This is a genomic window from Micromonospora sp. L32 (assembly GCF_052068055.1).
Taxonomy (GTDB): Bacteria; Actinomycetota; Actinomycetes; order Mycobacteriales; family Micromonosporaceae; genus Micromonospora; species Micromonospora purpureochromogenes.
In genome coordinates this window covers 725,252-782,367 of record NZ_JBQHDD010000002.1, presented here as the reverse complement: position 1 = coordinate 782,367, position 57,116 = coordinate 725,252, and the positions used below count along the sequence as shown (strand labels likewise).

Below are 57,116 nucleotides of genomic sequence, written 5' to 3'. Positions count from 1 at the left end.
GCTGCGCGCCGCGGTGCCCGAGGTGAGCTTCGCGGTGGAGATCGTCGACAGCCGGCAGATGCGGCACGAGGCGCACTACCCGCTGCGCTGGGACGCCGACCACGACGCCATCCGGGCCGTCGAGTCGCCCGAGGAGCTGCACTCCGTACCGGCGGTGAAGCTGCTGGCCCGGGCCGGGGAGCAGGACCCGGACGTCTTCGTCCGGGTGGTGGCCGGGGCGCTGCAGGGGCTGGCCGAGGCGACGCACTCGTCGTACAGCGGGCTGGTGGAGATCTCCGCCGCCGGGGTGACCAAGGCGGCCGGGCTGGCCTGGTACGCCGCCCGCCTCGGCATCCACGAACGCGACGTGCTCGCGTTCGGCGACATGCCCAACGACCTGCCGATGCTGACCTGGGCCGGTCGGGCGGTGGCGGTGGCCAACGCACACCCCGCCGTCCTGGAGATCGCCGACGAGGTGACCGGGGCGAACTCCGCCGACGGCGTGGCGGCGTACCTGGAGAAGGTCTTCGGGGCGGGCTGAGCGGGCCCGCCGGTCAGAGGTACTGGCCGGTGGGATGCCCCTCGCCGCCCTGCGGCTGGCCGATGCCCGGCATGCCGGGCACCATCCCGCCGGGGCCGCTGGGGAGGGCCTGCCGGCCGGAACGCATCTGCTCCAGCTGCACCCGGGCGGCCATCTGCTGGGCGACCAGCGCGGCCTGGATGCCGTGGAACAACCCCTCCAGCCAGCCCACGAGTTGGGCGTGGGCGATGCGCAGCTCGCCCTCGCTGGGCGCCTTCTCCTCGGTGAAGGGCAGCGAGATCCGCTCCAGCTCCTCGCGCAGTTCGGGGGCGAGGCCCTCCTTGAGCTCGACGATCGACCGCTCGTGGATCTCCCGCATCCGGTGCCGGCTGGCGTCGTCCAGCGGGGCCGACTTGACCTCCTCCAGCAGCTGCTTGATCATGCTGCCGATCCGCATCACCTTGGCCGGCTGCTCGACCAGGCGGGTCGGGTCCTCGCCCGCCTGCTCGTCGGTCTGCACGGTGCCGACCGGGCGGCCGTCGGGGCCGATCACCACCACGGTGCCCGAGTGCCCGGTGTCCTCGGTGCCCGGCTCGTCGTTCTGTCCAGCGGAGTGCGCGTCGGTCATGGCACCCATCTTTACCCACGCCCGCGAGCCGCACGCGGTGGGACCGGTCACGCCCCCCGGCCGGTGACCGTCGCGCTACCGTCGCCGACATGCCCGCCGACCCGCGCGCCGTGCTCACCCGGCCCGCTCCGTCCCCCGATGAGACCCTCGCCTACGGCGACCACCCCGACCAGATCGTCGACCTGCGTCGCCCCGCCGGGGACGGCCCGGCCCGGCCGCTGGTCGCGGTGCTGCACGGTGGCTTCTGGCGCGCCGAGTACGACCGGACCCACACCGGCCCGCTGGCCACCGCGTTGGCGGCGCTGGGCTGGCCGGTGGCGCAGCTGGAGTACCGGCGGACCGGGCAGCCGGGCGGCGGCTGGCCGGGCACCCTCACCGACGTGCTGGCCGGGGTGGCGGCGCTACCCGCGCTGGCGGCCCGCGCCCTGCCCGGCCGGGTGGCCGCCGGGCCACCGCTGCTGCTCGGGCACTCCGCCGGCGGACACCTCGCGCTCTACGCGGCGGCGCACGCCCCGGCCACCGTACGGGGGGTGCTGGCGCTGGCCCCGGTCGCCGACCTCGCCGAGGCGTACCGGCTGGACCTGGACGGCGGGGCGGTGGCCGCGCTGCTCGGCGGCGGCCCGACGGAGCACCCGGACCGGTACGCGGCGGCCGATCCACGGGAGTTGGTGCCGCTTCGGACACGTACCGTGATCCTCCACGGGGTCCAGGACCTGCAGGTGCCGGTAACGATCAGCCGGGGTTACGCGGCTGCGGCCAAGGCGGCGGGGGCCGATGTGAGCCTCGTTGAACTGCCGGAATGCGAGCACTTCGGGCTCATCGACCCGGAGTCGGCCGCCTGGCCGCGCGTCAGAGCCGCGTTGCAGTCGCTGCACAAAGATCACTAGCCATTGACGCAGCGTCGTCAACCAGGTAGAACGCCGAGGGGGCGGTGACGCCCCGCAACGCTCCGGAAGGATTTTGGTGTCGCAGATGAACCGCAGGCGCGCCCTGCAGCTGCTGGCCGCGCTCGGTACCACCGGGCTGGTCGCCGGCTGCGGCACGGACGACGAGGCTGAGCCGGTCGCGACCGGCTCGCCGATCAAGATCGGTCTCGTCGCCCCCGAAAGTGGCTCGGGCAAGACCATCGGCGAGGACCTCGTCAACGGCTTCGAGCTCTACCTGGCCACCCACGGCCAGCGCCTCGGCGGGCACCCGGTGACCCTGGTGAAGGCCGACGAGGGCGACAGGGCCGAAACCGGTCAGGACGCCGTCAACGGCCTGCTCAAGCAGGGCGTGCTCGCTCTCACCGGGGTGGTCAACCCGACGGTGATGTCCGGCATCCGGGACATCGTGGAGAAGGCCCGGGTGCCGCTGATCGGGTCGAACGCCTCGCCGGTCAGCCTGCAGAGCGTGGTCTACATCTGGCGCACCTCGTACGTGCTGGACGAGCCGGGCCGGGCGCTCGGGGCGTACCTCAAGCAGCGGCTGCCGGCCGGCAGCCGGGTGTTGATCATCGCGCCGGAGGGCGGCGCCAGCCTCGACGTCGTGCAGGGCTTCCGCCAGGGCTTCGGCGTCGACGATCCGCGGATCGCCGGCGAGCCGGTCTGGACGAACCCCACCGCCAACCCGGGCGAGAGCACGTACGCCTACGACATCCGGCAGGCGCTCAACCGCAGGCCCACCGCGATCTTCTGCCACTTCTCCGGCACCGCGGCCATCCAGTTCATCAAGCAGCTGCGCCGGCACCGCCCGGCCTACACCGGGCCGATCTACGCGCCCGGCTTCCTCACCGAGGGCAGCGTGCTCAACGAGGTACGCGGGGTGCTGCTGGACAAGGAGGAACGGCTGCTGCCCGGCCCGATCCAGACCGTGTCGAACTACTCGGCCGACCTGAACAACAACGCCAACCGGATCTTCGCATCCGCGTACCGCAAGACGTTCAACGTCTCGCCCAGCACCTACGCGATGGCCTCGTACGACGCCGCCCAGGTGCTCGACGGGGCGATCCGGATCGCCGGGGCGAACCCGACCCCGCAGCAGGTCAACCTGGCCCTCGGCAAGGTGGGCCAGATCGACAGCCCGCGCGGGGTGTGGCAGTTCAACCAGCCCCGCACGCCGCAGCAGCGGTGGTACCTGCGCACCGTGCAGTTCGACGGCCGGCTGCTGTCCAACGTCATGCTCAACGAGATCGCCACGCTCGGCTGAGCACGGGGCCCCGTACGCACTGAGGGCCGGTCTCCCCGGGGGGAGGCCGGCCCTCGGCGTACGCCGTGGTGGCGTCAGTGACGCAGCTCGGCGATGCAGCACTTCACGCTGCCGCCGCCCTTCTTCAGCTCGGCCAGCTCGACCGGCACCGGGTGGTAGCCGGCCGCCTTGAGCTTGCCGGCCAGCCGGGTCGCCTCGCTGTTGAGCACGACGTTGAGCCCGTCGCTGACCAGGTTCAGGCCGAAGGTCATCGCATCCTCGTCGTCCGCGATCACGGCGTCGGGGAAGAGCTGGGTGAGCACCTTCTGGCTGGCCGCCGAGAAGGCGCCCGGGAAGTAGACGATGTTCTCGTCGTCGATCGAGGCCAGCGCCACGTCGAGGTGGTAGAAGCGCGGGTCGATCAGGCGCAGCGACACCACCGGCCGGCCGAGCGCCTCCTGCGCCTCGGCGTGCGCCGGCAGCTCGGTGCGGAAGCCGTGGCCGGCGAGGACCAGCCCGCCGTGCGCCTCCGGCAGGTACGCGAAGTCACCCTCGCCCTCGTTGGTCTCGCTCGGCGCGATGAACCGCCAGCCCTGCGACTCGTAGAACGCCCGGTGCGCGGCGGCCTCGGCGGTCCGCTGCTCGTGCTTGAACTGGGCGCCGTAGACCGTCCCGTCCACCACGAAGGCACCGTTGGCGGCGAAGACCATGTCCGGCAGCCCGGCCTCGGGGGTGAGCAGGTGCACGTCGTGGCCGAGGCCGACCAGCGTTTCCCGCAGACGGTCCCACTGCTTGACCGCCAGCTCCGCGTCGACCGCGGTGGTGACGTCCATCCACGGGTTGATGGCGTACTCGACGGCGAAATGCTCGGGCGAGCACATGAGATATGTCCGCTTTCGCGGCACTCGCTGCTGGTTCACGGTGACCAAGAGTAGGTAGCGTAGAACTTTGGTAACAGCCAGAACTCTTGCTTTCTGAAGGCGGAACGTTGCAGATAGACGCGGTCGACCAGCGAATCATTGCGTTGCTCGTGGCGGACGCTCGCGCGTCGTACGCCGACATCGGCACCCGGGTGTCACTCTCCGCTCCGGCGGTGAAGAGACGCGTCGACCGGCTCCGCTCCGCCGGGGTGATCCGGGGCTTCACGGCGGTGGTCGACCCGGCCGCCGTCGGCTGGACCACGGAGGCCTTCGTCGAGCTCTTCTGCGCCGGCCGGACCACCCCCGCGCAGATCGGGGTGGCCGCCCGGCGGCACCCGGAGGTGGTCGGGGCGTACACCGTCTCGGGCGAGGCGGACGCCCTGGTGCACCTGCGGGCCGCCGACATCGCCCACCTGGAGGAGGCGCTGGAGCGGCTGCGGGCGGAGTCGTTCGTGACCTCCACCCGGAGCACCATCGTGCTCTCCCGCCTGGTCGAGTCCCCCGGCGTCGGGCCGTCCACCGGCTGACCCGCGCTTGACCTCAACCCCACTTCATGTCGTCGACTGGGCCGGACGGGCGGCGTGAGGGGGGATCGTGCGGGCGGTGTGGCTGCGGGAGTTCGGCGGGCCGGAGGTGCTGGTGCCGGGAACGGCGTCCGACCCGACGCCCGGGCCGGGGCAGGTGCTGATCGAGGTGGCCCACGTCAACCTCACCTTCGTCGAGACGATGTTCCGGGCCACCGGTTTCGGGCCGTTCCGCGGCCCGTTGCCGGTGATCCCCGGCAACGGGGTCGGCGGCGTGATCGGCGCGGTGGGCCCGGACGTGGACCCCGGGCTGGTCGGCCGACGGGTGGTCAGCGGCACCGGCGGCTCCGGCGGGTACGCCGAACGGGTCGTCGTGGACCGGGCCGCGCCGGTCGAGGTGCCCGACGCGCTGGCGCTGGACGACGCGGTGGCGCTGCTCGCCGACGGCCGCACCGCGCTGCTGCTGGCCGACTCGGCAGCCCCCAAGGCAGGGGAACGGGTACTGGTCGAGGCCGCCGCCGGTGGGGTGGGCGGCCTGCTGGTCCAGCTCGCCGCGCGGGCGGGAGCACGGGTGGTGGGCCTGGCTGGCGGCCCCCGCAAGACGGAACTGGTCCGGGCGGCGGGCGCCGACGTCGTGATCGACTACCGGGAGCCCGACTGGGCCGACCGGGTACGCGCCGCGACCGGTGGGGTGGACGTCGTCTTCGACGGCGTCGGCGGCGACGTTGGCAGTGCGGCGTTCGACCTGCTCGACCCCGGCGGTCGGATGCTCAGCTTCGGGCTCGCCTCCGGCAGCTGGACCGACGTGCCGGCGGAGACCGCCACGGCGCGCGGGGTGACGCTGCTGCGACCGACCGCCGGCCCGGACGAGCTGCGCGCGCTCACCGGGCGGGCGCTGGCCGAGGGCGCGGCCGGGCGGCTGCGCCCGCTGATCGGGCAGCGGTTCCCGTTGGAGCGGGCCGCCGAGGCGCACGCCGCGATGCAGTCGCGGGCCACCGTCGGCAAGACCCTGCTCGACGTCGGCTGACGAGTCGGCGCACGGGGCGAGCGGGCGCCGCCGGAAGTCAGAGGTACATGCCCGTCCGGTGCTCGGAGTCCGCCGGCCGGCTCGGCTTGTCACCCTCGCCGAAGAACCGCTTGCCGCCGAACTCGCCGTGCAGCCGGTCGTCCAGCTCGTCGGCCAGCCCGGTCATCACCTGCACCGCGAGCATCAGGTGGGTGGCCTGGAAGTTGCGGCCGAAGACCGGGATGGAGGCCCAGACGGTGTCGTCGGCGCAGTAGAGCCGGCCGATCGGCATCCGGTTGGTCAGCTCGGAGAGCTTCACGTAGAGGCGCTCGGTCGGCTCCACCTCGGTGAGCACCGGCGAGAAGACGTCGACCAGCGGCGGGTTGTCGCGTACCCGGACGAACACCATCGCCGAGCCGGCCCGGATGTTGATGTCGCCGTCCGAGTCCACCTGGAGCTGGTCGGACTTCGACTTGAGCATGGTCGACACGACGGTGCGGACCCGCTCCTCCAGCGCGAGCACGTCCTCGCCCTCTTCGCTCTTCTGCGCGCTCGCGGCGGCGGCCAGCGCCTCGTCGAGGTCCGCCTCGACGTCGCGGTCCGGGCCGAACTCGCTGCGCGCGGTGCCGAGCGGTTCGGCCGGCAGCGGCTCCCCCTCGGCGTCGTGCACGAGGTAGACGAGGAAGGCCGGGTGCGGGGCGCCGTAGACGTCGCGCAGGGTGCGGGAGAGCAGCGCGGCCACCTTGCTGGCGTCGGCGGTCGAGCCCTCCAGGCCGAACTGGTCCCGGGAGCCCTCCAGCACGCCCGGCGGCGACCAGCCCAGCGCGATCATGTCCGCGACGGCGGCCCGGTCCAGCCGGTAGCCCTGCGGCAGGGTGGCGTTGCCGACCGCCCGTGCGGAGACCCGCCCCCCGTCGCCCACGTCCACGCTGATCGAGTAGATGGCGTTGCCGGTGCCGGAGGCGGTCGGGTCGAGGGTCAGCTCGACGTGCGCCCCGGTGGGCAGCGCGCGCAGCCGCTCGGCCAGGGCGCGGGCGAACTCCCGCCACGCCTCGGTCACCTTGGCCCGCAGGTCGGCCGTGCTCGGCTCGTCCAGCAGGACCGACTCGTGCTGCTCCGGCGAGCTGCCGGGCTGATCACCGGTCGGCTTCGAGGGGTGGTCTGCCGTCATGATCGCCTCCGTCCGTCAAGGTCACCCTACCCAGGCCCACCCGGTGTCGAATCCACCGCGACCGGGATCGGACAACGCGGCGGGTGCGACTCAGTCGGGGCGGTCGCCGCCCAGCTCCACCGGCCAGGTCGCGGCCAGGGCGCTCAGCCGCGCGGCGGCGCCCGCCGGGTCGGCGCCGCGCCCGACCGCCACCCCGAGCAGGTACGCGCTCACCGGCGCGCCCGGCCGCAGCACCTGGTGGGCGACGTCCCTGGCCAGGTCGAGCACCGTCGGCACCGGGACCTCGGCCGGGTCGAGCCCCAGCTCGGCGCAGGCCGCCGTCAGCCAGTCGTCCATCACCGTCATCGCGTCCACTCCTCAGCCCGGCGTACGTCCGAGTCAGTGTCGCAGTCGAACCACGGCGGCGGGCCGCTGCCGGACCACGGCAGGTCACGCACCCTCAGCTCGGCGAGCAACTCCCGCATCGAGGCGCCGTCGGGCGTACCGCCCCGACGCCCGACGAGGCGGGCCAGCGCGTCCCGCAACGCCGCCGCCCGCCACACACCGCACAGCGGCTGCCGCCGGCCCCGGTCGTCGAGGAGGCAGACCCCGTCCGGCCCGTCGTCCCCGTGACCGCGCGGCGGCGCCCCGTCGGGCTTCGGGTGCAGCGTGCGCAGCAGCACGCCGACCGCCTCCCGGGTGAGCAGCGGCAGGTCGGCGGCGAGCAGGGCGACGGTGGTCGTGTCGGGGGGCAGCAGTGCGAGCCCGGCCGCGGTCGCCGCCACCGGGCCACCGCCCGGCGGTCGCTCCCGGGTCACCAGCACGTCGCCGGGGACCGCGTCGGCCGGCCCGACCAGGATCCGCGGGGCCGCGTCGGCGACGGCCGCCAGCACCCGCTCCCGCATCGGCGTTCCGCCGACCGGCAGCGCCGGCTTGTCCCGACCGCCCATCCGGCGCGCCGCCCCGCCTGCGAGCACCACCGCCGCGTACGCCGTCACCGGGCCACCGTAGCCTCGCGCCGACCCGTCCGCCCGGCCGGCGTCGTCGTCCGCCCTCCGCCGCCGACATCGCGGGATCGGCGGGCCCGCACGCCGGCCGGCGTCCTGGTGCGGGTCGTCGGCCCGTGCGCCCTACCCCACCAGCGAACTGGATCGGCGGGCCCGCCGGCCGGCCGGCGTCGTGGTGCGGGTCGCTCGGCGGGCGGGGGAGGATGGCGGGATGGGACGGGCGACTGACCGGCGGAGTGTGCTCCGCATCGACCTCGACGCGGTGGCCGACGGACGCGCCCCGGTACGCCGGCCGGACACCCTCTCGGTGGAGGAGCCGCTGGAGATCCGGGTCGGCCCGGCCGGTCCCGGTCGACGCCGGCCGCTGGCGGTCACCATGCGTACCCCCGGCGACGACATCGACCTGGCGATCGGCTTCCTGCTCACCGAGGGGCTGATCCGGTCGACCGAGGACGTGCTCACCGCCCAGCTCTGCGCCGGGGCGGAGACCCCGAACACGTACAACGTGGTGGACGTGGTGCTCGCCCCGGGCGTGCCGGAGCCCACCACCGACCCGTCCCGGAACTTCTACACCACCAGCTCGTGCGGGGTCTGCGGCAAGGCCAGCATCGAGGCGGTGCGGACCCGGTCGCCGTACCCGGTGGTGGACGATCCGCTCACCGTCCGGGCCGAGGTGCTCGCCGCGCTGCCCGACCGGTTGCGGGCGGCCCAGCGGGCCTTCGACCGCACCGGCGGCCTGCACGCGGCGGGGCTGTTCACCGCCGAGGGCGAGCCGGTGGTGCTGCGGGAGGACGTCGGCCGGCACAACGCGGTGGACAAGGTGGTCGGCTGGGCGGTGCGGGAACGTCGTCTCCCGCTGGCCGGGCACCTGCTGCTGGTCTCCGGTCGGGCCAGCTTCGAGCTGACCCAGAAGGCGTGGATGGCCGGCGTACCGCTGCTCGCGGCGGTCTCCGCGCCCAGCTCGCTCGCCGCCGACCTGGCGGAGGAGGCCGGGATGACGCTGGTCGGCTTCCTGCGCGGCCGGACGATGAACGTCTACGCCGGCGGGCACCGGATGCTGGTCGACTGAGCCGCCCGCCGGCAGAATTTCCCGCACGACCCTCATCCGAGGCCCCGCCGCACGTGTCGTCGCCGGCGGGGACGCCGCCGGACCACGCCCGGCTCTCCGACGGCCGGCCAGCCGTCCAGCTCGGACGGGGGTACGCCGCGGCGGAGCAGGTCGTCGAGGAGCTGGGCCAGGGAGTAGTCGGGGTGGACTGCCAGCGCCCGCTCCAACGCGACCGCAGCCAGGGCGCCCTGGCCGGCTCGCCAGGCGGCGAAGGCCAGCAGGCTCGCCGGCGCCGCGATCAACTCCTCCTCGGCGCGGCGCAGCACGTCGCCCCAGAGGTCGATGTCCTCCTCCCGCCCGTCGGTGCGTTCCCAGGCGTGGTCGCGCACCGGGAGGTGGGTCAGGAGCAGGCTGAGCCAGGCCACCTCGTCGTCGGTGAGCCGCTCGCCCCGGCGGTGCGCCCGCCGGGCGTCCCGCACGGCGGCGACGCCGGCCGCCCGGATGGAGCGACCGCCGAGCAGGTCGGCGGCGGGCGCCTCCTCCAGCAGGGTGAGCAGCCGCCGCTCGGCCCGGACGCCGGCCTGCCGCATCGCCGCCCGGTCCTGCCCGTCGGCGGCGGCCACCTGGGCGGTGAGAGCGGCCCGGTCGGGCAGCGCCACCTGACCGGCGTAGACCGCGGCGGCGCTGACCTCGCTGCTGCCCGGGTCGTACGGGGTGCCGTCGGGCGGACAGCAGGCCGCCTCCGCGCACAGGTACGACCAGTACCGGCCGTCGGTCACCCGCATCGCGTCGAGCACGGTCAGGCCGGCCGTGGTCAGTGCGGCGCGTACCGCGTCGACGGTCGGGGTGACCCGGTCGGCCGGGCCGTACCCGATGACGGTGGCGGCGTCGGCGTCCTGCCGGCCGAGGACGCCGCCGAGGTGGTCGGCGGGCAGCCGGGGGTCGGTGCCACGGTCGGGCAGGTCGGCACGGGCGGCGAAGACGACCCGCTGGGCGCGCATCGCCACCACGACGACGCTGTCGGCGGGATGGAAACCGAGCAGGTACGGCACGGCGGCGAGCAGGTCGGCGGGCGAGCGGACGGTGAGCCGGGGGCGGTCGGTCGCGGTCATGCCGGCAGCCTGCGACCCGGGGGACGCGTCCGACAGGCCCTGTGGACGACACGCGGGTTGTCCACAGACACGGAGAGTGTTCCCACAGGTCATTGATTTGCCAGGCTTCGGAATCCCCCGGTTGCGGCAGGGAGCGGCTACCTTGCGCTGATGGACCTGGCGTACCTGCGGGCGCACCCGGAGCACCTGCCGACGTTCCTGACCCACCAGCGGATCCGGGAGACGCCGGTCTCCGGCGGGGACGTCTGCGCCGCCTCCCGGCTCACCCTGGACGACGGTCACTCCGTCTTCGCCAAGAGCTGGCCGGAGCGGGCCGACCAACCGGTGCCCGAGGGCTTCTTCGCCAGCGAGGCGGCCGGGCTGCGTTGGCTGCGCGCGGCGGGCACGGTGGCCGTACCGGAGGTGGTGGCGGCGCTGCCGGAGCTGCTGGCGCTGGACTGGGTGGAGCCGGGCGAGCCGTCCCCGGAGGCGGCCGAACGGTTCGGCCGGGAACTGGCCGGGATGCACCGGGCCGGGGCGTCCGCCTTCGGCGCCGACTGGCCCGGCTTCATCGGCCCGCTGCCGCAGGACAACACCCCCGACGAGGGGCCCTGGCCGGACTGGTTCGCCCGGCGTCGGCTGCTGCCGTACCTGGCGCTGTCGGTGGACGGCGGCGCGCTCACCGGGGCGGACGCCGCGCTGGTGGAGCAGGTTGTCGCCCGGATCGGCGAGGTCGGCGGCGACGAGCCGCCGGCCCGGCTGCACGGCGACCTGTGGCCGGGGAACGTGCTCTGGGGCGTGGACGACCGGGCCTGGCTGGTCGACCCGGCCGCGCACGGCGGGCACCGGGAGACCGACCTGGCCCAACTGGCCCTCTTCGGCGGCGCGCCGCACCTCGACCGGATCGTCGGCGCCTACCGGGAGGAGTGGCCGCTGGCCGACGGCTGGCGGGACCGACTGCCGCTGCACCAGCTCCACCTGCTGCTGGTGCACACCGCCGTCTTCGGCGCGGCGTACCGGGATGCGGTAATCGGGGCCGCCCGAGCAGCGCTGGGCGGGACCGGCCGCGCTACGGTCGACGGGTGACCGTCGCCCCGCCCGCCGAGGGCGTCCTCGCCGACCGGTACGGCCGTGTCGCCCGGGACCTGCGGGTCTCGCTGACCGACAAGTGCAACCTGCGCTGCACGTACTGCATGCCGGCGGAGGGTCTGCCTTGGCTGGCCGGGCCGCAGCTGCTCGGCGACGACGAGATCGTCCGATTGGTCCGGGTCGCCGTGGAACGGCTCGGGGTGACCGAGGTCCGCTTCACCGGCGGCGAGCCGCTGATCCGGCCGGGGCTGGCCGGCATCGTCACCGAGGTGGCCGCGCTGACCCCCCGCCCCCGGATCTCCCTCACCACCAACGGCATCGGCCTGGACCGGCTCGCCCCCACCCTGCGCGCGGCCGGGCTGGACCGGGTGAACGTGTCGTTGGACACCCTGGACCGCGACCGGTTCAGCCGGCTGACCCGGCGTGACCGGCTGGCCGACGTGCTCGCCGGGCTGGCCGGCGCCGCCGCCGCCGGGCTCACCCCGGTCAAGGTCAATTCGGTGCTGATGCGGGGCGTCAACGACGACGAGGCCCCGGCGCTGCTGCGGTTCGCCCTCGACCACGGCTACGAGCTGCGGTTCATCGAGCAGATGCCGCTGGACGCCCAGCACGGCTGGGACCGGGCCACCATGGTCACCGCCGACGAGATCCTGGCCTCGCTGGCCGGCGCGTTCGCCCTGACGCCCGACTCGGCCGAGCGGGGCGCGGCCCCCGCCGAGACCTGGCTGGTCGGCGGCGGACCGGCCCGGGTCGGCGTGATCGCCAGCGTCACCCGGCCGTTCTGCGGCGACTGCGACCGGACCCGGCTCACCGCCGACGGCCAGATCCGGGCCTGCCTCTTCGCCACCGAGGAGTCCGACCTGCGCGGCGCGCTGCGCGGCGGGGCGGACGACGCGGAGCTGGCCCGCCGCTGGCAGGTGGCCATGCGGGGCAAGCGCGCCGGGCACGGCATCGACGACCCCACCTTCCTGCAACCGGCCCGGCCGATGTCCGCGATCGGAGGCTGAGCCGTGGATCTCACCGTCCGCTACTTCGCCGGGGCCCGGGCCGCCGCCGGCCGCACCGAGGAGAGCGCATCCGCCGGCCGTTCGCTGGACGAACTGGTCGGTGAACTCGCCGAGCGGCACGGGCCAGGGCTGGCCGCCGTGCTGGAGGTGGCGAGTTTCCTGGTCGACGGGGTGCGCTGTCATGATCGTGGGACGCCGTTGCCGGCCGGGGTCACGATCGACGTGCTGCCCCCCTTCGCGGGCGGCTGAGAAAGGGCTGGCATGTTGGCGACTCTGGCGTTCCTGGCCACCCTGGCCCTGATCATCGGCCTGATCCACTTCTACCTGTGGAAGCGGCTGGTCAAGGACACCACCCGTCCCGGACGGGGGCGGCGGATCGGCGCGGTGGCCGCGCTGCTGCTGGCGCTGCTCGTACCGGCGACGATGGCCGGCACCCGGGCGGTCGGGGCGTTCTGGCTGGCCTGGCCGGGCTACCTCTGGCTGGCGGTGATGTTCTACCTGCTGGTCCTGCTGCTGGTGCTGGAAGTGCCGATGGCGGTCGCCCGACTGGTGCTGCGCCGCCGGTCGGCGGTCGCCGAGTCGACCGCCGCCGCGCCCGAGCCGGTGCTGGTCGGCGCGGCCGGCACCGCCGACCCGCCGGCCGTCGACGCCGTGAATCAGCCCGACCACGACGCCTCGCGCCGGCTGCTGCTGGCCCGGGGCGCGGCGATCTTCGCCGGGCTCACCGCGGCCGGCGTCACCGGCTACGGCGTCCGGGTGGCGACGGGCCCGCCCGAGCTGGACCGGGTCCGGATCCCGCTGGCGAAGCTGCCGCGCAGCATGGACGGGCTGCGGATCGCCACCGTCTCCGACATCCACCTCGGCCCGCTGCGCGGACGGGAGCACACCGAACGGATCGTCGCCGCGATCAACCGCCTCGACGCCGACCTCGTCGCGGTCGTCGGCGACCTGGTCGACGGCTCGGTCGCCGAGCTGGGCGAGGCCGCGGCGCCGCTGCGCGGCTTGCGGTCCCGCTACGGCAACTTCTTCGTCACCGGCAACCACGAGTACTACTCCGGGGTGGAGGAGTGGGTCCAGGAGGTGGACCGGCTCGGCCTGCGGGTGTTGCAGAACCAGCGGCAGGAGATCCGCGCCCGGGGTGGCGTGCTGGACGTGGCCGGCGTCAACGACGTGACCGCCGCCGGCACCGGCCTGGCCGCGCCCGCCGACTTCGCGGCCGCGCTCGGCGACCGCGACCCGAGCCGCCCGGTCGTGCTGCTGGCCCACCAGCCGGTCGCCGCGCACGAGGCGGCGAAGTTCGGCGTCGACCTCCAGCTCTCCGGACACACCCACGGCGGCCAGATCGTGCCGTTCAACCTGGCCGTCAAGCTCCAGCAGCCGGTCGTCTCCGGGCTCGGCGAGGTGGACGGCACCAAGGTGTACGTCACCAACGGCGCCGGTTTCTGGGGCCCGCCGGTGCGGGTCGGCGCCCCGCCGCAGATCACCCTGGTGGAGCTGCGCGCCCCATAGCGCGACCGGGCGGCGGAGTCCAGCACCGGATTGCTCAGGTCACCCGTACGCGTGGCGGCGGGCGGGTGATGGACCGGCCGTGACAGGATGCGGCGTGCCTCCGTTCAGCGCCGCACCCCCCGGTGGCGTCCCGCCGTTCGTCGCGGACCTGCACATCCACTCGAAGTACTCGCGCGCGTGCAGCCGCGATCTCACCCTGCCCAACCTCGGCTGGTGGGCGCGGCGCAAGGGCATCGGCGTGCTCGGCACCGGGGACTTCACCCACCCCGCCTGGTACGACCACCTGCGCGAGACGCTGCACCCGGCCGAGCCCGGGCTCTACCGGCTCGCCCCGGAGGCGGAGCGGGACATCGCCCGCCGGCTGCCGCCCCGGCTGGCCAGCGAGGCGGAGACCGACCCGGTCCGGTTCATGCTCAGCGTGGAGATCTCCACGATCTACAAGCGGGACGACCGGACCCGCAAGGTCCACCACCTGATCTATCTGCCCGACCTGGACGCGGTGGCGCGGTTCAACACGGCGCTTGGCCGGATCGGCAACCTCGGGTCGGACGGCCGGCCGATTCTCGGCCTGGATTCCCGGGACCTGCTGGAGATCACCCTGGAGGCCAGCGGCGACGGCTACCTGGTCCCGGCGCACATCTGGACGCCCTGGTTCTCCGCGCTCGGCTCGAAGTCCGGCTTCGACGCGATCGCCGACTGCTACGCCGACCTGGCCGAGCACGTCTTCGCGGTGGAGACCGGCCTCTCGTCCGACCCGGAGATGAACTGGCGGGTCGGCAGCCTGGACGGCTACCAGCTCGTCTCGAACTCCGACGCGCACTCCCCGCCGGCGCTGGCCCGGGAGGCGACGGTCTTCTCCGCCGACCGCGACTACTTCGCTATCCGCGAGGCGCTGCGCACCGGCGACGGGCTGGCCGGGACGATCGAGTTCTTCCCGGAGGAGGGGAAGTACCACGCGGACGGGCACCGGCTCTGCGGCGTCAACTGGTCGCCCGGGCGGACCCGGCAGGCCGGCGGGCGCTGCCCGGAGTGCGGCAAGCCGCTGACCGTCGGCGTGCTGAGCCGGGTCGAGGAGCTGGCCGACCGGCCGGCGGGGCACCGCCCCGCGCACGCCCGCGAGGTCACCCACCTGGTGCCGCTGGCCGAGATCCTCGGCGAGATCAACAAGGTGGGCGCGCGGAGCAAGAAGGTCGAGGGGAAACTCCACGAGCTGGTCGCCGTGCTCGGCCCGGAGCTGGAGATCCTCACCCGTACCCCGCTGGACGAGATCGGGCGGGTCGGCGGCGAACTGCTGGCCGAGGGGATCGGCCGGCTACGCCGCGGCGACGTCCGCCGGGTGCCCGGCTACGACGGCGAGTACGGCGTGATCACCCTCTTCGACCCGGCCGAGCTGGGCGGGAAGGCGACCGGGGCGCAGGCGGAGACGCTCTTCGACGTACCCGTGCCGGCGCAGCGACGGCCCGCGGAGCCGGCGGCGGGGGCGAAGGCCCGTCGCCCGGCGGCGCCGAAGGCCGAGCCGAAGCGGAAGGCCGCGCCGCCGCCTCCCCCGCCGATCGCGCCGGCGCCCTCGCCGCACGAGCCGTTCGAGCCGATGCTCGCCGGCATGGAGGAGGTCGGCACCGGCCTGCTCGACCGGTTGGACGCGATGCAGCGGGTGGCCGCGTCCGCGCCGGGTGGCCCGCTGCTGATCGTGGCCGGTCCCGGTACCGGCAAGACCCGGACCCTCACCCACCGAATCGCGTACCTCTGCGCGGAGCTGAACGTCTTCCCCGAGCAGTGCCTGGCAATCACCTTCACCCGGCGGGCCGCCGAGGAGCTGCGGCACCGCCTCGACGGGCTGCTCGGCCCGGTGGCCGAGGACGTCACCGTCGGCACGTTCCACTCGCTCGGGCTGGCCATCCTGCGGGAGAACGCGGCCGCCGCCGGGCTGCCGGCGGACTTCCGGATCGCCGACGACGCCGACCGGGCGGCCGCCCGCGCCGAGGCCGGCGACGACCCGGACCGCTACACCGCGCTGCTGCGCAAGCAGGACCTGGTCGACCTGGACGAGCTGCTGACCCTGCCGGTCGCGCTGCTGAAGGCCGACAAGAAGCTGGTGCGCGACTACCGCGAACGCTGGCGGTGGATCTTCGTCGACGAGTACCAGGACGTCGACGCGGTCCAGTACGAGCTGCTGCGCCTGCTCAGCCCCGCCGACGGCAACCTCTGCGCGATCGGCGACCCGGACCAGGCGATCTACTCGTTCCGGGGCGCGGACGTGGGCTACTTCCTGCGCTTCTCGCAGGACTTCACCGACGCCCGGCTGGTCCGGCTGAACCGCAACTACCGCTCGTCGGCACCGATCCTGGCCGCCGCCGTGCAGGCCATCGCGCCGTCGTCGCTGGTGCGGGGCCGCCGGCTCGACCCGGCGCGACTCGACCCGGAGGCCCCGCTGGTCGGCCGCTACCCGGCGGCCTCCGTCGCCGACGAGGCCGATTTCCTGGTACGCACCATCGACGAACTGGTCGGCGGCCTGTCCCACCGGTCGCTGGACTCGGGTCGGATCGACGGCCGGTCGACCACGCTCTCCTTCTCGGACATCGCGGTGCTCTACCGCACCGACGCGCAGGCCGCCCCGATCGTCGACGCCCTCGCCCGGGCGAACATCCCGGTGCAGAAGCGCTCGCACGACCGGCTGCGGGACCGGCCCGGGGTGACCGCCATCGCCCGGGAGCTGCGGCACGCGGACGGGCTGGACGGTTCGTTGCCGGCCCGCGTCCGGCTGGCCGGGCAGGTGCTGGCGGAGCGCTTCGCCGTGCCGACGCTGGACGGCGGCGCCGCCGCGGTGCGCCCCGAGGACGTCCGCACGGCGGTCGACCTGCTCACCCCGCTGGCCCGCCGCTGCGGCGACGACCTCGGGCTGTTCCTGTCCCAGCTCGCCACCGGCGCGGAGGTGGACGCGCTCGACCCGCGCGCCGAGGCGGTCACCCTGCTCACCCTGCACGCCGCCAAGGGGCTGGAGTTCCCGGTGGTCTTCCTGGTCGGGGCCGAGGACGGGCTGCTGCCGCTGCGCTGGCCCGGCACCGAGCCGGACGACGACGCGGTCGCCGAGGAGCGGCGGCTCTTCTTCGTCGGCCTGACCCGCGCCCAGGACCGGCTCTACGTCAGCCACGCCGCCCGCCGGGTCCGGCACGGGTCGGAGCGGGACTGCCGGCCGTCGCCGTTCCTCGACGTGATCGACGCCGGGCTCTTCGAGCGCTTCGGCGAGACCGAGCCCCGCCGACCGAAGGACCGCCAGCTCCGCCTGATCTGACCCGCCGGGCCGGCGAGCAGGGCGGCCGGGTCAGGCGAGGAGCACGGCCAGCCAGGCTCCGGCGAGCAGCGCCGGGCCGAACGGCAGGGCGGTGTCCCGGCGCACCCGGCGGGCGGCCAGCAGGGCCAACACCAGCACGCCGTTCAGCAGGTGCGGCAGGAGCAGCCCGTAGCCCAGGGTCGGCCAGCCCAGCCAGCCCAGCGGCAGGCCGAGGGCGGCGGCGAGCTTGACGTCGCCGAAGCCGAGCCGGGCACCGGGCAGCAGCGCCAGTAGGACGTACCCGGAGAAGGAGAGTGCGGCCCCGGCGAGGGCGACCGCCAGGCGGCCCGGCGTGCCGGCGGCGAGCGCGGCCACCCCGAGGCCGGCGCCGCCGCCGAGGGCGGCCGCGCCGACCAGCGGATCGGGCAGCCGCAGGCAGGCCAGGTCGACCACCGCCAGCACCACACCGAAGGCCGCCACCAACAGGTACGCCGGCAGCGCCGGGTCCGGCCCGAGCGCGGCGGCCAGCCCGGCGAACACCAGCGCACCGACGACCGCCCAGCCGACCGTCCACCGGCCGGTGGCGGACCGGTCCGTGGTGAACCAGCCGGCGAACGTCGGCGCCGCCGCACCGACGAGGCCGCCGCAGAGCGCGGCGACGGTCAGCAGCCCGACGGACACGGGCCGGGACGTTACCGGTGCGCAGGTTCCGCGGCTGCCCCGTCGGCGGGCTCCGCCGCCGGCCGCCGGGGTCGCTCCGTGCTCACCACCAGCGCCACGCCGGCCACGATCACCGCGCCGCCCAGCAGCACCTGCGCGGTGATCGGCTCGGCGACCAGCAGCGCGCCGAGCCCGACCGCGACGGCCGGGTTGACGTAGGCGTACGTGGCGACCAGTGAGATGGGCGCGTGGTGCAGCAGCCAGACGTACGCGGTGAAGGCCACCAGCGAGCCGGCCACCATCAGGTACGCCAGCGCCGCCCAGGACCGGCCCGTCACCTCGCCCGGCGAGAAGTCGCGCAGCTCGCCCCGAGCCAGGGCGACCACGGCGAGCGCCGCCGCGCCGGCGAACATCTCGTACACGGTGGCGACGAACGGGTCGCCGGGCACGGCCAGCCGACCGGACAGGAACGAGCCGACCGACCAGGAGGTGGCCGCGGCGACCACGGTGAGCGCGCCGGCCAGCGGCACCGCGCCCGTGCCGCCGGTGGGCAGCACCAGCAGCACCAGGCCGAGGAAGCCGAGCGTCACTCCGGCGAAGGTCCAACCGCGCGGTCGGTCGCCGGTGGCGGTGCGCAGCAGCACCACCAGCAGCGGGACGGTGGCCACCAGCAGCGCGGCGATGCCCGACGGCACGGCCACGCCGGGCGGACCCGCCTCGGCGAGCACCACCAGGCCGTTGCCGCCGGCCAGCAGCAGCACCCCGACCAGGGCGGCGGAGGCGAGCTGACGCCGGTCCACCCGCAACGCCCCCGGGCCGCGTCGCACCCGCAGGACGACGGCGAGCACCAGCCCGGCGGCGGCGAACCGGAGGGCGGCCGAGGCGAGCGGCGGCATGGACTCCACGGCGATCCGGATGCCGAGGTAGGTGGAGCCCCACAGGACGTAGACCAGCAGCAGCGCCGTCCAGATCAGGCCGGGCCGGGTGGGTGTCGCAATCGCGGGAGGTGAGCTCATCGGTGGACCACGCTACGGTGACCACGGCGTCGGTGTCCCGCACGGGTGTCCGGCCTCTCAGCAGCGAGTACGCAGGAGGCGTGCATGGCGAACTACGGGCCACCGGGTGGCGGCGCCCCGGAGCCTTGGGGCGGGCGACGCCCGGACGACGCGTACGGCGCCGCACCGGATCCGCACGGCCCGCCCGCGTGGGGCGAGCCGCACGCCCAGCAGCCGTACCCGCAGCCCGGGTGGGCGGCCACCGAGGTCCACCCGTCCACCGGGCCGTACCGGTCGGCCGGCCCCAGCGCGTACCTCGGCGATCCGACGCCGCCGCAGCCGAAGCGGGGTCGGGGTCCGCTGATCGCGGTGCTGGCCGTGCTGGCGGTGCTCGTCCTCGCCGGTGCCGCCACGCTGTGGTACCTGGCCGGCCGGGACGACGAACCGGCGTCGGACGCCGCGCCCACCGCCTCCACGGCGCCGAGCGCGGCGCTGCCCGGCCCGGGCGAACCGGCGCCGACCACCCCCGCGCCGGCCTCGTCCGCCGATCCGCGCTTCGTGAAGGCGGGGCAGTGCGTGCGCAACGAGGGTCCGGCGGGCGGCAAGCCCAAGCTGCTGATCAGCGACTGCGCCCCGAAGACGTACGAGGTGCTGCGGCGTTTCGACGGCGAGACCAGCGGTGAGAAGGACGCCGAGGCCAAGTGCGCCAACGTCACCGGCTACACCAACTGGTACTTCTTCGACAGCGAACTGGACACCCTCGACTTCGTCCTCTGCCTGAAGCAGCGCTGATCCCACCCCTGGGGAAGACATGGCATCCTTCGGACCACCCGGTCAGCCGGACGACCCGTACCAGCGACCCACCTCCGGCCCTGTCGGACCGCCACCACCCGCCCCGGGCGGCGGGTACCCCCCGCCGGGGCCGTTCCCGCCGGCCGGGCCCGTCCCGCAGTTCCACGCGCCACCACCCCCGGGGTACGCGCCGCCGCCGGCGCCCCCGCCCCGGCGCAACGGCGGCCGGATCGCCCTGGTCATCGGGCTGGTCGCGGTCCTGCTGCTCTGCCCCTGCCTCGGGCTGACCGGCTTCGCGGTGTGGCGGGCGACCAGCGCCGACGAGCCGTCGCCGACGGTGGTCACCTCGGCGAAACCGTCCGCGGCGGCGCCGGAGGAGCCGGGCACCGACCCGAGCACCGCCGAGTCCGCGGAGGGGATCGACGTGGCGGTGGGCGACTGCGTGGTCAACGACGGCACGGACGAGGAGGCCGAGCTGCGCGAGGTGCCCTGCGGCCCGGACACGTTCGAGGTGCTGCTGCGAATCCCGGCGACCACGGACGGGCAGCGGTGCCGAACCCTCTCGCCGAGGTCGACGGTCAACTACGTGCACGACAACCCGGTCGACCTCTTCGACTACGTGCTCTGCCTGCGGAAACACTCCTAGTAGGTCAATCTTGCCCTGTCTAGCGTCCATGCTAGACAGGGCAAGATTGCTGTCGAGGCGCGCAGACACGCCGGTAGCTCCGTCTATGCATCTCTAGTCCCCCGGCTAGACGGCCCGATACTCTGCGATGCGTGGATCCGGTCCGCAACCCGTACGCCCCCGGCGCCGGCCAGCGTCCGCCCGAGCTCGCCGGCCGGGGCCGGGAGCTGGACGTCTTCGACGTGGTCCTGGAACGCATCGCCCGGGGCCGCCCCGAGCGCAGCCTGATGCTCACCGGGCTGCGCGGCGTCGGCAAGACGGTGCTGCTGAACACCCTCCGCTCGCAGGCGATCAACCATCTCTGGGGCACCGGCAAGATCGAGGCCCGGCCGGACCAGTCACTGCGCCGGCCGGTCGCCGCCGCGCTGCACATGGCCGTCCGCGAGCTGGCTCCCCGGCACCGCGCCCCGGACCGGATCGACGCCTTCCTCGGCGTGCTCAAGGCATTCGCCCAGCGCTCCGCGCCCGCCGGGCGCGGTGCCGCCCCCAAGCTGCGCGACCGCTGGCAGCCCGGCATCGACGTGCCGGCGAGCAGCGGCCGGGCCGACTCCGGCGACATCGAGATCGACCTGGTCGAGCTGCTCAGCGACGCGGCCGGGGTGGCCGCCGACGTGGGCACCGGGATCGCCGTCTTCATCGACGAGATGCAGGACCTCGGCCCGGAGGACGTCTCCGCGCTCTGCGCCGCCTGCCACGAGCTGTCCCAGCTCGGCGCCCCGCTGATCGTGGTGGGCGCCGGCCTGCCGCACCTGCCGGCCGTGCTCAGCGCGGCCAAGTCCTACTCCGAACGGCTGTTCCGCTACCAGCGGATCGACCGCCTCGACCGGATCGCCGCCGACCAGGCGCTCTGCGCGCCGGCCGAGCGGGAGGAGGTCGAGTACGAGCAGAAGGCCCTCGACCTGCTCTACGAGAAGTCCGGCGGCTATCCCTACTTCGTCCAGGCGTACGGGAAGGCGACCTGGGACCACGCGCCCCGCTCGCCGATCACCGCGGCGGACGTGCGGGTGGCCGCTCCCGAGGCGGAGGCCGAACTGGCGGTCGGCTTCTTCGGCTCCCGGTTCGAGCGGGCCACCCCGGCCGAGCGCGAGTACATGCGCGCGATGGCGACGCTGTCCCTGGTGGAAGGGGAGGCCGACGGCGGCGGCCGGGACGACATGGACGCGGCCGTGCCGACCGCGGAGATCGCCCGGGCGCTCGGGCGCAAGCCGGCGAGCCTCTCCCCGGCCCGGGACGCGCTGATCAAGAAGGGCCTGATCTACTCCGGCGAGCGGGGCACGGTCGCCTTCACCGTCCCGCACTTCGGCCGCTACCTGCGCACCCAACCCGCCTGACCACCGCCGGCCGGGCCGGCTTCTGCGGCGGCACCCGGCGCACCACCGGTCACGTCGACGGGCGCCGGTGGCGGTCAGACGCGGGACCAGGGGGCCGGGAACACCACCTCACCGCGCGGCGGTGGTCCCTCGCCGCTGGTGCTCGGCGGCAGCGCCAGCGCCTGCCACGGCTCCCCCAGACCGGACCACGGGCTGGTCAGTCCCATTCGGTCCGCCCGGACGAACCCGAAGCGCCGGTAGTACGCGGGGTCGCCGAGCACCACCACCAGGCGCTCACCCAGCTCCGTCGCGGCGTCCAGCCCGGCCTGCACCGCCGCCGTGCCGTGGCCGACCCGCTGCCGGTGCGGGGCCACCGCGACCGGCCCGAGCGCCAACGCCGGAGCGCGGACGTCGTCGGACTGTACGAAGACCCGGCTGAGCAGGGCGTAGCCGACCACCTCGCCGCCGTACTCAGCCACCATCGCCAGCTCCGGGATCCACGCGTCGCTGTCGCGCAACTCGTCGACGAGCGCCACCTCGCCGGGGACCGCCGCGTCCGGGCGGGCGAAGGCGGCGGCCAGCACCATGCGGACCGGGGCGATGTCCGCCGGGTCCTCGGGTCGCAGCCGCAGGGTCGTCACCCGCGCGACGTTACCGGTCGGAGCACGTCCATCAGCAACGGTCGCTCGAATCGGCGTGGCGTCACGTCCATGTCGGAAGGTCCCGGATCGGCCGTTGCCGGGGTAGCGGACGCCCCGACGGGGTATGACTGATCCATGAAACCCGTGCGCTCCCTCGCCCGCGTCATGTTGAGCGGAATCTTCGTGATCAGCGGGGTCCGCAACTTCCAGCACCCCGAGCGCCTCGTGCCGGCCGCCCAGCCGCTCACCGACCGGGTCGCACCGTTGATCTCCAACGTCGCGCCGCAGCTTCCCACCGACACCACCACACTGGTCCGCGCCAATTCGGCGGTGCAGCTCGCCGCCGGCCTGATGCTGGCCACCGGGAGGTTCACCCGGCCGGCCGCGCTCGTGCTCGCCGGCACGCTGGTGCCGGTCACCATCGCCGGACATCCCTTCTGGAAGAACGACGACCCGGCGACGCGCAACAACAACCAGGTCCACTTCCTGAAGAACCTCGGGCTCTTCGGCGGCCTGCTGCTCGCCGCCGCCGACACCGAGGGAAAGCCGGGTCTGCGCTGGCGGGCCGGCCATCGCATCGGTCACTCTCGACGTTCCGTGACCCGCGCGGTGCGTACCGCCCGTCGGGAAGCGCGGATCGCCGCCCTCTCCGCGTCCACGGCCCGGCGACTTCCGGGCTGACCTGCGTCAATACGGCCATCACCCCCCGCAAGGCCGCGAATTACCTGAACCACCCCACTGCCGTTAACGCGGTGGAAATGTCAAAAACATGTGTGGGATCGGACACGGTCGCATAACGCGGGAGGCATCAACGTGAGGCGCCGTTCTAGGCTCCGTACCGGACCTGGACGGGTAGGACGACCTTGGTACGGGGGTGGCCACGCCATGCCGGCGATCGTCGGTAGACGGCTGGACCGCCTCGCCCCAGTCCGTCGCGCAACGCGTGGGATCGATCGTAGGACAGTCGTACGGACCGGCATCGTGGCCGCCGTCGCCTATGCCGCATGGCTCGCCATCGGTGCATTCGGGCGGCCGTACAACTTCTTCGACATGAAGATCTACCACGGCGCGGTGGTGTGGTGGGCGAGCGGTCACGAGCTGTACGAGTTCATCGCGCCGACCACCACCCTCGGTTTCACCTACCCGCCCTTCGCCGGCCTGATGATGCTGCCGATGGCGCGCCTGCCGGTCGAGGCGGCGGGCTGGATCAACGCGGCGGGCAGCATCGCCGCCCTCGCTCTCGTGCTGGCCGCGCTGCTGCGCCCGATCGTGGACCGGCTCGGCTGGCCGCTCTGGTTCACCGTGGGCATCGCGACGTCGATGTCCGTCGCCATCGAACCGGTCCGGGAGACCCTCGGGTACGGCCAGGTCAACGTGCTGCTCTTCGGGCTGATCATGGCCGACCTGATCGGGCTGCGCTGGCGGTCCCGGCGGGGCACCCACGGCCGCCCGGCCGACGGCCCGTTCGTGCGCTTCCTCTACAGCGGGGCGTGGGCCGGAATGGGCATCGGCCTGGCCACCGCCGTCAAGCTGACCCCGGCGCTCTTCATCGTCTACCTGCTGATCACCCGGCAGTGGCGGACGGCGGCCACCGCCGTCGGCACCACCATCGGCGTGACGCTGGGGACGTTCGCGCTGGTCGGTACGGAATCGCGGGCCTACTTCGGCGGCGTGCTCTGGCAGACCGAGCGGGTCGGCGCGGCCGACATGACCCCCAACCAGTCGCTGGCCGGCCTGCTCGCCCGGCTCTACGACTCGATCGAGACGCCCGGCCTGCTCTGGCTGTCGTTCTCGGTGCTGATCCTGGCCGTGGGGCTCTCCCGCGCCGCCACCGCCCGGGCCGACGGCGACGAGTTGACCGCGTTCACCCTGGTCGGGCTGACCGCCAACGTGATCAGCCCGATCTCCTGGACGCACCACCTGGTCTGGGTCATCCCGGCAATCGTCGTGCTCGCCGACGCCGCCGTACGCCGTCGCGAGGCGAGCCGGGGCCTGGCGGCGCGCGCCGGCCAGGCGTCGTCGTACGGGGGGCCGCCCGGGGTGAACGGGCTGCGCCCGCCGATCTGGTACCCGACGCTGACCGGCCTGCGGCACGCCGTCGCGGCGGCGGGGCTCTACCTGCTCTTCCTCGTCTCGCCCATCTGGCCGTACGAGCACCAGCTTCCCGAGGTGTCGCACTACCAGGACGGGCTCTTCGGCGCGCTGATGGAGAACTCCCTCGCGCTGGCGCTGATCGTGCTGGTCGCCGCGCTGCCCTGGCGCCCCGGCGCCGAGCCGGCCTTCTACACCGACCGCCTGGCCCGCACCGCCACCACCGCCCGCCGCTGACCGCCACCGGCCCGGATCATGAGGGCCGGAGCGGTCAGGGGCAGTTGACCCATTCCTCGGTGCCGTCGGTGAAGACCTGGCGTTTCCAGATCGGCAGGCGCGCCTTGACCTCGTCGACCAGACGGGCGCAGGCCTCGAAGGCCGCAGCGCGGTGCGCGGTGCTGACCGCGGCGACCAGTGCCACGTCGCCGATCTCCAGCCGGCCGACCCGGTGCGACACCGCGACCGCGTACACCTCGGGTTCGGCGGCGATCTCGGCGGCGACCTCGCGCAGCACGTCGGCGGCGCTCGGGTGGCCCTCGTACTCCAGCAGGGTGACCCGACGGCCGTGGTCGTGGTCGCGGACCACGCCCTGGAAGGAGACCACCGCGCCGGCCCGCCGGTCGGCGACCGCGGCCTCGTGCGCGGCGAGGTCGAGCGGCTGGTCGGTGACCGCGAGGACGGCCACCGTCGGGTCGGCGGTCACCACGAGCGCTCCCCGGGCAGCAGCGGCAGCGGTACGACCGGCACCCGCGCCCCGGCCTCGCCGGTGGTGCCCGGACGGATCACCGCGAACCCGTCGGCGCCGGCCAGCCCGCGCAGCATCGCCGAGCCGACGTGGCGCACCGGGTGGGCGGTGCCGGCGGCCCGGTCCAGGCGGACCAGGGCCAGATGCGTGTAGTCGCCCCGACCGGGCACCGGCTCGGCGAGCGTGGCGTGCGGCAGCACCGGCATCGGTCGGCCGGTCAGCCCGGCGAGCAGCGGCGCGACCAGCGAGACCAGGGCGACGATCGCGGACTGCGGGTTGCCCGGCAGCCCGGCGACGAAGCGGACCCGTCCGTCGGCGCCGGCGAGCCGGGCCAGCAGCATCGGGAAGCCCGGCCGGACCGCCACGGTGTTGACCACGTAGTCCGCGCCGAGCGCCTCCAGGGTGGGATGCAGGTGGTCGACCGGACCGTGCATCGTCCCGCCGGTGGTGCAGACCAGGTCGGCGTTGGCCAGCGCGGACCGCAGCGCCGCCACGTGGGCGGGGAGGGTGTCCGCCACCGGGCCGACCACGTCGGAGGAGCGCACCTGGCAGCCGTACCGGCGCAGCCAGGCCGGCACGGCCGGGCCGAGCGCGTCGCGTACCCGGCCGGCGCCGGGCGGGCCGGCGGTCAGCAGCTCGTCGCCGAAGACCAGCAGCGCGGCCCGGGGCTGCCGGCGCACCGCCAGCTGATCGTGGCCGCAGGAGGCGGCCAGGCCGATCAGCGCCGGGTCGACCGGGGTGCCGGCGGGGAGCAGTTCCTCACCCGCGTACGCCTCCTCGCCCGGCTCCCGCCACTCCGGGTGGGGCCGGGGCGTGCCGGTCACCCGTCCGTCGGCGGTACGGCTCGACTCCTCGATCCGGAGCACGGCGGTGGCGCCCTCGGGGACCATCGCGCCGGTGGCGATCTCGACGGTGGTGCCGTCGGCGGTCAGCGGGGGCGGGGTGTTGCCCGCCAGCACCCGTCCGACGACGTCCCAGGGGCCCTCGCCACGCACCGCCCAGCCGTCGACGCTGGAGGTCGGGAAGGCGGGCAGGTCGGTCCGCGTGGTCAGCGGCTCGGCGAGGGTGTGCCCGTCGGTGTCGGCCAGCGGCCGCCGGACCGCGGGGAGCGCGGCGGCGAGGCCGACCGCGTACACCCGGGAGCGAGCCTCCTCCCAACCGGCCGGCGGCGGTGCCGCGACCTGTGCCGCGGCGGCGGCGGTTTCCGTGCTCACCGGGGGCCTCCGTTCACCGACTGCGGTGCGCGCGTCACGTCCGCGCGCTCACCGGGCGAGCCTATCGCCGTGGACTCCGGACCGGGGCGTCAGTGGTCGCCGCCGCGCAGCTGCTCGACGGCGTGGACGAGGATCGGGCCGAGCACGGCGAGGCCGTCCCGCGCGCCGCCGGTCGACCCGGGCAGGTTGACCACGAGCATCCGGCCCGCCACCCCGGCCAGCCCTCTCGACAGCGCGGAGGTGGGGACCCGGTCGCGGCTGTGCGCCCGGATCGCCTCGGCGATGCCGGGGATCTCGTAGTCGAGCAGCGCGCGGGTCACGTCGGGCGTCCGGTCGGTGGGGGTGATCCCGGTGCCCCCGCTGGTCAGCACCACGTCGATCCCGTCGGCCAGGGCGCTGCGCAACGCCTCGCCCACCGGCTCGCCGTCGGGAACCACCACCGGCTCGTCGACGGCGCAGCCCAGCTCACGCAGGCCCGCGACGAGCAGGGGGCCGCTGGTGTCGGCGTAGACGCCGGCGGCGGCCCGGTTGGAGGCGACCACCACCCGGGCCCGGATCACGGCCGATCCTCCGGGCGGACCCACTCGCCGGTCTTGCCGCCCTCCTTGCGGAGCACCCGCACCGCGTCGACGGAGGCGGCCGGGTCGACCGCCTTGACCATGTCGACCAGGGCCAGCCCGGCCACCGCCACGGCGGTCAGCGCCTCCATCTCCACGCCCGTCCGGTCCGCGGTCCGCGCGGTGGCGGTGATCTCGACGGTGTCCCCGGTGAGCCGCAGGTCGACCGTCACGCCGTGCAGCGCGATCGGATGGCAGAGCGGGATCAGGTCGGGGGTGCGCTTGGCGCCCATGATGCCGGCGAGCCGACCGACCGCCAGCGCGTCGCCCTTGGGCAGGCCGTCGCGGCGGAGCAGGTCGACCACCTCGGCGGTGGTGCGCAACCGGCCGGCGGCCACGGCGAGCCGGCCGCTGACCGGCTTGGCGGAGACGTCGACCATGCGGGCCGCGCCCGCCGGGTCGACGTGGGTGAGCTGCGCGGGATCGGTCACGACCGCAGCCTATCCGCCGGGTACGACCGGGACGCACCACGAGTTCGGGAGGAGCACAGCCGGGTGCCCTGGCCGTACTCCTCCCTCACCTACCCGTCCGTCACCGTCGCTGGGAAAACCGTGACGCACGGGGGCATCGTCGGTCTGGTCCTGACACGGCCAGCACCTCCCCCGTTCACCGACGTGCGGGACGTTATCGAGGGCGGCGACAAGAAACCGATAAGCAGTGACAGGGCAACTCAAGCAATGCTCGCACTGCCCTTGGGATCCAGAAGGCGGCGCACCTCAAATCGCTCAGGCACGCCCATCCGGTCAAAGATCATCAACGCCCGCTGCCGGTACCGCCGAGCCTCAGCAGGTTTCGTCGACTCGAGATGGTCGGCCAGGCCAGCGAGCGCCCGCCCCTGCTCGTACGGATGACGTATGGCGGTCGCGAGTGCCAGCGCTTGCCGCCGCGTCTCGGTCGCCTCCTTCACCCGCCCGAGTTGGGCAAGCGTGCAAGCCATTTCATTGAGTGCCTCGGCCTCCACCTGACGCTCGCCCGAACCGCGTGCCGTCTCCAGGGCGGCGGCGTGGTGGCTCAGCGCCTCGTCCATCCTGCCGAGTTGCCGGTACGTGCCAGCCAGATCGTTCAACGTCTCGGCACGGCCATACCCGTTGCCGGTGCGCTCCCGCAGCGCCAACGACGCCCGCAGCAGCCGCTCAGCCTGCCGGTCCTGCCCCAACCGATACCGCACCCCGCCCAGGTGACCGAGGGCGTTGGAGATGTGGAAGTAGTTTTGTCGATGTCGTGCGATCTGCAGATTGAGCCGGTGAACCGCCATAGCGTCGTCGTACCTGCCCAGTGAGCGTAGGATCAGACCCACGTTGGGCAGGAAGAACATGCTGTCCATCGTGCTGTCCCGCAGGAGCGCAAGGTGAATGTCGAGCGCGGCGGTGAGGTGTCCCATCAGCCAGAAGACCACACCGAGGTTGACCCGGGCCTGGTTGGTGCCGTCTCTGTCGCCCAGGCTCACCCGGATCGCCACGACCTCCTCCAAGTGACCGCGTGCCTCCCGGTAGGAACCCGTGCGGACGCAGGCCGAAGCCAGGTAGTTGTGCATGAGGGCAACCGCCGCGCGGTCATCCAGCCGTCGAGCCGCTGCCAGTCCCGCGCCATGAGTGGCGGCAATGTCATCGAAGTAACCACGCAGGTAGAAGAACCGCCATCCGGATCGGGCCAACCGCCATGACAGGCGGTCGAGCCCCTGCTGTCCGGCCAGGCGCACCAGCGCCTCGATGTTGTGACGCTGCGACTCGATCCATTCAAGATCGCCAGGTCGGCGTACCGACAGTAGGTCCGGCCGTGACGGATCGGAGAGGCGGAGCTGACCGCGCAGTCTGCCGGATTCCAGTGGCTCGACCACCCGTGCGACCGAATGCACCATATGTTCCACCAGACCCTCGACCGCGTCCCGTCGCCTCGGCGTGGGATCGGTATGGAGAGCAAGCTGGACGGAGTACCGGCGCATGAGGTCGTGGAGTCGGTAACGACCGTTCCTGACCTCCTCCACCAGGTGACGGTCCACCAACTCGTCCAGCACGTCAGCCGCATCTTGAAGCGGGAGATCTGTCAATGCGGCGGTCATCGCCACATCGAGGTGGTCCCCGGAGTGCAGGCCGATTGTCCGGAAAACCCTCTTTGCGCGCTCGTCCAGTGGTTCGTAAGACGCCGCGAAAGCGTCCACCACCGTGCTGTCCTCCGCCTTGAACTGCGGTAGGAGGTGGGGCTGTTCGGTGAGCCGACGCACCATGTCCTTCATGAGCCAGGACGGCCGGTGCGCCATCCGGGTGCCGGCCAGTCGAATGGCGAGCGGCAGGTGCCCGCAAAGTCGGGCGACTTCCGCCGCCCCGGCGGGATCCGCTTTGACGCGCTCAGCTCCCACCACCGCTGTCAGCAGCATGAGGGATTCCTGCTCCGACAGCACAGGCAGCGACACCGGTGGCCGGCCGCCCGAGGCCAGCAGCCTACGGCGGGTCGTGATCATGACGAGAACGTCCCCCCTGACCGGCAGCAGGGGTTCCACCTGCCGACTGTCAGCGGCGTTGTCGAGGATTACGACGACCCGCCGAGAGGCCAGTTGACGCCGCCAGAGCTCCACCCGCTCGGGGAGCTCCGCCGGTATCCGCCCGGCGGGCACCCCGAGCTGACGGAGCAGCGTCACCAGGGCCGCCGCCGGGGTGACGGGCGTATCGTCGGCATGCCCGCGCAGATCTGTGAAGAGCTGTCCGTTCGGGTAACGATTCGCGAGCCGGGCAGCCACGTGGACGGCGAGGGATGTCTTGCCGCTGCCCGCCATGCCGTCGATCACCTGGATCGATGGATCGGTCCCGTCGGGAGGCGGTACCTCCTTCAGGATCCGAACCACCATCTCGTCCCGACCGACGAAGTCCGGTACGGCGCGTGGTAGCCAGCTGACGGACGGACGATCCCCGGCGGGCACCGCGCCTGAACCATCCGACGCACTTACCGGCTCCCGTTTCCGCAGGTCCCGATGGAGTTCTTGCAGCTCCGGCCCCGGCTCGATGCCTAGGTGCTCCAGCAGGGCCTGCCGGGCGTTGAGGTAGGCCGACATGGCGCCGGTCACGTCGCCGGACTGCCGTAGCGCCCGTACCAGGAGAAGCTGAGCCTGTTCCCGGATCGGATGGATGCTCACCAGTTCACGCAACAGCGGGATGGCCCTCTCCGGTCGGGCCGAGGCGAGATGCAGTTCCGCCAGGAACTCAACGGCATCGAGGCGCTCCTCCTCGGCCTGTGTCCGTCGTGCGGCGAGCACCGGACCGAGCGGTAGTCCGGCGAATGGTTCGCCCCGCCACCGATCCAGCCCGCGGGTGAGACTTGCCACCGCCAGATCAGGGTCGCCACCTCGGGCGGCTTCCCGAGCGTGGTGGAACTCGGTCGACGCACGCATGAGGTCAATGCGCTCCGGGGCGACGCCCAACCTGTAGCCACCGCCCTCTCGGATAAGGAGATCGGTTCCGTTATCGGCGGCCCGGAACGCCCGACGGAGGCTGGCGGCGTAACTGCGTACGTTGGCGACGGCGGATGGGGGTGGACCGTCGGGCCACAACTCGTCGACCAGATCCTCTACAGTCACCAGTCGCCCGGTTCGCATGACCAGCAGGGCAAGTACGGTCCGCTGCTTGGGCGTGCCCAGGTTTACTCGGTCGCCCTTGATCAGCGCCTCAAGATTACCCAGGACTCGAATCTCCACCAGATCCTCGATGACTCCTCCCCACGTGCTCGAATGGTCACTCTACGAGAGAGTGGACCGGGTGGGACGATGCAAGTCCTGCACATCCCATTGCCTGCCCGGATGATCGGCATACCGTCCATGTCACCCTGCAGCAGCCAGGAGTTGGTCCGATCCGTCGATGGAATCGGAAGCGCGCAAGGTCAGACTGAAGGTGGTTCGCAAACGGCAGTGCTGCGCCAGCGACCGGCGAAGGCTCGGGTATTTGCCGCAAGACTACGTACGAGGCGTACGCGCTCCGCATTTAGCTCGTGGACACAACGTTACAAATCACTCCGACTTCGCTGATATCGCGCATACCGACATTCATCAGTGCAGGAGAGTGCCAACCGTCCCTTAAGCTCCCCCCATTGGTGCACGAGAACAACGGCGCTGGGGGTCATGATGACATCGCACGAATGGACCTGAGCAAAGTCCTGCAACCAGATCGAGAGCAGTAAGCTTGCGGAGCGCATAACCATCGGTTACTGAATGAGGTCGATGGGTGACTCCACAACGACGGAGTGATGGGACCGATCGGCGGCTGCTGCCGCTAGTCGGTCTCGTCGTCTTTTTGGCGGCCGTCTCCACCATCGTGTCGGCCGTTCGTCTCGCCAACGACGAACCCAGGGTCGGCCCCGTCACCTGGCTGGCCCTGATCTCGCTTGTCGCCGCCGGCTTCACCGTCAAGGTGCGTATCCGGATCAGAGCCAACAACCACGACATCGCGTGGACCGAGACGGCAATCGTCATCGGCCTCACCGTGGCCCCGACCTCGACCGTGGTCCTCGCCACGGGCTGCGCCCTCGTCCTGGTGACCACCCTCGCTCGAATCCCCGCCATCCGGGCCGCCTTCGGCGTCGGAAAGAACATGCTGGTGGCGACGGCGGCGGGCACGGTGCTGCACGCGAGCGGCTGGCAGGTGGGCGAAGAGAGCGTGCTGGCCACGATCCTGCCGCTGTCCGTCGCCTATCTGACCGCCGTACTGCTGGACGAGCTGGTCGCACTGCCGGTCATCGCGATCGCCTCCGGTGAACGGGTACGGGAACTGTTCCGGGAGGATTGGGAACTCCGGCTCGCCTTTGCGATGGGCCGACTGGTGGTGGTCCTCGGGACGTTCCTCATCCTGCGCGGCGACAGCCGCCTACTCATCGCCGTGCCACCCCTGATGCTCAGCCTCCACCTGCTGTACTCCAACCGGGTCAAGGCCCGCACCGAGCAGCAGGCCTGGCAGCGCCTCGCCCGCACCACGGACGCGCTGAACGTCGTCGACCTGGACACGGTCCTCACCACCGCCGTCACCCAGGCCGCCGAACTCTTCTCCGCGGACGAGGTCGAGATAGAGCTGCGCGACGGCGCCCGCGCGGTCCGGGGTACCAGAGGTGGCATCGGTTACGACGGGCCCGCCGGGAACCCGAGCAGCGTCCAGGGCTCCGCCGTCTCCGCACCGTTGGAGGGGCACGACGGCAGCGCCGACGTGGGGGTGCTGCGGCTGCGCTTCCGGGGACCGGTCCAGCTCTCCGAGCGGGAGCAGTACACGCTGCGCACCTTCGCCTCGGCGCTCTGCACCGCCGTCCGCAACGCCCAGGCGTACGCCGAACTGGCCCGGGTGGCCGCCGAACACGCGCACGCCGCCACCCACGACGCGCTGACCGGTCTGGCCAACCGGCGGCAACTGCTGGAGCGCGGCACCGAGCAGCTCAGCACCCGGCACGCCGAGGGGGTGACCGCGCTGGTGCTGATCGACCTCAACCACTTCAAGGAGGTCAACGACACCCTCGGCCACGCCGCCGGCGACCAGGTGCTGATGCAGGTCGCCGACCGGTTGCGGGCCGCCGCCCAGGCCGAGGACCTGGTGGCCCGCCTCGGCGGCGACGAGTTCGCCGTACTGCTGCGCGGACTGCCCGCCCCGGCGGTCGCCGCGCACCGGGCGGAGGCGCTGATCGGCGCCCTGCACCAGCCGTTGGACGTCGACGGCATGCGGATCAGCGTCGAGGCCAGCGGGGGCATCGCCGTGGCCCCGGCCAGCGGCGGCATGCCGGAGCTGCTGCGCCGCGCAGACGTGGCGATGTACCAGGCCAAGCGGGCCGGTCAGCGGGTCTCCACGTACGCGCCGACCCGCGACACCGCCGACCTCGGCCGGCTCACCCTCGGCGGCGAGCTGCCCCGGGCGGTGGCCGACCACGAGTTCACCGTCAACTTCCAGCCCATCGTGGACCTGGCCAGCGGTGAGGTCACCGGCGCGGAGGCGCTGGCCCGGTGGCACCACCCGACCCACGGCATGATCGACCCACTGCGCTTCCTGGAGGCGGTGGAACGCTCCGGCCTGCTCCCCGCGTTCGCCGAGGCGATCCTCGACCAGGCGCTGCTCGCCGCCGTGAGCTGGCGGGCGGCCGGCTTCGACCTGCCGGTCTCGGTCAACGTCTCCCCACGCAGCCTGCTCGACGCCCGCTTCCCCGGCGCGGTGCTGGCCCGGCTGCGCGCCCACGACCTCCCGCCCGACCGGCTGGTCCTGGAGCTGACCGAGACGCTGACACTGAGCCAGCTCGACGTGGTCGACCGGGTGCTCAGCCGGCTGCGCGACTCCGGCGTCCGGCTGGCGCTGGACGACTTCGGCACCGGCTACTCCTCGCTCTCCCTGCTCTCCCGCATCCCGGTGCACGAGCTGAAGATCGACCGCAGCTTCGTCACCGCGATGGAGGGCTCGGCGGAGGCCGCCGCGGTCATCCGCTCGACCCTCGACCTCGGCCGCAGCCTCGACCTCACCGTGGTCGCCGAGGGAGTGGAGAGCGAGCCGCAGCGCCGGGCGCTCTGGGAGCTGGGCTGCGCCGCCGGCCAGGGCCACCTCTTCGCCCGTCCGCTGCCGTCCGGCAGTCTCCTCGCCGCCCTGCAACGCGGCTCGGGCGGCCGGCCCGGCACCCTGGTCCCGCCGCTGCACGACACCGGCGCGGTCATCCGCCTCGCCCCCGGCCGCCGCCAGCCCGGCCGGAGCCGGCCGACGGGTCTGCCACACTTGCCGGCGTGACCGCCGCCTCCCGCACCTGGCGCGCCCTGGACTCCACCGCCGGCGGCCTCGCCCTCGACCTCGGCCTCTACACGGTCTCCGCCGCCTTCGCCGCGGTCACCGCCGCCACCTCCACCCTGTCACCGCACCGGGCCTGGGGGAGCGTCGCCGCCGTCGGCTACCTGCTCGCCGCGCTGCTGGTCGCCGGTCAGCTCCTGCTCCGAGGCCGCCGCCCCGAGCTGGCCGGGGTGCCGGCGCGCTCGGCGGTCACCGCGCTGACCTGGGCGACCACCGCCCTGCTGCCGCTGGTGATCCAGAGCATCCAGCGGGCGTCGGGGCGTACCGACCGGGCTCAGGAGGAGGTGGTGGTCGTCGAGCACGCCGGCATCCGGCTCGCCGAGCACGGCACCCCCTACCTGGGGCCCGACGCGATCGCCGCGCTCCCCGCCGACGAACGGCTGCTCGGCTACACGCCGTACCAGCCGGGGATGGCGCTGTTCGGGCTGCCCCGGGCCGGCGTGGACGCCTGGTGGACCGACTCCCGGGTGTGGTTCGCGCTGGTCACCGCGCTGGCGCTGGCCGTCGCGGTGGTCGCGCTGCGCGCCGCCGGCCGCCCCTCGGCGGGCCGCCCCCACCCGGTGGCGGTGCTGCACGGCGTACAGGCCGCGACCGTGCTGCCGATCTGCGCCCTCACCCTCGCCACCGGCGGCGACGACCTGCCCGTACTCGCGCTCTGCCTGCTGGCGCTGGCGTGCGCCGCCGCCGGCCGGCCCGGCGCGGCCGGCGTGGCGGTCGGGCTCGCCGGCGCGTTGAAGCTCTTCGCCTGGCCGGTCGCCCTGGTCCTGATCTTCTGGGGCGCCACCCGGCGGGCCGGGCTCCGGGTCGCCGTCGGCGCGCTCGGCCTGCCGGTGCTCGCCCTGGTGCCGGCGGTACTGGTCGACCGGGACGCGCTGGTGGAGAACGTGCTGCGGTTCCCGCTCGGCCACGGGCTGGTGACCAGCCCCGCCCAGTCCCCCTTCCCCGGGCACCTGATCGCGACCGGGCTGCCCGGCGGCCGGGTGATCGCCGCGACGCTGCTCGTCGCCGCCGGCGTGGCGATCGCCTTCCGACTGCTGCGCCGCCCACCCGGCACCGCCACCGCCACCGCGCTGATCTGCGGATACGGCCTGCTGGTGGCCATCCTGCTGATGCCCACCACCCGCTTCGGCTACCTGCTCTACCCGCTCGCCCTGCTCGTCTGGGCACCCGCGCTGGCCGGACAGCCGACCACCGTTTCGCCGGAGTCGCCGACACCGGCCCTCCCCAGGGCGTAGACCTGAGACATGAGCAGCACCTACCGCGATCGTGAGGATGCCGGCCGACAGCTCGCCGAACGGCTGACCGGCCTGGTCGGAGAACCCGACGTCATCGTGCTGGGGCTGGTCCGGGGCGGTGTGCCGGTGGCCCGGGTGATCGCCGACCGGCTCGGCGCGCCCCTGGACGTCCTGGTGGTCCGCAAGCTCGGCATGCCCTGGGCGCCCGAGGTCGCCTTCGGCGCACTCGGCCCCGGCGGGGTCCGGGTGCTCAACGACGTGGTCGCCGCCCGGCTCGGCCCCGACGACGTCGCCGACGTGCAGCGCCGGGAACAGGCCGAACTGGAACGCCGGGAGGCCCGGTACCGAGCCGGCCGGCCACCGCTGGACCTCACCGGCCGGACCGCCGTGATCGTCGACGACGGGCTGGCCACCGGCGCGACGGCCCGGGCCGCCGTCCAGGTCGCCCGCCATCTCGGCGCCCGCCGGGTCGTCGTCGCGGTGCCGGTCGGCTCCCAGGAGGCGTACGAGATGCTGGCCGCCGAGGCCGACCAGGTGATCTGCGCCCAGCGCCCGCCGGAGTTCGGCGCGGTCGGCGCCTACTACGAGGACTTCCACGAGGTCTCCGACGACGAGGTCAACGAGGCGCTGATCGCCACCGCCTGAACCTCGCGCCGACGGGGTACGGTCGAGCGATGCAGCTCACCTGTCCCAAGTGTCACGGAGACATGCGCCAGTACGAGCGCAGCGGAGTCGTCATCGACCAGTGCACCGAGTGCCGGGGGATCTTCCTCGACCGCGGTGAACTCGAGAAGCTGTTCGAGGCCGAGGCGAACTGGAACCAGCAGCACGCCGCCCCGGCACCCGGGCAGCCCGCGGGCCACGGCCCGGCTCAGCCCGGCCACGTCGCCGGCGGGTACGCCCCGCCTCCGCCGCCGCCCCCGCACCAGCCGGGCTACCCGGCCGCGCCGCCGCCGCACGCGCCGGCCTACCCGCCGCAGCCGGCGTACGGCCACAGCGGGCACCAGCAGCAGCACCACGGCTACCACGGGCACTACAAGCGCAAGAAGCACAAGAGCTTCCTCGACGAGATGTTCGGCTGACCGGCACCGGGGCCGGGGCACCCGCCCCGGCCCTTCCGCCCTGCCGATCCGGGTGGCCCGTGGCAGGCTCCCCCTCATGACGTCGATCGCGCAGCACGAGGCGCTCGCTCAGGCGTACGAGGGGATCACCGCCGTGGTCGCCGGGCGGGACGACGCCGACCTGCAACGACCCACCCGCTGCCGGGGCTGGCTCGTCGCCGACCTGCTCTTCCACCTGCTCTGCGACGCCCAGCGCGCCCTGGTCGCCCTGGCCAGCCCCGCCGACGGGCCGCCCGACGTGGACGACGTCAGCTACTGGCGTTCCTTCCCGCCCGGCGGGGACGGCGACGCCGCCGCCCGGCACGCCTGGTGGGCCCGCCGCTCCGCCGCCGCCTTCGACCGCCCCAGCGGGGTGGTCCGGCTCTGGTCCGACACCGCCCCCGCCGCCGTGCGCGCCGCCACCGCCGCCGACCCGGCCGGCTGCGTCAGCACCCAGGGGCACGTGCTGCGCGTACCCGACTTCCTGGCCACGCTGACCACCGAGGCCGTCATCCACCACCTGGACCTGGTGCTCGACCTGCCCGACGCGCCGCCGCCCGGGCCGCTCGCCTGCCGCGTCGCGGTGACCACGGTGGACGGGCTGCTCAGCGACGACGCGGTCCGCCCGAGCGACTGGGACGACGCCGCGTACCTGCTCAAGGCCGCCGGCCGCGAGCCGCTCACGAACCGGGACCGCGCAGAGCTGGGCGAGGCCGCCGGGTGGTTCCCGCTGCTCGGCTGAACCGCCGCCAGCCCGGTATCGGCGCGGGCGTTGTCACCGGGCCGCTCGCCCGCTCGCGGGCAGGAACTCGACGGGCTGCTGGCCGGACGGTCGTCGTCGGGCGACGCTCAGACGATCGCCATGTCGACGAAGCGGGAGAGGTGCAGCTGGGCGGCGACGGTGATGCTGTCGGTAGGCCCATTTCGGTGCTTGGCGACGATAAAGTCCGCCTCGCCGGCGCGGGGCGACTCCTTGTCGTAGTAGTCGTCGCGGTGCAGCAGGATGACAACGTCCGCATCTTGCTCAATTGACCCAGATTCGCGCAAATCAGACAATTGGGGTCGTTTGTCGGTCCGCTGCTCGGGGCCACGGTTTAGCTGGCTCACCGCGATCACCGGGCACTCGACCTCCTTGGCCAACAGCTTCAGGCCACGGGAGAGGTCCGCGACCTCCTGCTGGCGGCTCTCGGTCCGCTTCGGTGAGGTCATCAGCTGGAGATAGTCGACCACGATCATCTTGAGGTCGTGCTTCTGCTTGAGCCGGCGCGCCTTCGCCCGGATCTCCATCAGGTTCATGCTCGGCGTGTCGTCGACGAAGAGCGGTGCCTCGCTGATCTCGCCCATGCAGCGGGCCAGCTTGGTCCAGTCGTCGTCGGAAAGTTGGCCGCTGCGGAGCACGTGCAGCGGAACCCGAGCCTCGGCCGAGAGCAGTCGCATGACGATCTCGACCTTGCTCATTTCCAGCGAGAAGATCGCCGCCGCCTGGTTGGCGCGGATGGCCGCGTTTCGGGCGAAGTCCATGCTGGCGGTGCTGTTGTGCGTCGGGATCATCGCCCTGCCCGCCAGGTACAGATGCTCCGGGTTGTCCACCGTCACGCAGCGGACCGGCACGCTGGGCACCGGCCGCACGTCCACGATGTAACGGGAGGTGGTCCGGACGTCGGACGCTGTCCGGCGCCGTGCGGCGTGGGCGGACCGCTTCCGCTCCAACCGGAAGACCGTGTCGGGCGTGGAGAAGTTCAGCGTGTACCCGATGAACGACGCGGCGCTGCGGCCGCGTACCGGTTTCTCGTTGACCGTGCAGCGGTATCCGAGGCTCACGATCAGCTCGCGGACGCCCTCCGCCAGCCGCTTCGACGTCGAGGTGTACTGCAGGTTGCCGTTGGGGGCGACCGTCCCGTCGGTGTCCATCAGGCCGGCGAGCAGGGCGCGTCGCTGGGCCTCCGACGCCCGCAGGTATTCCTGCGGGATGTGCTTCTCCGGCGACACCCCGAGAGCCCGGAGCAGCGCGCGGAACGATCCGTGCCGGCCGTGGCACTCGGCGCACCGCCGCGTCGACGGATTCTCCCGCAGCGCCCGGGTGGACGAGCCGCAGTCGACGCAACGCCGGTCGGCCGGAGCGGGCACCTCGGGGAGCACGATGGTGTAGACCAGCGGGCCGCTCGGGCGCACCGCGAAGCCGTCCCGCACGACGTGCTCGACCATTTCGGGATCGGCGGTGGTGAAGCGGCTCGCGTCGGAGTGCCCGTCCCCCAGCCAGACCCCGAGCGTGTACGGCGGGATCGGCAGCTCCCGCTCCGGCAGTTGCAACGGAGCGGCGTTCTCGACGGCATGGTTGAGCCGGCCGTCCCCGCCGGTACGCAACGTCGCCGCGATCTCGGCGGTGGTGACGACACCGTCGTGCCGGACCCGGGCACCGGCGTTGACTGGGCGTTCGGCGCGCTCCCGCAGCCTGGTCAAAAGCGGGCCGGCCGGGTAGCCCGGAGCCGTCCAGTTCCGTGTGTCGCCCGCCCGGGTGACCGGTCGGCTGACCCGGCCGTTGACGCCGACCTCACGCGCGACGGTGTGCAGCACGTTCTTGAACTCGGGGCCGACGAGTTCGAGGGTCTGCGCGAGGGTGACCAGTCGCCGAGGCTCGGCACCGGCGGCCACCTCCACCGCATGGACCTTCGCCAGGGACGACTGCGGCCAGTGCGACCGGAGTCGCGGCTCGGGCTGACGGCGGCTGGCCCGGGTGGTGGTCTTCCACAGGTGCTCGGCGTCGGCCACGATGACGCTGCCGTCGGAGAACTCGACCTCGTAGCAGGGACGGTCGTACCGGACGTCGAAGGCGGCGGTGATCGTGGTCGGCCGCCCGTCGGCGGCGATCAGCTGGTCGCCGACCTGGACCTCGCCCATGGTGGTCCAGCCGTCCGGGGTCGGCAGCGGGGTGTCCAGAGCGAGCGCCTTGCCCAGACCGGGCCGGCCGGCCACGATGATGAGCTGCCCCGGGTGCAGGCCGTTGAGCAGCCGGTCCAGGTCGGTGAAGCCGGTCGGCACGCCGGTCATCACCCCGCCCTGCGCCCCGACCGCCTCGATCTCGTCGAGCGTCGGCTGGAGCATGTCGGCCAGCACCGCGAAGTCCTCGCTGACCCGGCGCTCGGTGATCTCGTAGACCGCCTGCTGCGCGAGGTCGACCACGTCGTCGACGTCTCGGCTACCGCCAGCAGCGGTGCCGTAGCCGAGCTGCACGATCCGCGTGCCGGCCTCGACCAGCCGACGAAGCACCGCGCGCTCGCCGACGATCCGGGCGTAGTACGCGGCGTTCGCTGCTGTCGGCACTGCGGCCATGCAGGTGTGCAGATAGGGGGCGCCGCCGATCCGGGCGAGATCGCCGGAGTCGGCCAGGGCGGCAGCGACGGTGATCCCGTCGGCCGGCTCACCCCGGCCGTAAATGTCCAGGATGGCGTCGAAGATGGTGGCGTGCACCGGCCGGTAGAAGTCGCTCGACTTTAGGATCTCCACGACGTCGGCGATGGCGTCCTTGGAGAGCAGCATGCCGCCGATGACGCACTGCTCCGCGGCGACGTCCTGGGGTGGGGTCTTGTCGAACTGCCCGTCGCGCTGCGCCGGTGCGGACGCCTGCCCGCCGGCTCGGGGCTCCGCCCGCATGTCGTCGGTGACCGACACGGATCCCCCTCCACTGCGTCGGGTCGATACCAGCTCTACCGGCCGGGTGCGACAACTTCCGATCGACCCGGCCGGTCGATCGGGGGCGATCGCGCGACCGGTCGGTGCCCCACGATACGGAACCCGAGGTCAGACCCCAACCAGGCCGGTGGACGAGCCTCGGGACAACCTGTGGATGGAGTGGACGAGCGTGTGCGCAGCGTGTGCACAGGTTGTGGAAAACCGGTGGGGAATTCTGGGCCGATCGGCGCTGACCTGCGGAAACATCATCCCCACCCTGTGGACGGGTATTTTCCGGTAAGGCTTTGGGTTCGGATTTCCCGTACTATCTGCTGGGAACGGCTACACCTGGACAGCGGATTGCGCTTTCGGTTGAGAAGGGTCACGCTCCGGCCGTGAGTTACCGGGACTGGGAGCGCGGGGAGGGCAGCCCGCGCGAGCGTCAGCCGGTCGCCCCGTGGGACGACTTCGGCGAGGCTGTCCCGGCCGATCCCTACCGGTACGCGGCCGAGGGCTACCGCACCCCCAGCCGACGGCGGGCCGTCGAGCGCGGCCAGCAGGAGCCGGTCGACGCCTACCTGCCGCGCTGGGCCGTGGAGTCGGGCATCGCGCACGCCGACGGCCGGGGCCGGCACGCCGCGCCGGACGACGACGAGTACGACGACCGCCCGATCTCCGGGGGCGGGCGGCGCAGCGAGCGCAGCTGGGGCGAGCCCCGGGCGATCGGCGCCGCGGCGGAGTCCGACCACACCCGGGAGTGGACCTTCGACCGTCCGCAGGAGCAGGGGTACGTCGGCAGCCGGCGCGCCGACTCCATGGAGGACGAGCCGGTCTCCGGTGCCGCGCCGACGCCCCGTCCGCGCCGGTCGGCCTCGCGCCGTCCCCAGGTGATCTGGTCGGGTGTCGAGGAGTCCGACGAGGAGCCGGCCGCGCGGGAGGTGGAGTGGCCGACCCGGCGCAGCCGGCGTGCCTCGGCCGACGCCTGGTCCCGCCCGGCGGTCGACCCGTGGAGCCGTACCGAGCCGGCGGCGGAGCCGGAACCGGAGTACCGGCCGGCGGTGGACCCGTGGGACGCCTCCGGGGTGCACGCCTGGCAGCGCTCGGGCCCCGAGGACCGCTGGGAGGCCGCCGGTGGGGCCACCCGGTGGGATCAGGGTGACAGCACCGGCCAGTGGGACCGGTTCACCGACACCGGCCAGTGGGACCGTGGCGACCTGGCCCGGCGGGACCGGTACGCGGAGTCGAGCCGGTGGGAGGACCGCACCGACGTCAGCCGCTGGGACCGTACCGAGCCGCCGCGGTCGGCGGAGCCGGTGACCGGTGAGGGTTGGTCGTGGCCGGAGCAGCCGGACGGGTTCTGGTCGGGCACGCGGCTGGCCGGGGACGATCCGCGGTGGATGGATCCACCGTCGTCGGCGCCCCGGTCGCCGGCGGTCGCCTACACCGCACCTAGGCCGCGCCCGTCTCCCCGTCGTCGCCTGGCGCCGGCCGCGCCGGCCGCCGCGCCGTCGTGGCGTGACCGGATCGATTCGGTCGGCGGCGGGGTGTGGAACCGCCGACTGGAGGACGACCTGCTGGACCCGGATCCGGGTGGTCCGCTGCGTCCGCTGCTCTACACCGCCGCCTGCTATCTGGTGCCGGCGGCGCTGGTCTTCGGGTGGCTGCTGACCCTGGACGGCCAGGCGCCGGCGGGGTGCGTGACGGACATCAGCGGCGGCGGCTGCGATTCGCCGCGGGCGCACGCTTTCGCGTCGCTGGTGGCCGGGGCGCCGCGCTTCGGGCTGGCGCTGGTGAGCAGCCTCGTCGTCGCGGGGCTGCTGCGCCGGGTGGGCACGACCTGGCGGTCGGCGACGGTGGCGCTGGCCGCAGCGGTGGTCGGTGGGGGCCTGTCGACCGTCATGATCAGCGCGGTGACCGGTCAGCCGATCGGCTGAGCCCGCCGTTTCGAGGACATGCGAAAGGGCCCGCACCGGAGTCCGGTGTGGGCCCTTTCGTCGTGCGGTGGGTGTCAGCCCTGAACGACGTTGAGGTCGAACTTGGCGGTCACCTCGGGGTGCAGCTTGATCCGCACCGGGTAGGAGCCGGTCGACTTGATGTGACCGGGCAGCTCCAGCCGACGACGGTCGAGGGTCGGGCCGCCGGCCGCCTTGACGGCGTCGACGATCTCGGCCGGGGTGACCGAGCCGAAGAGCCGACCGCCGTCACCGGCGCGGGCCTTCAGGTTGACCTTCAGACCCTCGAGCTGGTCCTTGACCTCGTTGGCGTGGCCGAGGTCGCGGATCTCGCGAGCCGAGCGGGCCCGCTTGATGACCGTGACCTGCTTCTCCGCACCCTTGGTCCAGCTGATCGCGAAGCCCTGCGGCAGCAGGTAGTTACGGCCGTAGCCGTTCTTGACCTCGACGATGTCGCCGGGGGCACCGAGACCGGAAACTTCCTGGGTCAGGATGATCTTCATGTCGGTGCCTCCTCTCAGCGGGCCGTGGCGGTGTACGGCAGGAGCGCCATCTCACGGGCGTTCTTGACCGCACGGGCGATCTGCCGCTGCTGCTGCGAGGTCACGCCGGTCACCCGCCGAGCGCGGATCTTGCCGCGGTCGGAGATGAACTTCCGCAGCAGCGCGGTGTCCTTGTAGTCGATGTAGGTGATCCCGTCCTTGTCGAGCGGGTTCACCTTCTTCTTCGGCTTGCGAAGTGCCGCAGCCTTGGCCATTGCTCGTGCTCCTGGTTTGCGATCGCGGGCGCTCGGCGCCATTAGAACGGGGGCTCCTCGTCGAAGTTGCCGCCCGAACCGGAGCGCGACGGAGACGGCGCGGCCGAAGCCCAGGGGTCGTCGAAGTTGCCTCCGCCGCCACCCTGGCCACCACCGCCACCAGAACCGAAGCCACCGCCGCCGCCACCCGAGCGCGACATCTTCTGCACCTTCGCCGTGGCGTAGCGCAGCGACGGGCCGATCTCGTCGACCTCGAGCTCGATGACGGTGCGCTTCTCACCCTCGCGGGTCTCGTACGACCGCTGACGCAGCCGACCCGAGACGATCACGCGGGCGCCCCGCTGGAGCGACTCGGCGACGTGCTCCGCCGCCTGCCGCCACACGGTGCAGGCCAGGAAGAGCGGCTCGCCGTCCTTCCACTCGCCGGAGGCCTTGTCCATGAACCGGGGCGTCGAAGCGACCCGGAACTTGGCGACCGCCGCACCGGACGGGGTGAACCGCAACTCGGGGTCATCGGTCAGGTTGCCGATGACCGTGATGGTGGTGTCTCCTGCCATGACCATCTCCTCGCGCACTCATCTGCTCTGCCGTACAGGCTCTCAGAGCCCTCTGACAGCGCCGATGAGGCTGATCCGGGCGAACCGGGATTGAATGCTTAGCGCATCTCCGGCCGGATGACCTTGGTGCGCAGCACGGACTCGTTGAGCCGCAGCTGACGGTCCAGCTCAGCCACCGCCTCAGGCGTCGCCTGGAGGTCGATGACGGCGTAGATGCCCTCGGGCTTCTTGTTGATCTCGTACGCGAGGCGCCGGCGGCCCCACACGTCGGTCTTCTCCACCGAGCCACCCGCGGTCCGGATCACGTTCAGGTACGTGTCGAGCGACGGGGCGACGGTGCGCTCCTCGAGGCTGGGGTCGAGGATCACCATGACTTCGTAATGACGCAAGACGTGCTCACCTCCTGTGGGCTATGCGGCCACGGTCCTTCCGTGGCAGGAGGTCGTGCGTCGCTGCCGCTTCCGGGATCGGGGGAACCCGGCCGGACGCGGACAACCGGACCAGGATACCCGGTCGGGACGATCATGCCCGGGCAGGTCGGACCCGGCGGCCGGGCGTGGCGACAGGGGCCCGCCCCGACGCCCGAAGGCCGGTGGCGGACCCCTGTCCACATGGACCGCGGGGCGTCCCGTCCGCATTCCTTGGGTGGGACCTGGGGAGGAACGACCACACCGATGAGGTTGGATCGAGGACGCCCCGCGGAGCTCTTTCCTGTTGTTATCCGACGGTACAACGGCTCTCGTCACTAGTTGGTGGAAATGCAACTATTAGTCCGAGATTCCTGTCGGTGGTCGGTGGACCGGGTCGGGCGGGTCCCGCCCCCGGCGTGCCGGGCCGCACGACGGGGGTGACCCCGCACCGGGATCGACCGCGGTGCGCCTGGCCCTACGGGCCGGAAGAGCCCGGCATCGATCCCACCCGGGTAAACGAACGCCCGCCCCGACGGTGACGCGAACGGGCGGCATCCGGTGCCCCGACTCCCCGCCTCCGTCACCCCGGGCGTCGGGGATGCGACGTAGGCTCGCCTGCATGCGTATCGGAGCCCACGTCGACCAGGCCGACCCGTTGGCGGAGGCGGCCGCCCGTTCCGCCGAGGCGGTGCAGTTCTTCCTCTCCGACCCGCAGGGTTGGAAGGCCCCGAAACCCCGCGAGGACGCAGCCCGGCTGCGCGCCGCCGAGGTGGACCTCTACGTCCACGCCCCGTACGTGATCAACGTGGCCACCCTGAACAACCGGATCCGGATTCCCAGCCGCAAGCTGCTGCTCGGGCACGCGGCCGCGGCGGCGGAGATCGGCGCCAAGGGGCTGATCGTGCACGGCGGGCACGTCAACGCCGGCGACGACCTCGCCGTCGGCTTCGACAACTGGCGCAAGACCTTCGCGTACGCGGCGGACTCCGGTGGCTTCCCGGTGCCGGTGCTGATCGAGAACACCGCCGGCGGCGACAACGCCTGCGCCCGACGGCTCGACGCGCTGGCCCGGCTCTGGGACGCCATCGGCGACCACGAGGTCGGCTTCTGCCTGGACACCTGCCACGCGTACGCGGGCGGCGAGGAACTGCTCGACCTGGTCGACCGGGTCAAGGCGATCACCGGCCGGATCGACCTGGTCCACGCCAACAACTCCAAGGGCGGCTTCAACTCCGGGCAGGACCGACACGACAACCTCGACGGCGGCACCATCGACCCGGACCTGGTGGTCGCGGTGATCCGCGCCGCCGGCGCGCCGGTGATCGTGGAGACGCCCGGCGGGGCCGCGGGTCAGGGCGCGGACATCGCCTTCCTGCGGGACAAGCTCGGCACGGGGGCCTGACCCGGATGACCACGAACGCGACCGGCGGCGCCCAGCCGACCGGGCAGACCGACCGGCCCGACGAGCAGGGCAGCACGCCCCCGGGCGCCACTGGTGAAGGCGGCGCCACCGACGCGACGGCCACCACGAAGACCCCGGGTACGGGCGACGCCACCGACGCGAAGTCCACGACCACGGACACCGCGAAGAACTCGGGAACGGGCGACGCCACCGACGCGGAGTCGACAACCACGGACGCGAAAACCTCAGGGACGGGCGGCCCCGCCCACGCGGAACGCACGACCACGGACACCGCGAAGACCATCACCGGCGACACCGACAAGGACGACCCCACCGACGGGAAGCCCGCGACCACGGACACCGCCAAGGCCACCACCGACAACGGCGGAAAAGACGGCGCCACCGACGCCAAGGCCGCGACCACGGACACCGCGAAGGCCACCACCGGCGACGCCGGGAAGAGCGACGCCACCGACGCCAAGGCGGGGAGCGACGGCGACGAGCAGAAGGACGGCGAGGGAGAGCCGCGGGACCGCTGGTCGGCGTTCGCTCCGGCGCCCGACCCGGTGCCGGGGCGTTCCCGCCGCGCGGCACGCACTGTCGGTCGGCTCCTGGTCCACGAGTGGACGCTGGCCACCCTGGCCGCGCTGGCCCTCGCCGTCGGCATGACCTGGCCGACGCTGCGCTACCCGCTCTACACGCTGCCGCAGGACTACTGGGACCCGAGCCTGCAGGCCTGGCAGATGGCCTGGTCGGGGCACGCCCTGCGGACCGAGCCGGCCCAGTTGTTCCACTCCAACACGTTCTTCCCGGAGCAGTGGAGCTTCGCCTTCTCCGACATGCTGCTCGGCTACGCCCCGGCCGGCATGATCGGCACCGGTCCCGAGGCGGCCGTGCTGCGCTACAACATCATGTTCGTGCTGGCCCACGCGCTGGCCACGCTCGGGGCGTACGCGCTGGCCCGGCAGCTGGGAGCGGGCCGCGCGGGGGCCGCGGTGGCCGGGGTCAGCTACACGTACGCCCCGTGGCTGCTCGCCCAGGCGGGGCACCTGCACATCGTCTCCAACGGCGGTATTCCGCTGGCGCTGGCCATGCTGGCCCGGGGTCACGGCTGGTCGCTACGGTACGGCTACCGCCCGGAACGGCGGCACGAGGGCTGGACGTACACCGGGTGGCTGGTGGCGGCCTGGCAGCTCAGCCTGGGCTTCGGGATCGGCCTGCCGTTCGCGTACGTCCTGGCCGGCATCGTGCTGGTCGCGGCCACGACCTGGTTCCTACGGCGCTGGGTCCTCCGGCCGGCGAAGCGTCCGTTCGGCACCCGACTGTTCGTCGCGGACCTGGTCGGCGGGCTGATCTTCGCCGGCGTGGGCGCGCTGCTGGCCATCCCCTACTTCAAGGTCGCGGAGCTGCACCCCAACGCGGCCCGCACGCTCGGCGACATCGGGATCTACTCGCCGCCGGCGCTGGGCTTCTTCACCGCTCCGGCGGAGTCCCGGGTCTGGGGCGAGCTGCACGAGGCGGCGCGCGCGACGCTGCCCTGGCACCCCGAGATGACGCTGCTGCCCGGCTTCGTGCTCTACGCGCTGGCCGCGGGGGGCCTGTTCTTCTCGGTCTGGAAGCTGCGGCAGCGGCTGCTGCTGCTCGCCGGGGTGCTGGTCACCATGGTGCTGGCCATGGGCACGCGGTTCTTCGACGGCACCTTCACCTACGGCCTGCTCTTCGAGCACCTCCCGGGCTGGAACGGGCTGCGCACCCCGGGGCGGATGATGCTCTGGACGACGCTGCTGCTCGGCCTGCTCGCGGCCGGCGCGGTGAGCGCCTTCGCCGACCGGGTCGGCGAGATCGCCGCGGAGCGTGCCCCGTACCGGCCGTCGCCGTGGCTGCGGGTGGCCGCGGTGGTACCGGTGCTGCTGGTCCTGCTGGAGGGGTTGAACGTCACTCCGCACCCGGTGGTCCCGGAGCAGCCGGTGGCGATGCGGACCGTGGACGGCCCGATGCTGGTGCTGCCGAGCAGCCAGAACCTCGACCAGCCGGTGATGCTCTGGTCCACCAGCACCTTCCCGGACCTGGTCAACGGGGGCAGTGGCTTCACTCCCACCCAGCTCGACGACGTGCGCCGGGTGACGCTGGCCTTCCCCGACCAGACGAGCGTCGACTACCTGCGCACGCTCGGCGTCCGAAACGTGGTGCTGCTGCGCGACCAGATCGTCGGCACCCCGTGGGAGGTCACCGTCAACGCGCCGGTCGACCAGCTCGGCATCACCCGCGAGGAGGTCGGCGACGCCGTGGTGTTCCGTCTCTGAGCGCGGCTCGGGTGGGGTTTTGCGGGGGAGCCCGACCGGCTCCGGGCGGTCAGGCTTGATCCCTGCGCCGGTCGGGCTCCCCCGCAAAACCTGACTAACCGAGGCCGTCCTGGACTTGCGCGTCGTCAGGTGGGGACGGTGGTCGAAGAAGGCTGCGGAGATCGGGCGGCGGTGTGGCGGTCGGCCAGCCAGGGGGCGTCGGGGGCGCCGTCGAGGAGGCCGCCGTCCGGATCGTCGGCGTAGGTGCGCCGCACCGCGTCGCGTTCGGGGTGCAGGATGTCCCGGATCACCAGCACGCAGAGCAGCACGACCGTGCCCAGCCGGAGCGTCGAGGCCAGCACGAACACGCCCTCGGGGAAGACCGGCCGGCTGGTCGCCGCGCCGAGCAGCTCGCCGTAGAAGGCGGCGAAGTAGCAGACCTCGGCGAGCTGCCAGGCGAGGAAGGCACCCCAGCGGGGGCGGGCCAGCACCGCCAGCGGCAGCAGCCAGAGCACGAACTGCTGCGACCAGACCTTGCTGAAGATCAGGAACGCGGCGACCACCAGGAAGGCGAGCTGGGCCAGTCGGGGCCGGCGGGGGGCCAGCAGCGCCAGCGCGGCCACGCCCAGGCAGGCCAGGATGAACAGGGCGTACGACAGGGTGTTGAGCGTCGGGATGTGGGTGTTCAACCACTGGAACGGCCCCTGGTCGCCGGCCACGCCGGTGTTCACCTTGCCGTCGAAGTACCGCCCGATGTACCAGAGCGTGCCCCAGTCGATGGGTCGGGTGCTGTTCAGCTCGAAGAAGCGGTTCCAGTTGTCGTGGTACGGGATCGCGGCCGGCAGGTTGACCACGACCAGCGCCGCCGCCGCGGTGCCGATGGCGGTCAGCGCGGCGCGCACCCGGGCGGCCCGCAGCGCGAGCAGCAGGATGGGCCAGAACAGGAACAGCGGCCACAGCTTGGCGGCGCCGCCGAGGCCGAGCAGCAGCCCGGCGAGCGCCGGTCGGCGCCGGGCCCACGCGGCCAGGCCGAAGGCGGCCAGCCCGATGGCGAGGAAGTCCCAGTTGACCGTGGCGGTGAGCAGCAGCGCCGGGGCCAGCGCGAAGAGCGCGGCGTCCCAGGGTCGTCGGCGGCGCAGGGCGAGGATCACCGCGACGGTGGCGACCGCCAGCGCGCCGAGCGTCAGCGCGTTGAGGTTGTAGAACCACTGGCCCTGGTTGAGCTGCGGGTCGTCGGCGCCCAGGCTGTGCACCGGCAGGCCGAGCGCGCCCATGAAGTAGCCGGTGAGCACCGGGTACTCGACCGGGTGGTCCCGGTAGGGGACCTTGCCCTCGTTGAGCCCCTCCGCGTAGTAGAGGGCGAGCACGTCGGTGTAGCAGAGCCGGGTGTACTGCACGTTGTTCTGCCAGGCGCCGTCCTGGCAGGGCGACTTCTGCACCCAGTGCAGCGCCAGGGTGAGGCAGGCCAACGCGAGGACGATCCGGGTGGCGGTCCAGAAGCGTCGTTCCCGACCGGCGGGCCGGTCCAGCGCGACCGCGTGGTCGCCGAGCGGGCCGCCGATCACCTCGGAGACGCCACGGACGAAACCGTCCGACCGGGACGGGTGGTCGCTGGTCCCGGAGTCGTCCAGGCCGGCCGTCGACTGGGTGCTCATGAAGAGGCATCCTGCCGTACACCCCGGGGCTTCGTCCTCCTCCCGTGGCGCGACGTTGAAGAAAATCGACGCGCGGCCGCGCCGCCGAACGGCGACGGCGGCCGGACCCTGAGGTCCGGCCGCCGTCGGCGGTGTCACGGGTGGTTACTCCCGGCGGGGTGACAGGGTCGGCAGGATGCCGCCACCGCCACCGCCGTCGTTGCCGTCGTTGTCGCCGTCGCCGTCGCCGTCCGGTCCGCGTGGATCGTTCGGGTTCTGGTTGCCGCCGCCGTTGGGGTTCTGCGGGCAGAACAGGCCGAGCGGACCGCAGTCCTGCGGCTGCTGCCCGGGTACGGGGGGCGGCGGCGGGGGCGGGGTGCCGTTGCCCGCTTCCTTGTCGCCGAAGTTCGCCGCCGGCGGGAAGTCCAGCTTCTCCTCGCCCTTGAGCGAGTCGTCCATCACCCGCTCCCAGATGTCACCGGGCATGAGGGAGCCGCTGATGTTGCGGCCGTCCTTCATCTTGATGGCTTCCCGCTTGCCCTTGTTGCCCACCCAGACGGCGGTGGCGAGCTGCGGGGTGTAGCCGACCATCCAGGCGTCACCGTTCTCGTCGGTGCCCTCCTTCAGCTCCCACGTACCGGTCTTGGCGGTCGCCTTCCGGCCACCGTCCAGCACGTGGTTGACCTTGGCCGGGTAGTCCTCCAGCACGTTGGTGACGTCGGCGACCACGTCGGGGTTGATCCGCTTCTGGGGCTTGAGCTGCTCGCCCCCGAGCTTCTCCCACTTGCCGGTGTCCTTGTTCTGCTTCTCGGCGGAGAGCAGGAAGTGGGCCTTGTTGTAGACGCCCTTGTTGGCGAAGGTGGCGATGCCGTTGGCGTGGTCGAGCACGGTGATCGGGTACTGACCGTAGGCGACCACGTGGTAGAAGGGGTCGGGCGCCAGCTCCTTGGCGTCCGCCTTGGTGAGGTCGTGACCCTTCGGCGGGCTGGTGTTGGTCTGCCACATCATGCTGACGCCGGCCCGCTTGGCCATGTCGACGATCTTGTCCGCCCCGATGTCGAGGCTGACGTGGTAGAAGGGCACGTTCAGCGACTTCAAGGTCGATTCCCGCAGGGTGCAGGAGTCACCGCAGCTGGGGTTGTCGGTGCCGGCGTTGCTGACCCGGAACTTCACGCCGTCGGGGGTGAAGGCCTTGCCCTTCCAGCGCGAGTCGATGGCCTTGCCCGCGTCGATCGCCGCGGCCAAGGTGTAGATCTTGAAGCTCGACCCCGGCGAGTGGCCACCGGTGACGTTGCCGTTCGCGTCGGTGTTCTTGCCGGCGTAGTCGGTGCCCGTGCCGTCGTCACCGCCGTAGTAGCCGAGCACCCGGCCGTTGCGCGGGTCGATCGACACCGCGGCCGCCATCAGGTTCTTCTTGGTGCCTTCCAGCTCCGAGCCCTTGGTGCTGCGCTGGGCCGCGCCGATGATCGCCCTCTGCACCTTCATGTCGATGGTGGTCCGGATCCGGTACCCGCCCTGCTTCAGCATGAGCGAGCAAAGCGGCTTGCGATCCGTCGCCTCGGCCTCGTTGTCGGTGCAGAGCTTCTTCTCCCGCATCTCCGGCACGAGGTAGTTGACGACGTTGCCGATCGGGTTGTTGACCCCGAACTTCTGGCCGGCCCTCGACTCCTTCGGCGTCTGGAGCGTCTTGCTGGGATACGCGGTGGGGCGCGGCGGGTGGTTCGGCGAGTCGACCCAGCCCTCGCTGACCATGTTGGCGATGACGTAGTCCCAGCGAGCCTTGGCGTCCGGCAGGTTGACGGCCGGGTCGTACCCCTTGTGGGTCGCGGTGGGCTCCGGCTGCTTGATCAGCGCCGCCAGCACCGCGGCCTCGGCCACGTCGACCCTCGACACGGACTTGCCGAAGTAGGCCTGCGCCGCCGCCTCGATGCCGTACGCGTTGCGGCCGAAGTAGATGGTGTTCAGGTAGTGCTCCATGATCTGTTCCTTGGTGAACTGATCATTGAGCTTGGAGGCGACGATCGCCTCCTTCACCTTCCGGGCGTACGAGTCGTCCTGGAGGTTCTCGTAGGCGTTGCGGGCGTACTGCTGGGTGATCGTCGACGCGCCCTGCTTGTCACCGCCGCTGAGGTTGTTCCAGGCGGCCCGGGCGATGCCCTTGTAGTCCACACCGGAGTGGCGGTAGAAGTTCTTGTCCTCGGCCGCCGCGACCGCGTCCCGCACGTGCGGCGGGATCTGGCCGATCGAGACGAAGGTGCGGTTCTGCTCGCCCACCTTGGCGATGGGGGTCTTGTTGTCGCTGGCGTAGATCGTGGTGGCCAGCGGCAGGTTGATCTGGTTGGGCAGCACCACGCTGGTCGAGTAGTAGGTGAACCCGATCACGCCGATGCCGGCCAGCATGATGAAGACCGCGAAGCCCGCGATCAGCATGTTGATCCGTCGGCGCTTCTTCGCCCGGGCCACCGCGTCCGGGTCGCTGGGCCCGCGTCCGCCGCCGCTGCCGCCGCGTCCCGGGCCGTGGGGACCACCCGGGCCGCCGGGGCCACCGCCGGAGACGGGCGCCACGCCCGCGCGGGCCACCGCCGCCCGACCGCCGACCGCCGCCGCTCCGACGCTGGCCCGCCCGGCGGAGCCCACGCCCACCGACGCGCGGCCGGCCGAGCCGGGCGCCGGGGAGACCGGGACGGACGCGCGTCCGGCGCCGGGTCGCCCGCCGGGCGCCGGGGAGACCGGCACGGAGGCCCGTCCCGCGCCCGCGCGGCCCACCGAGGCCCCGCCGGACGCTCCCGTCGCGCGGGGTGGCACCGACGCCGAGGCCCGACCGGCGGGCGCGCCGCCGAGCGAGGCCCGGCCGGCCGGAGCCACGCCGGGGTCACCGTTCGAGCCCGGTACCTGGGCCCGCGCACGCGGGGAACTGGGATCGCCGTACGAGTTCATTCCTCACACCCTGCCGGTCGCGGTGGGGCGCGGGGGCGCCACCACCGGGTTGCCGTGAGTTGACACACGTGACGCCCGCTCTTGGTGGGACCGGAGCGGGACCGTCTTATACGTACTATTCGGACCTATCGGGCCAGGTAGCTGCCGGGCGGGGGGACCGTCGTCGACGGCACCGGTAGCGACCGGTCCAGCCAGCTTCACCGTTGCGCCTCTCGCCTTCGCTCCTGGGCCGACATGGCCCCGGGGGCGGTCACGCCGCCCACCGCACCCGACTCCGACCCGCCCTCGGCCAGCCCGTCCCGGCCGAGCAGGAACTGCTCGACGAGATGGTTCCAGTCACAGCCGAGGCACACCTCCACCACGAAGACCTGGAACTCACGCAGCGTCATCGCCAGCGCGGGCAACTCGGCCAACGTGCGCGCCTGGCCGGCGGAGTGCTTGAGTTCGTCCCCGTAAATGTAGTGGACGTGGGTGAGGTTCTCGCTCCGGCAGATCGGGCAGCGCTCCTCGGTGGGCTCGCCGTGGAACCGGGCGGCGTTCTTCAGGTACGGCGAGGCGTCGCAGACGTCGTACGTGCCGACCCGGCCCGCGAGGAGCTCACGCAGGACCGCCCGCTTCTGGAGCGAGTAGTCCACCACCTGGCGTGCCGTACGCATGCGGTGAAGGGTACGCGGTCCGGCCGGGTGAGGCGACCGCCGTCACGATGAGTGACAGAAACATCCCGGAGCGGGGGTTTGCCCTGATCGCTGGTGAGGTACTAACGTGCGATGTATCGGTCCGATACATCGAGGCGGTTAACGTCCCTGCACCCGGGGTAGGAAGGATGGCCCGTGCTCGAGCTCGCCATCCTCGGCCTCCTGCAGGAGTCACCGATGCACGGCTACGAGCTCCGCAAGGAGCTCACCGCCAAGCTGGGTGCCATCCGGGCGGCGATCAGCTACGGCTCGCTCTACCCGACCCTGCGCCGGCTGCAGGCGGCGGGCTGGATCACCGAGGCCGCCGAGACACCCGCGTCCGCCGAGGAGGTTCCCGCGCTGACCAGCCGACGAGGTCGGGTGGTCTACAAAATCACCGCGGAGGGCAAGGAACGCTTCGCCCAGCTCATCGCACAGGCGGGGCCCGAGACGTACGACGACACGGGCTTCGGCGTGCACTTCGCGTTCTTCGCCCGGACCGACCAGGCGACCCGACTCCGGATCCTGGAGGGTCGCCGACGCACGATCGAGGAGCGTCGCGAAGGGCTTCGTGACGTGCTGGGCCGGGCGGCCGAGCGCCTCGACGCGTACACCCTGGAACTGCAACGCCATGGGCTCGACGCCTGTGAGCGCGAGGTCCGCTGGCTGGAGGAGCTCATCGCCAACGAGCGCTCCGGCCGTGCCCCGACGGTCCCGAAACCCGGGACGGCCGGCGGCCGACGAGACAACAACAGCCCGCCCCCGCCTGGAGAGTCCAGGAAAGAGCGGCCGTGATGAAGAAGAAGGAGGCAGACGCTATGGGCTCCGTCCGCGTCGCCATCGTCGGTGTGGGTAACTGCGCCTCGTCCCTCGTACAGGGCGTGGAGTACTACCGGAACGCCGACCCGAACGACCGCGTCCCGGGTCTCATGCACGTCACCTTCGGCGACTACCACGTCTCGGACGTGGAGTTTGTCGCGGCGTTCGACGTGGACGCCAAGAAGGTGGGCATGGACCTCGCCGAGGCGATTGTGGCCAGCGAGAACAACACCATCAAGCTGTGCGACGTGCCGCCGACCGGCGTCACCGTGCAGCGCGGCCCGACCTTCGACGGCCTGGGCCAGTACTACCGCGAGATCGTCGAGGAGTCCGACGCCGAGCCGGTCGACGTGGCCAAGGCGCTGCGGGACGCGCAGGTCGACGTGGTCGTCTCCTACCTGCCGGTGGGCTCGGAGCAGGCCGACAAGTTCTACGCCCAGGCCGCGATCGACGCCGGTTGCGCGTTCGTCAACGCCCTGCCGGTCTTCATCGCCTCCGACCCCGAGTGGGCCAAGAAGTTCGAGGACGCGGGCCTGCCGATCGTCGGTGACGACATCAAGAGCCAGGTCGGCGCGACCATCGTGCACCGGGCGCTGGCGAAGCTCTTCGAGGACCGCGGGGTGGAGCTGCTGCGCACGTACCAGCTCAACTTCGGCGGGAACATGGACTTCATGAACATGCTGGAGCGCAACCGCCTGGTGTCGAAGAAGATCTCCAAGACCCAGTCGGTTACCTCCCAGATCCCGCACGAGATGAGCAAGAGCGACGTGCACATCGGCCCGTCGGACCACGTGCCGTGGCTCGACGACCGCAAGTGGGCCTACATCCGCCTGGAGGGCCGCTCCTTCGGTGACACCCCGCTCAACGCCGAGCTCAAGCTCGAGGTTTGGGACTCGCCGAACTCCGCCGGTGTGATCATCGACGCCGTCCGCGCCGCGAAGATCGCCCTGGACCGCAAGATCGGCGGCCCGATCCTGTCTGCCTCGTCGTACTTCATGAAGTCCCCGCCGGTGCAGTACGCCGACCACGACGCGCACGCCGCCGTCGAGTCCTTCATCAAGGGCGAGGTCGAGCGCTGACGCGCTGACCAGCAGCACCGCCGAGGGCCGGGTCCGAACGGACCCGGCCCTCGGTGTGTTCCGAACGCACTACCCGCCGACCGTCAGCTCTCCCACGCCGCCTTGCCGCCGACGTCGATGCGATTCGCCCGGACCGGCAGGGCGGAGCGGGGGTTGACCCGGCCCGCGCCGACGACAGCCGCGGTGATGTCGAGGATGACGTGCGTGGTCCGGTTGGTGTAGATGCTGATCAGATCGCTGGCATTGCGCGCCTCCGGGTCGCTACCGATTCCGCAGACAAACGCGTTGGAGACGATCTGGTTCGGGGCGAAGTTGATCGACGAGAAGTCGGTCGGCCGGGTGGTTCCGAATGGATAGACCTGAGCGAAGCCGCCGAGCGTCGGCTGCACCACGGTCAGCGTCCCGAAGACCGCGTCCGCGCAGTACAGGTGATCGGTCAACCGGAGGCTGATCGACCGACCGGCCAGCAACCGGCCGCTGGCGTCGAGGTATCCGGTTTCGCGGACCAGCCCGCGGGAGCTGGCGTACCGGGTGTCGAGCACCCGTTGCGGCACGAGCGGCACGATCCGGTTGCTGTTGGCGGTGGTGTGGACGACGTGCCGATCGTTGCTGCCGTTCCCGGACCTGGTGACGATCCAGATGTTGCCCTCGACGTCCATGCCGATCGAGCCGGCCTCGGCGAGGTTGGAGAGGGTGGTCCCGCTCGGCATGAGTTGCAGGGCCGGTTCGGCCCACACCTCACCGCCGGGGCCACTGTCGTAGGTCCGGACGTTCTGCAGCCGAAGGGTCGCCCTGGCACCGGTGTTCCGCAGGGTGGTGGCGGCGTCGACCACGTTGGTCGCACCCTGGACCACCGGGTCCCCGGCGGCGGCCTGGGCCGGGGTGGCGCCGGCGACACCCACCACGCCCGCGCCGGCCACCCCGGCGGCGACCGTGCTGGCCCGGCGGAGCAGCCCCCGACGGCCGATGCTGTCCTGCTCGTGCTGCGCTTCTGACATACCGAGATCCCCGTATCGGTAGGAAGGAATGGCCAGGCGATCCTTCCAAATCGGACTCCCGTTGACAACAGCCGAGGGCCGGGCCACGCGGACCCGGCCCTCGTCGCGTACGGGGGTGGCTACTTGGCCCAGGACGGCTTGGTCCGCCGGGCCAGTTGCGTCCGCTGGTCCTCCGCCGCCAGTTGGTCGTCGGTGGGCAGGATCGCCGGGTTGACCCGGCCGGCCGCGACGACGAACGCCACCACGTCGAGGATCACGTGGGTGGTCTGCTGCGCGTGCACGGAGATGTAGTCGATCACCGGGCTGATCCCGGTCAGGAAGAAGTTCGACAGCGTCTGGCCGGCCTGAAAGTTGATCGTCGAGAACGCGGGCGGACGCTTAGCCGAGTGCGGGTAAACCTGCAGGAACCCGGCGGCGAGCGCGCCGGTGACGGTCACGTTGCCGTACACGGCCTGACCGGAGTAGACGAATTCATCCAGGTTGACCTGGATCGTGCGGCCGCGCAGCAGCCGGCCCGAGCTGTCCAGGTTGCCGGCCGGGTTCACGATGCGGGCCCGACCGGCGGCGGTCCGGGTGTCGATCACCCGCTGCGGCACGACCGGCACCAGCTGGTTGGTGTTCGTCTCCGTCCGGATGTACTCGACGAAGTTGCCCTCCTCGGGCGGCAGGCCCTCGCCGGTGACCGCCCAGATCGTCCCGGAACGATCCATCGCGATCGAGCCCATCTCGGACTTCTGGTTGATGCTCTCCCCGTTCGGGGTCAGCCGCAGGGCCGGGCTGGCGACCTGGACCCCCTCCATGTCGGTGATAGTGGGGTTCTCCAGGCGGAGGGTGGCGGAGGTGGCCGAGCCGCCGCGCACGGTGGTGGGCGTGCCCGCCTCGTTGACCCGCCCCTGGAGCACCGGTTGACCCGGTGCGGCCTGGGCCGGGCCGGCGGCGGCCGCGCCCACCGCGGCGGTGCCGGCGAGGCCGGCGGCGACAGTGCCCGCCCGACGCAGCAGATGGCGGCGGCCGATGGCGCTGTCCTGGTCCTTGTTCACGACTGTGTCCCCCGTGTGGTGGTGGTGGATGACGCCTCGGTCGTACCGGTGATCGAGATGCCTCATGCCGGGGGAACGCCTGATCGGACGATCAGGTTGCAGTCGGGCGCCGCAATCTCTCAGGCTCAGGACCAGGCGCGGCGCAGGGCGACCCCGGCCTCCAGCTCCAACAGCCGCACCTTGCGCGGCAACCCACCACCGAAGCCGACGAGCTTGCCGCCCGCGCCGACGATCCGGTGGCACGGCACGAGCACCGGGACCGGGTTGCGGTTGCAGGCCACCCCGACCGCCCGGGCGGCGCCGGGGTCGCCGACCAGCCGGGCCACCTCGCCGTAGGTGAGCGTCTCCCCGTACGGGATGCGGGTCATCTCCCGCCAGACCGCCCGCTCGAACTCGGAGCCGCGCCGCGCCGCCACCGGCACTCCGAAGTCGGTCAGCTCCCCGGCGAAGTACGCCCGCAGCTCCGTCACCGCCCGCCGGGCCAGCTCGTCACCGGGCTCGTCCGCCGCCGACTCCACCCGGCCGAAGTGCGCGCCGCACACCACCTCGTCGTCGGTGGCCACGGAGAACTCCCCGATCGGCGAGTCGAGCACGGTCCAGCGCATGCCGCCATTCTTCCCCGCCGGTACGACGGCCGGGCGACCAGCCTTCGTCGCGACAACTCTGGGGAGAGCAGACGAAGCCGCCGTCGGCCCCCGGGAACTGGTCGACCGGGACGTCACCGTGGCCCCGCAATAATCCGGCGGGAATGTTGCACGACGTCGATACCGTGCAGGTCGTGGCCACGGGGACCTTCATCTTTCTGATCATCGGTGGGGCGGGCGTCGCCGTGCTGGCGCTCTCCCTGCTCGGCGCCGAGTTGCTCCACTTCGGTCACGCCGATGTCGACGGCCCGGTCTCGGTCGAGGCGGTCGCCGGTTTCCTCGGCGCGTTCGGCTTCGGCGCCGCGATCGTCAACGAGCTGGTCGGCGGCCGTAACCCGGGGATGGTCGCGGCGGCGGCGGCCGGTGGCGCGCTCGCCGCCGTGCCCACCGCCTGGCTCGCGGCCCGGCTGAGCCGGGCGGCGCGGGACATGCGGACCGACCCCACCCCGACCCGGGACGACCTGGTCGGCGCGCTCG

The 57,116-nt window shown here is 72.8% G+C and carries 51 protein-coding genes and 1 pseudogene (2 of these 52 running past the window's edge); 27 read left to right on the top strand and 25 right to left on the bottom strand.

What is annotated here, in order from left to right:
* Positions 1-520, top strand: the 3' portion of a protein-coding gene (locus ACTMTB_RS08325; RefSeq protein WP_357609639.1) for an HAD family hydrolase. Its footprint begins 293 nt before the window's first position; only the last 520 of its 813 coding nucleotides appear in the window; its start codon lies off the left edge, out of view; the stop codon is at positions 518-520.
* 13 nt (positions 521-533) lie between these two features.
* Here ACTMTB_RS08325 and ACTMTB_RS08320 read toward each other — a convergent pair whose 3' ends face one another.
* A complete protein-coding gene (locus ACTMTB_RS08320) occupies positions 534-1,136 on the bottom strand; it encodes a bacterial proteasome activator family protein (protein WP_334569920.1) in 603 nt (200 codons plus the stop codon).
* Between the two features lie 80 nt (positions 1,137-1,216).
* Here ACTMTB_RS08320 and ACTMTB_RS08315 point away from each other — a divergent pair, with 80 nt between their 5' ends.
* Positions 1,217-2,014, top strand: coding sequence for an alpha/beta hydrolase family protein (locus ACTMTB_RS08315; protein WP_441143789.1), 798 nt, complete (start codon positions 1,217-1,219; stop codon positions 2,012-2,014).
* A 76-nt stretch (positions 2,015-2,090) separates the two neighbouring features.
* Positions 2,091-3,314, top strand: coding sequence for an ABC transporter substrate-binding protein (locus ACTMTB_RS08310; protein WP_441143787.1), 1,224 nt, complete (start codon positions 2,091-2,093; stop codon positions 3,312-3,314).
* 74 nt (positions 3,315-3,388) lie between these two features.
* Here ACTMTB_RS08310 and ddaH read toward each other — a convergent pair whose 3' ends face one another.
* Positions 3,389-4,222 carry a dimethylargininase gene (ddaH, locus tag ACTMTB_RS08305; protein WP_441143785.1) on the bottom strand — a complete coding sequence of 278 codons (834 nt, stop codon included), beginning with the start codon at positions 4,220-4,222 and terminating at the stop codon, positions 3,389-3,391.
* A gap of 59 nt (positions 4,223-4,281) precedes the next feature.
* On the opposite strand from ddaH, the gene ACTMTB_RS08300 reads away from it, so the two are divergent.
* Both ACTMTB_RS08300 and ACTMTB_RS08295 read left to right on the top strand, forming a co-directional pair.
* Complete coding sequence (locus tag ACTMTB_RS08300) at positions 4,282-4,740, top strand: Lrp/AsnC family transcriptional regulator (RefSeq protein ID WP_441143783.1); 459 nt, start codon at positions 4,282-4,284, stop codon at positions 4,738-4,740.
* A 67-nt stretch (positions 4,741-4,807) separates the two neighbouring features.
* Positions 4,808-5,764: a zinc-binding dehydrogenase gene (locus ACTMTB_RS08295; RefSeq protein WP_441143781.1), complete on the top strand. Its 957-nt coding sequence runs from the start codon at positions 4,808-4,810 to the stop codon at positions 5,762-5,764.
* Positions 5,765-5,801: 37 nt separating this feature from the next.
* Here ACTMTB_RS08295 and ACTMTB_RS08290 read toward each other — a convergent pair whose 3' ends face one another.
* The 3 genes from ACTMTB_RS08290 to mobA all read right to left on the bottom strand — a co-directional run bounded on the left by ACTMTB_RS08290 (position 5,802) and on the right by mobA (position 7,891).
* Entirely contained in the window at positions 5,802-6,914 is a 1,113-nt protein-coding gene (locus tag ACTMTB_RS08290; RefSeq protein WP_441143779.1) for a T3SS (YopN, CesT) and YbjN peptide-binding chaperone 1, read from the bottom strand.
* 90 nt (positions 6,915-7,004) lie between these two features.
* Positions 7,005-7,259, bottom strand: a complete 255-nt coding sequence (locus tag ACTMTB_RS08285) for a DUF6457 domain-containing protein (protein ID WP_154941128.1) — start codon at positions 7,257-7,259, stop codon at positions 7,005-7,007.
* The gene (gene mobA, locus ACTMTB_RS08280) at positions 7,256-7,891 is read right to left on the bottom strand and encodes a molybdenum cofactor guanylyltransferase (protein WP_441143777.1); all 636 of its coding nucleotides are present in this window, start codon (positions 7,889-7,891) and stop codon (positions 7,256-7,258) included. Before mobA ends, ACTMTB_RS08285 begins: the two co-directional genes overlap by 4 nt.
* Before the next feature lie 220 nt (positions 7,892-8,111).
* On the opposite strand from mobA, the gene fdhD reads away from it, so the two are divergent.
* Positions 8,112-8,969 (top strand): formate dehydrogenase accessory sulfurtransferase FdhD, encoded by an 858-nt coding sequence (gene fdhD / locus ACTMTB_RS08275; protein WP_441143775.1) that lies wholly within the window; start codon positions 8,112-8,114, stop codon positions 8,967-8,969.
* Between the two features lie 32 nt (positions 8,970-9,001).
* Here fdhD and ACTMTB_RS08270 read toward each other — a convergent pair whose 3' ends face one another.
* Positions 9,002-10,060, bottom strand: coding sequence for a DUF4192 domain-containing protein (locus ACTMTB_RS08270; protein ID WP_441143773.1), 1,059 nt, complete (start codon positions 10,058-10,060; stop codon positions 9,002-9,004).
* A gap of 150 nt (positions 10,061-10,210) precedes the next feature.
* Between ACTMTB_RS08270 and ACTMTB_RS08265 the strand changes: the two genes are divergently transcribed.
* The 5 genes from ACTMTB_RS08265 (at position 10,211) to ACTMTB_RS08245 (ending at position 16,936) form a co-directional block, all read left to right on the top strand.
* Entirely contained in the window at positions 10,211-11,125 is a 915-nt protein-coding gene (locus tag ACTMTB_RS08265) for a fructosamine kinase family protein (RefSeq protein ID WP_441143772.1), read from the top strand.
* Positions 11,122-12,135, top strand: a complete 1,014-nt coding sequence (gene moaA, locus ACTMTB_RS08260) for a GTP 3',8-cyclase MoaA (protein WP_441143770.1) — start codon at positions 11,122-11,124, stop codon at positions 12,133-12,135. Before ACTMTB_RS08265 ends, moaA begins: the two co-directional genes overlap by 4 nt.
* Before the next feature lie 3 nt (positions 12,136-12,138).
* Positions 12,139-12,384: a MoaD/ThiS family protein gene (locus ACTMTB_RS08255; protein ID WP_441143768.1), complete on the top strand. Its 246-nt coding sequence runs from the start codon at positions 12,139-12,141 to the stop codon at positions 12,382-12,384.
* Positions 12,385-12,396: 12 nt separating this feature from the next.
* Positions 12,397-13,644, top strand: a complete 1,248-nt coding sequence (locus tag ACTMTB_RS08250) for a metallophosphoesterase (protein WP_441143766.1) — start codon at positions 12,397-12,399, stop codon at positions 13,642-13,644.
* Positions 13,645-13,738: 94 nt separating this feature from the next.
* Positions 13,739-16,936 (top strand): UvrD-helicase domain-containing protein, encoded by a 3,198-nt coding sequence (locus ACTMTB_RS08245; protein WP_441143764.1) that lies wholly within the window; start codon positions 13,739-13,741, stop codon positions 16,934-16,936.
* Between the two features lie 30 nt (positions 16,937-16,966).
* On the opposite strand, the gene ACTMTB_RS08240 is transcribed toward ACTMTB_RS08245, so the two are convergent.
* A complete protein-coding gene (locus tag ACTMTB_RS08240) occupies positions 16,967-17,596 on the bottom strand; it encodes a prepilin peptidase (protein WP_441143762.1) in 630 nt (209 codons plus the stop codon).
* A gap of 11 nt (positions 17,597-17,607) precedes the next feature.
* Positions 17,608-18,591, bottom strand: a complete 984-nt coding sequence (locus ACTMTB_RS08235; RefSeq protein WP_441143760.1) for an EamA family transporter — start codon at positions 18,589-18,591, stop codon at positions 17,608-17,610.
* A 282-nt stretch (positions 18,592-18,873) separates the two neighbouring features.
* Here ACTMTB_RS08235 and ACTMTB_RS08230 point away from each other — a divergent pair.
* From ACTMTB_RS08230 to ACTMTB_RS08220, 3 genes and pseudogenes are all read left to right on the top strand, one after another.
* Positions 18,874-19,362, top strand: a pseudogene (locus tag ACTMTB_RS08230) (LppU/SCO3897 family protein); the annotation flags it as partial.
* 19 nt (positions 19,363-19,381) lie between these two features.
* Positions 19,382-20,008: an LppU/SCO3897 family protein gene (locus ACTMTB_RS08225; RefSeq protein WP_441143758.1), complete on the top strand. Its 627-nt coding sequence runs from the start codon at positions 19,382-19,384 to the stop codon at positions 20,006-20,008.
* Positions 20,009-20,139: 131 nt separating this feature from the next.
* Complete coding sequence (locus tag ACTMTB_RS08220) at positions 20,140-21,378, top strand: AAA family ATPase (RefSeq protein WP_441143756.1); 1,239 nt, start codon at positions 20,140-20,142, stop codon at positions 21,376-21,378.
* Positions 21,379-21,452: 74 nt separating this feature from the next.
* Here the strand turns inward: ACTMTB_RS08220 and ACTMTB_RS08215 are convergent, their stop codons facing one another.
* On the bottom strand, positions 21,453-21,998 hold the full coding sequence (locus tag ACTMTB_RS08215; protein ID WP_441143754.1) for a GNAT family N-acetyltransferase: 546 nt from the start codon (positions 21,996-21,998) through the stop codon (positions 21,453-21,455).
* A gap of 135 nt (positions 21,999-22,133) precedes the next feature.
* Here ACTMTB_RS08215 and ACTMTB_RS08210 point away from each other — a divergent pair, with 135 nt between their 5' ends.
* Together ACTMTB_RS08210 and ACTMTB_RS08205 are read left to right on the top strand one after the other, a co-directional pair.
* Positions 22,134-22,679 (top strand): DoxX family protein, encoded by a 546-nt coding sequence (locus tag ACTMTB_RS08210; RefSeq protein ID WP_280839098.1) that lies wholly within the window; start codon positions 22,134-22,136, stop codon positions 22,677-22,679.
* Positions 22,680-22,883: 204 nt separating this feature from the next.
* Positions 22,884-24,326 carry a glycosyltransferase 87 family protein gene (locus ACTMTB_RS08205; protein ID WP_441143751.1) on the top strand — a complete coding sequence of 481 codons (1,443 nt, stop codon included), beginning with the start codon at positions 22,884-22,886 and terminating at the stop codon, positions 24,324-24,326.
* Positions 24,327-24,360: 34 nt separating this feature from the next.
* Here the strand turns inward: ACTMTB_RS08205 and ACTMTB_RS08200 are convergent, their stop codons facing one another.
* The 5 genes from ACTMTB_RS08200 to ACTMTB_RS08180 form a co-directional block, all read right to left on the bottom strand.
* Complete coding sequence (locus tag ACTMTB_RS08200) at positions 24,361-24,792, bottom strand: molybdenum cofactor biosynthesis protein MoaE (RefSeq protein ID WP_088964329.1); 432 nt, start codon at positions 24,790-24,792, stop codon at positions 24,361-24,363.
* Positions 24,789-26,048, bottom strand: coding sequence for a molybdopterin molybdotransferase MoeA (locus ACTMTB_RS08195; RefSeq protein ID WP_441143749.1), 1,260 nt, complete (start codon positions 26,046-26,048; stop codon positions 24,789-24,791). The genes ACTMTB_RS08200 and ACTMTB_RS08195 overlap by 4 nt, the downstream gene beginning before the upstream one ends.
* 89 nt (positions 26,049-26,137) lie before the next feature.
* Positions 26,138-26,608, bottom strand: a complete 471-nt coding sequence (locus tag ACTMTB_RS08190) for a MogA/MoaB family molybdenum cofactor biosynthesis protein (RefSeq protein WP_280839102.1) — start codon at positions 26,606-26,608, stop codon at positions 26,138-26,140.
* On the bottom strand, positions 26,605-27,096 hold the full coding sequence (moaC, locus tag ACTMTB_RS08185) for a cyclic pyranopterin monophosphate synthase MoaC (protein WP_154941095.1): 492 nt from the start codon (positions 27,094-27,096) through the stop codon (positions 26,605-26,607). Before moaC ends, ACTMTB_RS08190 begins: the two co-directional genes overlap by 4 nt.
* Before the next feature lie 239 nt (positions 27,097-27,335).
* Positions 27,336-30,350 (bottom strand): BTAD domain-containing putative transcriptional regulator, encoded by a 3,015-nt coding sequence (locus ACTMTB_RS08180; protein WP_441143746.1) that lies wholly within the window; start codon positions 30,348-30,350, stop codon positions 27,336-27,338.
* Positions 30,351-30,873: 523 nt separating this feature from the next.
* On the opposite strand from ACTMTB_RS08180, the gene ACTMTB_RS08175 reads away from it, so the two are divergent.
* From ACTMTB_RS08175 to ACTMTB_RS08155, 5 genes are all read left to right on the top strand, one after another.
* Positions 30,874-33,393: a putative bifunctional diguanylate cyclase/phosphodiesterase gene (locus ACTMTB_RS08175; protein WP_441143744.1), complete on the top strand. Its 2,520-nt coding sequence runs from the start codon at positions 30,874-30,876 to the stop codon at positions 33,391-33,393.
* Complete coding sequence (locus tag ACTMTB_RS08170) at positions 33,390-34,685, top strand: glycosyltransferase 87 family protein (protein WP_441143742.1); 1,296 nt, start codon at positions 33,390-33,392, stop codon at positions 34,683-34,685. The genes ACTMTB_RS08175 and ACTMTB_RS08170 overlap by 4 nt, the downstream gene beginning before the upstream one ends.
* Before the next feature lie 9 nt (positions 34,686-34,694).
* Positions 34,695-35,330, top strand: a complete 636-nt coding sequence (locus ACTMTB_RS08165) for a phosphoribosyltransferase (RefSeq protein ID WP_154941091.1) — start codon at positions 34,695-34,697, stop codon at positions 35,328-35,330.
* Between the two features lie 29 nt (positions 35,331-35,359).
* Entirely contained in the window at positions 35,360-35,767 is a 408-nt protein-coding gene (locus ACTMTB_RS08160) for a zf-TFIIB domain-containing protein (RefSeq protein ID WP_441143740.1), read from the top strand.
* Positions 35,768-35,843: 76 nt separating this feature from the next.
* On the top strand, positions 35,844-36,527 hold the full coding sequence (locus ACTMTB_RS08155) for a maleylpyruvate isomerase N-terminal domain-containing protein (RefSeq protein ID WP_441143738.1): 684 nt from the start codon (positions 35,844-35,846) through the stop codon (positions 36,525-36,527).
* 107 nt (positions 36,528-36,634) lie between these two features.
* On the opposite strand, the gene dnaB is transcribed toward ACTMTB_RS08155, so the two are convergent.
* On the bottom strand, positions 36,635-39,454 hold the full coding sequence (gene dnaB, locus ACTMTB_RS08150; protein WP_441143736.1) for a replicative DNA helicase: 2,820 nt from the start codon (positions 39,452-39,454) through the stop codon (positions 36,635-36,637).
* A 395-nt stretch (positions 39,455-39,849) separates the two neighbouring features.
* Between dnaB and ACTMTB_RS08145 the strand changes: the two genes are divergently transcribed.
* Positions 39,850-41,388: a hypothetical protein gene (locus ACTMTB_RS08145; RefSeq protein WP_441143734.1), complete on the top strand. Its 1,539-nt coding sequence runs from the start codon at positions 39,850-39,852 to the stop codon at positions 41,386-41,388.
* Between the two features lie 74 nt (positions 41,389-41,462).
* Here the strand turns inward: ACTMTB_RS08145 and rplI are convergent, their stop codons facing one another.
* The 4 genes from rplI to rpsF all read right to left on the bottom strand — a co-directional run bounded on the left by rplI (position 41,463) and on the right by rpsF (position 43,109).
* Positions 41,463-41,909, bottom strand: a complete 447-nt coding sequence (rplI, locus tag ACTMTB_RS08140; RefSeq protein WP_179802406.1) for a 50S ribosomal protein L9 — start codon at positions 41,907-41,909, stop codon at positions 41,463-41,465.
* A 14-nt stretch (positions 41,910-41,923) separates the two neighbouring features.
* Positions 41,924-42,163, bottom strand: coding sequence for a 30S ribosomal protein S18 (gene rpsR, locus ACTMTB_RS08135; protein WP_007073789.1), 240 nt, complete (start codon positions 42,161-42,163; stop codon positions 41,924-41,926).
* 41 nt (positions 42,164-42,204) lie between these two features.
* Complete coding sequence (locus ACTMTB_RS08130) at positions 42,205-42,738, bottom strand: single-stranded DNA-binding protein (protein ID WP_441143727.1); 534 nt, start codon at positions 42,736-42,738, stop codon at positions 42,205-42,207.
* Between the two features lie 80 nt (positions 42,739-42,818).
* Positions 42,819-43,109 (bottom strand): 30S ribosomal protein S6, encoded by a 291-nt coding sequence (rpsF, locus tag ACTMTB_RS08125; RefSeq protein WP_210773971.1) that lies wholly within the window; start codon positions 43,107-43,109, stop codon positions 42,819-42,821.
* Positions 43,110-43,749: 640 nt separating this feature from the next.
* On the opposite strand from rpsF, the gene ACTMTB_RS08120 reads away from it, so the two are divergent.
* Positions 43,750-44,532, top strand: coding sequence for a deoxyribonuclease IV (locus ACTMTB_RS08120; protein WP_441143725.1), 783 nt, complete (start codon positions 43,750-43,752; stop codon positions 44,530-44,532).
* Positions 44,533-44,537: 5 nt separating this feature from the next.
* On the top strand, positions 44,538-46,835 hold the full coding sequence (locus ACTMTB_RS08115) for a hypothetical protein (RefSeq protein WP_441143723.1): 2,298 nt from the start codon (positions 44,538-44,540) through the stop codon (positions 46,833-46,835).
* 125 nt (positions 46,836-46,960) lie between these two features.
* Here the strand turns inward: ACTMTB_RS08115 and ACTMTB_RS08110 are convergent, their stop codons facing one another.
* From ACTMTB_RS08110 to ACTMTB_RS08100, 3 genes are all read right to left on the bottom strand, one after another.
* Positions 46,961-48,469, bottom strand: a complete 1,509-nt coding sequence (locus tag ACTMTB_RS08110; RefSeq protein WP_441143721.1) for a glycosyltransferase family 87 protein — start codon at positions 48,467-48,469, stop codon at positions 46,961-46,963.
* A 144-nt stretch (positions 48,470-48,613) separates the two neighbouring features.
* Complete coding sequence (locus ACTMTB_RS08105; RefSeq protein WP_441143719.1) at positions 48,614-51,385, bottom strand: transglycosylase domain-containing protein; 2,772 nt, start codon at positions 51,383-51,385, stop codon at positions 48,614-48,616.
* 197 nt (positions 51,386-51,582) lie between these two features.
* On the bottom strand, positions 51,583-52,041 hold the full coding sequence (locus tag ACTMTB_RS08100) for a DUF5318 domain-containing protein (RefSeq protein ID WP_441143717.1): 459 nt from the start codon (positions 52,039-52,041) through the stop codon (positions 51,583-51,585).
* 174 nt (positions 52,042-52,215) lie between these two features.
* Between ACTMTB_RS08100 and ACTMTB_RS08095 the strand changes: the two genes are divergently transcribed.
* Together ACTMTB_RS08095 and ACTMTB_RS08090 are read left to right on the top strand one after the other, a co-directional pair.
* The gene (locus ACTMTB_RS08095; RefSeq protein WP_441143715.1) at positions 52,216-52,854 is read left to right on the top strand and encodes a PadR family transcriptional regulator; all 639 of its coding nucleotides are present in this window, start codon (positions 52,216-52,218) and stop codon (positions 52,852-52,854) included.
* Positions 52,855-52,877: 23 nt separating this feature from the next.
* Positions 52,878-53,957: an inositol-3-phosphate synthase gene (locus ACTMTB_RS08090; RefSeq protein ID WP_334569959.1), complete on the top strand. Its 1,080-nt coding sequence runs from the start codon at positions 52,878-52,880 to the stop codon at positions 53,955-53,957.
* A gap of 83 nt (positions 53,958-54,040) precedes the next feature.
* On the opposite strand, the gene ACTMTB_RS08085 is transcribed toward ACTMTB_RS08090, so the two are convergent.
* The 3 genes from ACTMTB_RS08085 to ACTMTB_RS08075 form a co-directional block, all read right to left on the bottom strand.
* Positions 54,041-54,955 (bottom strand): hypothetical protein, encoded by a 915-nt coding sequence (locus tag ACTMTB_RS08085; RefSeq protein ID WP_441143713.1) that lies wholly within the window; start codon positions 54,953-54,955, stop codon positions 54,041-54,043.
* A 119-nt stretch (positions 54,956-55,074) separates the two neighbouring features.
* Positions 55,075-55,995: a hypothetical protein gene (locus ACTMTB_RS08080; protein ID WP_441143711.1), complete on the bottom strand. Its 921-nt coding sequence runs from the start codon at positions 55,993-55,995 to the stop codon at positions 55,075-55,077.
* Between the two features lie 125 nt (positions 55,996-56,120).
* The gene (locus ACTMTB_RS08075) at positions 56,121-56,600 is read right to left on the bottom strand and encodes a methylated-DNA--[protein]-cysteine S-methyltransferase (RefSeq protein ID WP_441143709.1); all 480 of its coding nucleotides are present in this window, start codon (positions 56,598-56,600) and stop codon (positions 56,121-56,123) included.
* 143 nt (positions 56,601-56,743) lie between these two features.
* On the opposite strand from ACTMTB_RS08075, the gene ACTMTB_RS08070 reads away from it, so the two are divergent.
* On the top strand, positions 56,744-57,116 hold the 5' portion of the coding sequence (locus tag ACTMTB_RS08070; protein WP_441143707.1) for a hypothetical protein. The gene runs 170 nt beyond the window's last position; 373 of the gene's 543 nt are visible here — the first part of the coding sequence; its start codon is at positions 56,744-56,746; the stop codon falls past the right edge of the window.

What these genes read in the sequence shown, in the direction of transcription:
- ACTMTB_RS08320 (WP_334569920.1), bottom strand. Translation starts at nt 1,136, where the DNA reads ATGGGTGCCATGACCGACGCGCACTCCGCTGGACAGAACGACGAGCCG.
- ACTMTB_RS08315 (WP_441143789.1), top strand. Translation starts at nt 1,217, where the DNA reads ATGCCCGCCGACCCGCGCGCCGTGCTCACCCGGCCCGCTCCGTCCCCC.
- ACTMTB_RS08290 (WP_441143779.1), bottom strand. Translation starts at nt 6,914, where the DNA reads ATGACGGCAGACCACCCCTCGAAGCCGACCGGTGATCAGCCCGGCAGC.
- ACTMTB_RS08285 (WP_154941128.1), bottom strand. Translation starts at nt 7,259, where the DNA reads ATGACGGTGATGGACGACTGGCTGACGGCGGCCTGCGCCGAGCTGGGG.
- fdhD (WP_441143775.1), top strand. Translation starts at nt 8,112, where the DNA reads ATGGGACGGGCGACTGACCGGCGGAGTGTGCTCCGCATCGACCTCGAC.
- ACTMTB_RS08270 (WP_441143773.1), bottom strand. Translation starts at nt 10,060, where the DNA reads ATGACCGCGACCGACCGCCCCCGGCTCACCGTCCGCTCGCCCGCCGAC.
- ACTMTB_RS08265 (WP_441143772.1), top strand. Translation starts at nt 10,211, where the DNA reads ATGGACCTGGCGTACCTGCGGGCGCACCCGGAGCACCTGCCGACGTTC.
- ACTMTB_RS08250 (WP_441143766.1), top strand. Translation starts at nt 12,397, where the DNA reads ATGTTGGCGACTCTGGCGTTCCTGGCCACCCTGGCCCTGATCATCGGC.
- ACTMTB_RS08235 (WP_441143760.1), bottom strand. Translation starts at nt 18,591, where the DNA reads ATGAGCTCACCTCCCGCGATTGCGACACCCACCCGGCCCGGCCTGATC.
- ACTMTB_RS08225 (WP_441143758.1), top strand. Translation starts at nt 19,382, where the DNA reads ATGGCATCCTTCGGACCACCCGGTCAGCCGGACGACCCGTACCAGCGA.
- ACTMTB_RS08210 (WP_280839098.1), top strand. Translation starts at nt 22,134, where the DNA reads ATGAAACCCGTGCGCTCCCTCGCCCGCGTCATGTTGAGCGGAATCTTC.
- ACTMTB_RS08205 (WP_441143751.1), top strand. Translation starts at nt 22,884, where the DNA reads ATGCCGGCGATCGTCGGTAGACGGCTGGACCGCCTCGCCCCAGTCCGT.
- ACTMTB_RS08165 (WP_154941091.1), top strand. Translation starts at nt 34,695, where the DNA reads ATGAGCAGCACCTACCGCGATCGTGAGGATGCCGGCCGACAGCTCGCC.
- ACTMTB_RS08160 (WP_441143740.1), top strand. Translation starts at nt 35,360, where the DNA reads ATGCAGCTCACCTGTCCCAAGTGTCACGGAGACATGCGCCAGTACGAG.
- ACTMTB_RS08155 (WP_441143738.1), top strand. Translation starts at nt 35,844, where the DNA reads ATGACGTCGATCGCGCAGCACGAGGCGCTCGCTCAGGCGTACGAGGGG.
- rplI (WP_179802406.1), bottom strand. Translation starts at nt 41,909, where the DNA reads ATGAAGATCATCCTGACCCAGGAAGTTTCCGGTCTCGGTGCCCCCGGC.
- rpsR (WP_007073789.1), bottom strand. Translation starts at nt 42,163, where the DNA reads ATGGCCAAGGCTGCGGCACTTCGCAAGCCGAAGAAGAAGGTGAACCCG.
- ACTMTB_RS08120 (WP_441143725.1), top strand. Translation starts at nt 43,750, where the DNA reads ATGCGTATCGGAGCCCACGTCGACCAGGCCGACCCGTTGGCGGAGGCG.
- ACTMTB_RS08115 (WP_441143723.1), top strand. Translation starts at nt 44,538, where the DNA reads ATGACCACGAACGCGACCGGCGGCGCCCAGCCGACCGGGCAGACCGAC.
- ACTMTB_RS08110 (WP_441143721.1), bottom strand. Translation starts at nt 48,469, where the DNA reads ATGAGCACCCAGTCGACGGCCGGCCTGGACGACTCCGGGACCAGCGAC.
- ACTMTB_RS08105 (WP_441143719.1), bottom strand. Translation starts at nt 51,385, where the DNA reads ATGAACTCGTACGGCGATCCCAGTTCCCCGCGTGCGCGGGCCCAGGTA.
- ACTMTB_RS08100 (WP_441143717.1), bottom strand. Translation starts at nt 52,041, where the DNA reads ATGCGTACGGCACGCCAGGTGGTGGACTACTCGCTCCAGAAGCGGGCG.
- ACTMTB_RS08090 (WP_334569959.1), top strand. Translation starts at nt 52,878, where the DNA reads ATGGGCTCCGTCCGCGTCGCCATCGTCGGTGTGGGTAACTGCGCCTCG.
- ACTMTB_RS08085 (WP_441143713.1), bottom strand. Translation starts at nt 54,955, where the DNA reads ATGTCAGAAGCGCAGCACGAGCAGGACAGCATCGGCCGTCGGGGGCTG.
- ACTMTB_RS08075 (WP_441143709.1), bottom strand. Translation starts at nt 56,600, where the DNA reads ATGCGCTGGACCGTGCTCGACTCGCCGATCGGGGAGTTCTCCGTGGCC.